Origin of the sequence: Limosilactobacillus reuteri subsp. reuteri (assembly GCF_000016825.1) — a bacterium.
GTDB lineage: Bacteria > Bacillota > Bacilli > Lactobacillales > Lactobacillaceae > Limosilactobacillus > Limosilactobacillus reuteri.
Window position 1 is genome coordinate 182,501 of record NC_009513.1, and the last position, 57,671, is coordinate 240,171.

Consider the following 57,671-nt stretch of genomic DNA (forward strand, 5'->3'; position numbering starts at 1 on the left):
GTGTGGTGATGATGGCTTGAAGGATACACCTGTTCCCATGCCGAACACAGAAGTTAAGCTTCAACACGCCGAAAGTAGTTGGGGGATCGCTCCCTGCGAGGATAGGACGTTGCCATGCGATCAAAACGTGAACCGGTTAAACGATTCGCGTCTTTTCTTTAATAACATTTTCTGGTATAATTAATTAGGAATTGTTATTATGCTGACTTAGCTCAGTTGGCAGAGCACGTCACTAGTAATGATGAGGTCGGAGGTTCGAATCCTCTAGTCAGCATATCTAAACTTAACAAAGTTTAATACTCCTTGATATATCAATACTTTTCAAAGGTATATCAAGGAGTATTTTTGTTTTTAAACTAAAAAAGAGGGTAAGCAGTCGTAAGCAGTCCATATTGACACGTCTAGCCATCAAAAACTTAGTCTTCTATACTAAAAGCAATCTTAGTACAGGAGGCTTTTTCTTATGGAAGGAAAACACGATATTGTATCACCAATTTTTAAGCCCAAGAATTCAGTTGTTAATAAGGATGAATTTATTCCTCGGCCAGCCGCAAAACTACAAGTTGATAACATTGAATTAACGATCTTTAAGGGAGCTAATCTCAGTCTTGCGACTGATATAGCTAAAGTGGTTATTCGTTATGCTCATTAATTGGCAGACACCGGAGCATGTTTACCTTGTTTGCGGTAAAACAGACCTCCGTAAAGGAATTGACGGTTTAGCGATGGTAGTTGCGGAGAACTTTGGACTGGAGTTATATAATAATTCGCTTTTTTTATTTTGTGGTAGTCGCAACGATCGGTTCAAAGCCCTTTATTGGGATGACGAAGGCTTCATTCTGCTATATAAAAGATATGAGAATGGGAGTTTAAGATGGCCTAAGAACAAAAGTGAAGTTAAAGAACTAAAGCCAGCGCAACTAAATGCCTTATTTACAGGTCTATCCCCATTCCCCGAGCGAAGCATTCATAAAATTAAACCAGGAAGTTTATATTAAGCTCTTTTTAAACTGTTTTGGCTCTGATATAATAACAAAAGTTTATTAGATCGGAGGTGACGTACAATGACTGAATCATTAAAGAAACAAAACGAAGCACTACGTGCGCAGTTGAAGAAAGCGCAAGAACAACTTGAACGACAAGCAGCTACGATTAAGCAACTGCAGGAAATAATTTTTGGAAAAAAAACTGAAGTTTTAGAGCAGGTAGCTGATGGACAACTATCACTATTTGATCCAGTTGATGATCTGAACTTGGATCAAGAGATTACTGAAGTAGTTAAAACAACTACGACTAAGGTCGTACGTCATCGACCAGCAAAGAAGCAACTAACTCGTCAAGAGTTTTTAGACCAACTTCCTCAAGTCGAGGAAGTTGTTTCTTTAAAAACGACTGCCTGTCCAGATTGTCAGCACAAAATGGCTCATATTGGAAAACGATTGGCACGACGGGAAGCTAGACTAAAAGAGCCCGAATTGTATTGTGCCAACTTATATGAGGAAAGCTATAAGTGTAAACACTGTAGTCAAGATGAAAATGATAAATTGGTAACTAGTAAGGCGCCCATGGCTTTATTACCACATAGTTACTTTTCAAGCAGTACTATGGCATTCATCGCCTATTTAAAATTTAATCTGGCGTTGCCTTTCCATCGGCAAGAAGGTTTTGTACAAGGGCTGGGATTACCTGTTAGTGCCAAGCAAATGGCCTCGAATATTATTAAAGTTAGTCAAACGTACTTAGAGCCGTTGTATCAGTATTTAAGCAATATAATTAGACAAGAACCAGTCATTCATATGGATGAAACACCTTTTAAAGTCGTTGATAGTCCTAAATCCCAAGACTATTTCTGGGTAACGCGGACAACGAAAGAGTTTGCCCAACATCCGGTTGTAGTCTTTCATCATGCCAATACGCGTTCTGGTAGAATCATTGGACAAATAGTCGGTAATAATTATCCGGGTATTATCATGTGCGATGGGTATAAAGGGTATAGTAATCAACTCTATCCGCAAGCAAAATTTGGTTCGTGCTTAGTGCATATTCGGCGAGAGTTTGTCAAACTGGTTAAGGCACTTCCCAAAACAATGAAGGCGTCCAAAGCGCAACAAGCAATAACTCTTCTTAGTCAGGTTTTCCATTCGGAAAACCAGTTGAGTTATCAAACGGCTAATGAGAAGTTAGTGCAACGGCAAATCCATGTCAAACCGCTAATGGATAAATTTTACAATTACATTAGCCAGATTAGCCAGCCGATTGGACAGTTGCGTAAGGCAATTCAGAACGCCATCCAGTTAAAATCACGAGTGTATCGTGTATTTGAAAATGGACAATTACCGTTAAGCAACAATTCAGTTGAGCAAAGTATTCGGCCATCAACACTAATTCGAAAGAATTGTCTATTCGCAAAAACCGAAGAAGGTGCCAAGGCGAACGCCGTCTACTATAGCTTAGTAGAAACAGCTAAACTAAACCAGCTTAACGTCCAGCGGTACTTAAAATACTTGTTTGATCACCTACCAGAGAGCAATTGTCAAGATCTGGCAGCTTTTTTGCCGTGGTCAAAAAGCGTACAAGAAGAATGTCACGAATAGAAAATCCCCGTGAAGCCATCAAGGACGATTCTACGGGGATTTTTTGTCTGTCAATAATGTGTCAATATGGACTGCTTACAAGCAGTCAATAACAGTAAGCAGTCAATAACAGTATGTCTAGCCCTGGCTACCCCGGATCTCCTATACTGAGACTATCATCAGTAAGGAGATTTTTATGTATGACAAAACAAAATGAAATTATTACCCCGGTTTTCAAAAATAAAGCAAGTGATTTTAAGAAGCATGTTTTTACGGCACGCCCTGCTATAAAAATCAATGTAAATGAAGTTGAATTGTAAGCAGTCAATAACAGTACGGATTGAAAAAATTGGGATCATGAGCTACCGACGTTTGCGAAAAGGTGATTCTGCGGAGCAGAAACAAGCTCGGCGCCTTAAACGTTATTGGCGGCTATTTCTTCAAGATCGGGAAAATTTAAGTACAAAAGTTTATTACGAAGGACGTTATTTTAATCGCGTTGTTAATTCCATTATGATCTTAGACTTAATATTAGCGTATGACCAAGAGTTAAGAGCCACCTATAATTTTATTCAATCCTTGAAGCATGCTTACAATCAACGTGATTTTACAACTTTCTTTCAATTACTTAAACTCCGGCCAGACAGTGTCAGCCATTATACAATCCACCGTTGTCAAGCTTTAGCGCGCTATAAAGAGGGAATTAAACGTGGCTTTGAGACGAAGTTCTCAAATGGTCGAACCGAAGGGATTAATAATCGAATTAAAACTATCAAACGAGTTGCCTGTGGTTATCGTTACTTTACGGCATTTAAAACGCGGATTTATTTAATTATTGGCCACCAAATTCAAACTAACTAAAAAGAACTGTCACGAATGACGATTCTAACTAAACCAATTTAATTGGCGAAAATTCATATTTGAGTATCAACACTACTTGACGTAGAGCCAAAAAAGTGTGTGCATAAGCTTGCATCAGGAAAAGATTGTATCTACTGATTTAATAGGCTTTGTGCCTATTTTTTTGTGTGCAAACGTATAAATAAAACGATGTTAAAGACATAGAAAAAAATCAATGACGTTATTTATGAGTATTGCTGCGTGGTTGTTTTGGCTAGTTTAAACTGTTGAATTCTCACGTTTGATTATTGAAAACAATGATTACCGACGACAGTTGATCTTCCATTTTGGCCGGTGCAGCGACGAAATCGTAAATTACTAAAATAAATGGATCGTTCAATAACTCGCTGTCTACGGCATGATACCGTGATGTTTTATCGGTGGAAGTACAAAATTAAAAGTTAATGGATTTATATCCGCTACATGACAAACATGTTTTAATTCTTCGGCTGTTGATTTAACCATCATTATGATTTCGGCATTAGCTGAATCGCTGAGTTGAGGGACGGCGTTTAGAAAAGTGTATTTGTTAATCCCGAAATGTCAATTTAAATTAGAAAAAAGTTGAAAGCTGTTCTTCTGTGACATAACTCATGAATACTTCTAGTGGTGTACGATAATTAAGAGACTTTCGTGGGATATTGTTGCGACGGTGCATTAGCTGAGTGACTAGTTCGTTTGGTAAATGGCGAAAATCTAGCTTTTTGCTAAGACCGTCACGACGCAAGATGCCGTTATTATTTTCGTTTAACCCTCGTTGATTGGGAGCACCGACTTCCGCAAAATAGGTATGAAGATCATACTTATTGGCTATCTCTCGCCATCCAGCAAATTCTTTCCCATTATCAAAAGTAATTGATTTAACAAAGTGACGTGGCAGTTTAGCGAGCCATTGGTCAAGCTGGCAATTCACTGCTTCGTCTGTTTTATGATGAATATTAAGGACAATCATTACTTTGGATTGTCGCTCTACTAGCGTCATTACCGCTCCGCGGTGAGCTTTACCTTGAACTGTATCAGCTTCAAAGTGTCCAAATTCATGTTGGTAATGCGGAAAATCACGATATCGTTGATAGATACTGCGTCCTAATTGGCCAGCTTTACCACGATGTTCCACATAGCCATTGGGATGGCGTTTTCCTTTCATCGGTAGCTGTTTAACGGAAAAGCCATACTGATTGCGGGCAAACATGCGATAGAGGGTGCGCATACTGCAACTAATCGGGTGTTCATGACGACCAATAATAGTATCAGGAGTCCAACCAGCCTTGATTTGTGCATGGATATAGTTAACCTCGATAGTTGGCAGTTGGGTCTGCTTCCGACCACAACGACGTTTATGACGCTGATAAGTCTGAAGATATTGGTCGATGGTTTTACCGTTATTGAGGAAACGATAAACACGATAGATGGTTTCTTGACTACGTTGAAGTAATTTAGCGGCCCGATAAGCTTTAGTGCCTTGATACCAAAAATCAGCTATGAGAGTTAATTCGCGTGTGGTAAGATGTTTATAGGTCATTTGTGATTGCCTTTCTTTTGATTAGGGATACTCAAAAGTCTATCACAAATGGCTTTTTATTTTTTCTAACTTAATTTTACAAACGGCGAATCATAAAACTACCTTGTAACAATTATTTTTAATTTATCATGAATGAACAGATGCCGATTTTTTTATTGCAATTTTGGATTGCGCTATAATATTTGATGAGGTGAAAAAGATGGTTGACAAAATTGTTGCACGACCGCTAATTACGATTGCAAATATTATCTGGAGCTTTAATCCGCAAACGCACTTGCCCCAAATCCTGCTTGTAAAACGGGCATATGCACCTTTTAAGGATCGGTGGGCACTCCCGGAAACTCTATTACGGAGCAATGAAAGCGCCAAAATTGCTTGCATTCGTTTGATTAAGGATAAAATTGGGGTTCAGCTTTCCAATAGTGCGACCGAACAATTAGCAACATTTACTAATCCCCAGCGGGTTAGTGGCGACCGCGCGTTGGCGATTGCTTACATGACATTTTTACCAGTGATGCCCCAGCTTAAAGCCGGATACGGGGCGACAGAAGTGCGGTGGTTTAGTCTCAATTTTGACCATGGTGACTTCCTGCTGCAAAACGGCGAACTTGTCTTGGGGTTATCCGACGATTCACCGTTAGCATTTGACCATCACCAAATTATTGGGACTGCAATTAGGCGCATTAAAAATAAATTAAACTATCAGCCGACGATTCTCCAGATCCTGGGGCCAACCTTTACTTTACGCCAGGCACGAGAAGTCTATGCGATCTTTTTACAAACAACGGTCGAGAAAATTGATAATTCTAACTTTAAGAAAACCCATCGAAAAATATTTAAGGAGGTTGGAACGGCTGCTACTAAGCGTTCGGGACGGCCGCCTAAGCTATTTAAACTGGCGGAGGGTTGTATTTAAAAATAGCGGTGCTATAATCGGAATAATAAAAGTTAATCATACTTTTATTTTTTACTATAATTTAGGTACTTTTTACTTAAAAGATTGGAAGCAAATATTAGATGAATCATGAATTATTAACCGATATGTACGAATTTTCGATGGCAAATGGTTATTATCTAACGCTTTCTCATGATAAACAGGCTCGGTTTGATGTCTTTTACCGGAAGGCTCCTGATGATGGCAGCTTTGTCATCAGTGCTGGATTAAAGCAGGTAGTTGATGAAGTTAAGAACTGGCACTTTTCTCCTGATGATATTGCTTACTTGAAATCATTGAAGCATTTTTCAGATGACTTTCTTTTTTACTTAACTGAAGCTCACAATCGGTGCTCCATTGAAGCATTACCGGAAGGGACGCCGGTTTTCCCGCAAGAACCGTTTCTAAGTATTACTGGTCCCTTGATGGACGTTCAATTGCTCGAGACGCTTATTTTAAACATCATTAATCACCAGTCGTTGATTGCAACAAAGGCATGGCAAATCACAAGTGCCGCGGACAATCGGCCAGTAATGGAATTTGGTGCGCGGCGGGCGCAAGGACCTGATGCCGCAATCTACGGAGCACGGGCTGCAATCATTGGTGGTTGTGGAAGCACCTCCAATGTTCTCGCAGCTAAACTGTTTAATGTGCCAGCAGTCGGGACAATGGCTCACGCCTGGATCGAAAGTTTTCCTGATGAATTGACCGCCTTTCGGGCATGGGCAAAAATTTATCCTGATAATGCGGCGTTGCTGGTTGATACTTACGATGTTTTGCAATCTGGGGTGCCAAACGCAATTAAGGTATTTAAGGAATTACGGGCTGCAGGGCATGAACCAGTCGGCATCCGCATTGATTCAGGGGACATTGCCCAACTAGCAAAGCAGGCCCGGAAGATGATGGATGATGCAGGGTTCCCTGATGCGAAGATCACTGCCTCGAATGCTCTCGATGCTCATATTATCAAGTCGCTATTAAATCAAGGTGCTCCACTGGACAACTTTGGAATTGGGGAAAGATTGATAACGAGTTCATCTAGTCCTGTTTTGAGTGGGGTCTATAAGATGGCGGCGCTTGAAAATAAAGGTAAGTGGGAGCCCAAAATCAAGATCAGTAATAGTCGAGAAAAGGTAACGCTGCCGGGACATAAGCAGGTTTACCGCTTATACGATAAGCATGATCCCCAGCATGCCGTTGCGGATGTGATTGCCCTGGCTGATGAACAGATTGGGTCCAAGATTACGGCAATCAGTGCCGACGTTCATGTGACCCGGAACAAGGTTATTTTGACTGACTTTATTGCTAAGCCGTTACTGCAGCAAGTGTTAACGCCTGATAAGACGGCGACATGCGAAGCTAATCCCTTTGTAATTCAACGGTTTGCGAAGAAGAATTTAGCACAGTTGCCGGCAGCAACCCAACGCTTGCTCAATCCTGACCACTTCCCTGTTTACCTAACGAAGCGTCTTGTTGATTTACAACAAAAATTAATTGATGAAGCTACCAATATGTAAGAGAGGTAAGAAATGATGGCAAAAGCATTATTGATAATTGATTATACTTATGATTCTGTTGCAGATGACGGTGCACTAACATGCGGTAAGCCGGCGCAAAAGCTTGAGAATAGTCTCGTTGAATTGGCCGATAAATTTTATCGGGCAGGGGATTATGTAATCTTCCCAACCGATGGGCATACGGGGGATAAGTTCAGCCCGGAATATAAGCTATACCTCCGGCACAATATTGTTGGGACGTCAGGACAGTTACTATATGGCGAGTTAAAGGAGTGGTATGACCAGCACTGCGATAGCGACCGGGTATACCAGTTCAATAAGAATCGTTATTCCGCTTTTCAGAATACTAATCTCGATAATTATTTACGTGAACGAAAAATTGATGACTTGTGGCTTGCCGGCTTGTGTACTGATATTTGTGTTCTTCATACGGCCATTTCTGCCTATAATTTGAATTACCATCTTACTATTCCGAGGAAAGACGTTGCAACCTTCACTAATAATGGTCAACAGTGGGCGCTGGATCATTTTAAGAATTCATTAGGGGCAACCTTGGTTTAATGAATTTTGACCGGAAAGAATAGACAAATTTTTATGCAATAGTTAAAGTATAGTTTACTTAAATATTGTGATCCCTTGGGCAAACGTGGAAGCTGACAATAAAGGTAGAACGTCCAAGTAATCGTAATTAAAAGTAGCTCTTGTCACAGTTAAGTGATGCAGTAGGAAGGGCTAGCCATCCTAAACACCTATTGGTTGAATTTTCAGAAAATTAATAAAAATATGATTGGCTATCAAAAGTCTACTATGATACATGGTACAGTGTGTAAACGTTGATATATCAAGATATTCTACACTTGAATACGAATATAAGGCAATTGCTTCGACAACACTATTAAGAATGTCAGCCGTTGCTGTTGATGAAGAAGAAACATTATGAAAAGGCCAAAGACACATATAGCAATTTTGCTGAATTCGATTTAACGCTTGGTGCGTGGGGAGTTTTTATGCGAGATAAAGATAAAATTTTAGGAGCATTATATGGACAAGCAATTGGTGATTCAATGGGAATGCCTACTGAATTATGGCCAATTCAAAAAATTCGGGATAAGTTTGGCCGGAATATTACAACCTTTTTAGATGGTACAGACGATAATGATATTGCGATTAATTTTAAGGCTGGTGAGTACACCGATGATACCAACCAAGCGTTTGCAATCTTAGATGCGCTTATTGAAACAAACTGGGAACCAGATACTAAAGTACTAGTTAAGCACATTATGAAGTGGGCTGACGCTGTTGGAGTATGGACCAATAATATTTTAGGTCCAAGTAGTAAAGCAGCACTCAAACTGGTAAAGGAAGGGAAGAACCCATCTGAAGTTACCAAAACTGCTTTAACTAATGGTTGTGGTATGCGGATTTCACCAATTGGTACTCTTTATGAACCTGAAGACTTTGATCAGTTAATTGAGATGGTTTATGAGGTTACTAAGATTACTCACTCTAGTGATGTTTCCATTTCAGGAGCTGCAATGATTGCAGGAGCTGTTACTGCTGCAATGGCTGACTACGACTGGGATGACATTATTGATTATGCTAAAAAGGCAAACGATGCTGGTTTTAAATTAGGTACGCCAACGTGGGCTGCACATAACAAAGAACGGCTTGAAGTCGGGATTGCCCTTGCACATAAGTACGAAGGTAATGATGAAGCATTTAGTCGAGCAATTTCCAATACTGTTGGAACAGGAACCACGATTTCAGAGAGTATTCCAGCAGCACTGGCAATTGCTTACTATGCTAAGGACGTAAAGAAGAGTGCCTTCATTTGTACTAATTTAGGTGGCGATACCGATACGATTGGCGCAATGGCAACTGCAATTTGTGGAGCAAAAGTTGGTGCTAAAAACATTCCAGAAGACTGGAAAAAGTTAATTGACGAAAAGAACCCTCAACACAATATTCAAGAGTTTGCAGATAAGATTTCTGAATTTAAGGCATAGTAAAATGAGGTGAATTACTATGGATAATGAATTTGTTAAAGTTCCAGAAAAAGATAAAACGTTAAGTCCTGGGAAACTTTTCTATAACTGGTTTGCTGCTAATATCGGTATTATGGGTTTCGTTTATGGTGCTATTATTGTTAGTTATCATTTATCCTTCTGGCAATCAGTTACGGCAGCGTTGATTGGTGCATTGACTTTTGCAATTCCGGGTTGGGTTGCAATGATTGGGCAACGTGAAGGTGTAACCACATTTAAGATGAGTCGAGCAACTTTTGGTACGCATGGTAACAAAATTCCTAACTTTATGGCTTGGCTAAATATGGTTGGCTGGCTTGCTGTCAATGTAATTACTGGTACTTTACTATTTTCTGCAATGCTAAAAACAATCCATGTCCCACAAACTGGCTTTACAAAGTTTATTTGTTTAGTTGTTTTCGCAGGATTAGTCTTTCTGTCAGGTATCTTTAAGGAAGATACTTTAGCTAAAATTCAGACTTGGTTAAGCTGGATATTTGGTGGATTAACATTAGTTATGTTGATTATGTTCTTAATGAACGCAAATTGGGGTGAGGCATTTGCTATGAAGCCGGGCAGTTGGGTAACAGGCTGGTTACCAGCTGTTGCCTTCATTGCTGCCGGTTCTAGTATCTCATGGTCAATGGCTGCAGCTGATTGGGGTGCATACGTTCATCCTAACACGAAGCCATCTGCTACTTTTTGGAATACTACTTTAGGTGCTGCTACACCACTTTTCATTTTAATGGCTGGTGGGGTATTGCTAAGTACAATTTCCCCAAGTTTAGCTAGTGCAAGTGACCCATACCAAGTAATGTATGGAGTTATTCCAGGTTGGTTTGGTTTTCTCTACTTCTTAGTGGCTGCTGGTGGTATTATTCCACAATGTTTAGTTTCATTCCGTTCAGCGCGAATCAATCTTTCTACGATTGGAATTGAAGTTTCACAAAAGAGATCATTAATTTTGCATGCTGTGATTATTATTCTAATTTCTATCTATGTTTTGTTTATTTCTGGTGACTTTTTAAGCAACTTTGAATTGTTCTTAAACTTCTTGGGCATTTGCCTTGCTTCATGGGTTGCTATCTTCTTAGTAGATAGCGTTATTTACCGTAAGAATGGCTATGATGTTAAGCTAATGGAACCAAATTCATCTGTACACTATAACTGGCCAGGAATTATTTCTTGGATTATTGCTACTATTTTCGGCTTCCTCTTTACGTCAAATGCAGCATATCGTGGACCGTTTGCTCATGGTATTTTTGAAAATAACAGTAGTTTGGCTGTCTTCGTTTCAGGAATTGCTGCAATTATTGTTATGTTTATTAAGAGTAGTGATAAGCAGGAGGATTGAGTATTATGACCAAAAAAAGTCTAATTATTGGTGCTGCTTTTGTAGATGTAATAATGGACGTTCCGCAGATGCCGACTTCGGGCAGTGACGTTACAGCAAAATTAAAGTCCTATAATGTTGGTGGTTGTGCTTTCAATGTCTACGGTGCAATTAAACACTATCTAGGTGCTAACTCTGCTGACCTCTTTGTGCCTGTGGGAAAGGGACAATATAGTGAAATAGTTCGAAAAACAATGAATTATAGCAGAATTCCAATTTTACTTGAAGATAACCATCAAGATAACGGTTGGGATCTTTGCTTGGTTGAGCCAAATGGTGAGCGGACTTTCATCACGGTTCCAGGAATTGAACAAGATTGGAAAGATGAGTGGTTTAGTAAGATTAATTTGTCTGATTATAAGTATTTCTATGTAAGTGGTTATGAAATGGAAGACGTAAAATCAGCCAATTTACTGTTGGACTACTTGGAACAACGTGATAATGATTCATACATTCTGTTTGACGCTTCACCACGAATTAGTCATATTGATTCCCGGATTTTAAATAGGCTAATCACAAAAGGCGTAATTATTAATGCCAATGAGGATGAAATTGGTTTTCTTAGTGATAGAGATACATTGGAAGAAAAGACAAGTGACGTTTTTGAAAAAACTGACGAACCAGTTCTCGTTACTCTAGGTGCTAAGGGAACTTACTTATATGATGATAATGGTGGAAGAATCATTAGCAGTGATAAAGTCGAAAATGTTGTCAATACAATCGGTGCTGGTGATACTCACTGTGGTGGAGTGATTGCTGGACTGCTAAATGGTAATTCATTTGCAGAAGTATGTAAGATTGGAAATAATCTTTCTGCACAAGTTATTCAGCAAGAAGCTGGAAGCCTTATCTAATAGTTTTTGTTATTACATAAATTGAATAACAGGTAAAACAGAGTACGTAGGCTATAATGCTGCCTTTTTAATCAGTGATCAAAATGCAACAACTACAAAAGATGCAGTTTATCAGGGTAATGATGTTATGAAATTTAAGGATAAATGGGGAATAACCGGTGCTCTGACTTCTCAAATAGATGAATTACTTTACAAACGGCGAATTAAAAATAAAGTATGTCGTTTTAGTGAACTACAAAAACGAATGCCGAATTGTTCTAGGCGAATGCTATCTTTACAACTTAGCGAATTAGAAAAAGATAACATTGTCGAAAAGAAACTATATCCAGTTATTCCTCCTAAAACAGAATATAAATTAACCCGTTTTGGATAAACGTTAACTCCACTTATTATTGAAATGGAGAAATGGGGAAGAATATATAACACTATAAATTTAGAATAAAATTAAAAAATGGTGTGAAATTTTATTGATTTCTAATTATAGCTATGATAAGATTTTACTATTAATTAAGACGAAAGCGAGAACAGATTAATGTCATTTACTACTAATGTACACGTAAATATTATTATTATTCGGATCATTAATTAGATGATGCGAATAATTAGTGCTGTTCGCATCACCATACTAGGGATGTGAACAGTGATAGTGGTAGAGACATTTCTGTCAGCCAGTTGACTGTTCAACAGTTAGCTGGTTTTTTTATTGAAGGGATGTGAAAAAAATGGAAAGTGAAATTAAGACTAGAAGTGATAATAGATCGTAAATTAAACTGAAATGAGAGGTAAATACTATGGATAGTACAGTAACTAACACCCCGCAGACAAACAGCAAGCTTAATGTAAAACGTGATCCTGTCAAGACAGTAATTTTGGCTTCGATGATGGGAACGGCAATTGAGTTTTTCGATTTTTACGCTTACGGGACTGCATCTGCTGCTTATTTTCCCAAAATTTTCTTTCCGCAAATGACCCCTTTACTTGCAACACTTTTAAGTTTGTTAACTTTTGGAGTAGCCTTTGTAGCACGCCCGATAGGTTCCTTCCTATTTGGACATTATGGTGATCGTTTAGGACGCAAGAAAACACTTGTGGTCTCACTTTTAGTAATGGGAGTGGCGACGGTAGCCATTGGTTTCATTCCTAGCTATCAGGTTATCGGCGTTTGGGGAGCATTGTTACTTTGCCTTTGTCGGTTTGTCCAAGGAATCGGGCTTGGTGGTGAATGGTCCGGGGCTGTATTAGTAGCTACTGAAAATGCTCCGGCTAATAAGCGGGCATTATATGGTGCATTTCCGGAAGTGGGAGCACCAATTGGATTCTTCCTATGCAATGGCTTATTCTTTGCTTTAGAACGGGTACTAACACCAACGCAAATGATGACGTTTGGTTGGCGAATTCCTTTTTGGGCCTCAGCTGTTTTAGTCGTTATAGGGTTATATGTCCGACGTCGTTTACAGGAAACACCTTTGTTTAAATTAGCTCAAGAACGTGATAACACAGCTGCTTCGCCTCTTCGTGAAGTATTCAAATCTAATTGGCGTGAAATCTTAAAAGGAACTTTCATCATGGGAGCAACCTATGCACTATTCTTTACATTAACAACTTGGTCATTATCATATGCTACAACAGCTTTAGGTTTTACCTCTTCGGAATTTTTATTATTATTAATGGGTGCAATTGTTGAATTCGCTGCTTTGATCATGTTAACTTCTGTATTAGCAGATCGTGTTGGTCGGAAAAAAGTTCTATTAACTGCGTCAGTAGCACTAGTTGGCTATTCCTTGGTATTCCCATATTTCCTTACAGGACAACATAACTTAGTTGGCGTTTTACTCTTCTTAGGACTAGGATTCTTAGTAATGGGCACTCTTTATGGTCCAGTCGGTGCTGTTTTGCCTGAACTGTTCCCAACCAGAGTTCGCTATTCTGGTGCAGGAATTACTTATAACTTAGCTGCAGTGGTTGGGGCAGCCGTTGCTCCAACTGTAACAACGTGGTTAATTGCTAATTATGGATTACATTCGGCTGGATATTATATGCTAGTTTTATCAGTACTAGCAGTTATTTCTTGGTTATTGACAAAAGAAACAAAGGATGTGGATTATACTAAATAATATCTTGTTTAGAGGAATTAGTGAGAAAACCTACTGACTATAGTTATTAGATAAAAATTTATGTCCCCGTTAAAAAAGATGATGCAAAAACTTTGGTCAAGTCATAATTAATAAAGCCACTGGTAACACACATTAAGTGCTACTAGTGGCTTTATTATTTACATTGGTTGTCCAGTTGAGATTTCAAAGCCGGCTGTTACAGGAATTACTTCTCCCGTAATTGCGCTAGCAGCTGGGCTGGCAACGAAATAAATTGCAGCGGCGACTTCTTCTGGTTCAACAATCCGATTTAACGGGCTGTTCTTAGCGAATTTTTGTTTATCTTGGTGAAAAAGCGGGGTATTAGTCGGACCAGGTGCAACAACATTTACGCGAATATTATTTTTACCGTAATCAATTGCCATTGCCCGAGTCATGTTAATAATTGCTCCCTTGGCGGCATTATAAGCAACCATTGCTCGATCACCAGCCATTCCTGAGACAGAGGAAATATTAACGATACTACCATGATCTTGTTCAATCATTGTTGGCAAGAAGGCTTTGCTAACGAGGAAAGTTCCCTTAACATCAACATTAAAGATTTTATCCCAATCTTCTTCACTGGTTTCATGAACCTCGCCGTGAATAACGATTCCTGCATTATTGATAATCGCATCAACGGTTTTAAATTTATTGAGGGTTATTTGCTTAACATGTTCAACCTCACTTGATTTACTAATATCGGCTTGAATAAAAGCAACTTGTGCCGGAGAATACGTTTCGCCTAATTGTTGTTCAACCTGCATCCCCTTTTCTGCATCACGACCGATAAGCACCGTATTCCACTCGTTTTTAAGAAAAATATTAGCAGTGGCAAGACCAATCCCAGAGGTTCCACCAGTAATAACAACTGTTTGCATATATAAAACTCCTCTCTAATCTTTTCTCTAATTATGGCATTTTTGGCCGAATTTAGCTATTTGTTAGGAAAGTCTTTATAATAAAATAAAGATGAGGAGGAAACGCAATGAATACAGCAACCTTAAAAGCGCTCCAAAATTGGCTTCATGGACGTGGCTATACATTAGAACAAGTAGACGCACAACTAATTCTTAAATATCATGGACAAGAACGAGCAGTCATTACGCCACCTGATCGCTATCAAGTGAAAGACCTTGACCTGAATTTTAATGAATGGGTTGAGTTTAATAAATGCATTCGGAATATTCGCCATTATTTAGCTAGTAACGAATAGGAAGCCTTTTCTTTGGCAAGAATACTTCCTCGTGATAGAGTTATTCATGAAGGGAATATAGTCCAAGGAGGGATAGTCATGATAAGAGTTGGAATAATTGGTGCTTCTGGAATGGCAGGTAGCGCAATCTATAAATTAGCATCGACGAAAAAAGATTTGAATGTAACTGGAATTGTTCGAAATGAGAGTAAGGCTAGAAAGATTCTCGGTGCCGATGCTAATTTGATCAGTGGTGACATTTTTGCCTTAAATGATAGTTTGTTGTCGCGGTTTGATGTGATTGTTGATGCATATGGTACTAGTCCGGAAAATGCTGATCGGCAAGTAAGACTAGCTGAGAAATTAGTAGTTTTAGCCCGGAAACATAAAATCCGTTTAATTTTCATTCTTGGTGCCGGAAGCCTTAAAACTGGTAAGGATAAGCACCTATTTGTTGATGATATTGAAAAGATGCCTGGTGCTGAGACATGGATTAATACCCCACGCCAGCAGTTAAAAGAGTTACAGTATCTTGAAACTATTTCTGACATTGATTGGTTAGGTATTTCACCATCAGCAGTATTTGAAGCTGGGGTTGCTACTAATTATATTCTTGGTCAAGATGAATTATTATTTAACGAACAAAATGAATCAAAGGTAACTGCTGGAACAATGGCGAAGTTAGTGGTCAATGAAATTTTAGCGCCACGCCACCATCGTGAACGAATTACTGTTATTGATGCAGAATAGTTATTGGAACTAAAGCAAATACGAAAAGGCATGAGAACGCAAATCAATTCTCATGCCTTTTAATATTAGTCAACTAATTTTCCGATAATTGGAAGTTTTGAAACCGGTGAATACTTTTTAGCTGCTTGTTGATAGGTGACATCTGATAAATCATGGCCGAAAACATTACCGTGGATTTCTGCGCCTTTCCACTCTGGAACCTCAGAAACATCATAAACATTTCCACGCACTCCAATATATGCCGGACGACCTTCTTGACCATTATATTGCGCTAATTCATTGTGAGTAAATGACCGCATAATAATCCCTCCTATAAGAAGCTGGGAATTGACTCGGCCCCTTCCTGTATAGATGTAATAACATATGAAAATAGATGACGAGTTTATTCGTTATCCTATCATCACTATAACACGAAAATGGTAATGACATCGGAAATTCAATTTATTCAGTTGCTAAGTTTGCAGCAGGGCTTTTGACTGGGACTTTCACGAGCATTCCTGCAATGATAGTTAGGATTGTAACGAGGAATGGGAAAAATACCCAAGGAATGAAACTTAATGGATTGATTTGTAAGGTACTAGCGATGAATACCCCAGAAACACTCCATGGGACAATTGCGTTGACTGCGGCCCCTGCGTCATTGAGAATCCGAGTTAAATCAACCCGTTTTAAGCCTAATTTATCAAATGACGGGAGAAATGATTGCCCAGGAAGAATAATTGCGAGGTAGTGTTCCCCAACAAGGAGGTTAACCCCAATACAGGTAAGAGCTGTGGAGAATGCTAATCGACCAGGCGTCTTTACAATCCCAGTTAAGTGATTAATGATGGCGCTAATAATATTGAACTTGATCAATAAGCCACCTAAAGCAAGGGCAAAGATAATTAGGGCTAGAGAAGTAAGCATACTAGAGATACCGCCTTTAGAAAGCAATGTATCGATTGTTTTATCACCGGTATGGGAAACGTAACCAGTCATGATGGTATTAGTAATCGTAGTGAGGCTGGTTTTAGGTGCATGAATCCAGCCAAGTACGACCGCAAAGAGTGAGCCAAGGCCAAGGGAAGGAATAGCAGGAACTTGGAAAATGGCTAATACGATTAGGAGCAGAACTGGGAGAAGAGCCCATCCGGAGATCCAGAACCCATTTTGTAGCCCGGCCATCATTTGGTGAACGGCACCTAAGCTAACATTTTTGGAGTTTAACCCTAAGAAGGTGTAAAGAATAAGACAGATTGCCCAGGCAGGAATATCGGTGGTGAGTAAGGATTTAATATGCTTGTAGATACTAATTTCACCAACACTGGCGGCAAGGTTGGTGGTTCCTGAAAGCGGGGAAATATTTGAACCACAAAAGGCGCCTGAAACAATTACCCCCGCAGTTAAACCGGGGTTGATTTTAAGGGTTGCACCAATGCCAATAAAGGCGATCCCCATTGTTGATACAGTTGTAAATGAGCTTCCGCAAGCGACTCCAACAAGGGTACAAACAATAAAAACTGTTGGGAGGAAGAACTTTACAGAAATGATTTCAAACCCAAAGTACATAATTGTTGGAATAGTTCCCGAGAAAATCCAGGTAGCAATTAAGACACCGATAGAAAGAAAGATAATGAGGGGGTCAACACCGGCTCGCAAACCATGACGCATTCCATTCATTATGGTATCCCATTTAAATCCACGAATTCGTCCGTAAACGGCGAGCAAAACAAGGGAAATAAATAATGGGGCTTGCGGTTCTTGGTGCTTAAAAATAATAGGGTAGCCTAAGATGCATAAAATAACGCCAAGAATAAGTAAACTTTCACTAAAACCAATCACTGGCTCAGGACTATTTTTTGATTTGTTAATAATTTTCATTGTGTAATTCTCCTTGTTTTTTAATAAAAAATACCAACTAGATCAGCGGCATTTGCTTAATCTAGTTGGTATTACGGTAGTATAAAAAATCGCGGAAAACTACACGCCCTTACTAGATTAATGTACCTAGCAAAGGACTCATTACAACAACAACCCTGCTTAGGTACGAACACCGCTGTCCGTACCTAAATGAGTACAGACAATTATGCACGGTAAGCATAGTTGTTATAATACTTGGTTGAAGTTAATGAGTGTTGAATCATGTTAGTCGTTCCTTTCAAGTTAAGTTGTAATTATTAAAACATTCTAATCTAAATTTGTCAAATTTTAATTTTAAAATTCACCAGAAATATCCTTATCAGAAAATGAATGAGGATCAGGAACAAAAGAAATATCAGTGTCAATTATTCCAAATTTTTCTCGCATTACATTTTCGATGTGTTCTGATAATTGGAAACTTTTGAGAATCGTCATTTTAGCGTTAACCATCACGGAAGCATCAAGCGTGACCACGTTTCCGTTATAGTGAGCTTTTAGTTCGACAACTTTTACAACGTGCGGAATATTGGTGATTGTTTGACGGTATTCCTGTTCAGCGCGGGGATCAAAGTAGTCGGTTAAGTTAAGACTACTTTCAAAGAAAATTTTTAGTCCAGAATATAGAATAAAGAAACCGACGACAATACTGGTAGCACCATCAAGCCAACGAAGGTTAAAGAGGAGGGCACCACCAATTGAAATCAAGGTTCCAATACTTGTGAAGGCATCGCTCAGACTATCTTGGGCAGAAGCAAGCAACGCGGCGTTTTTTAACTTAAGTCCTGTTTGGCGATTCATATACCAAACAACTAACATAATAACTGACGTGATTCCGGCTCCAATTAATGCGACTGGTTGTGGAACCACCCGACTTGCAGGATTGAGGAGACTTTTAATGCCATCGATGATAACGCTTAAAGCAATCGCAACCATAACGACCGCTGTGACAAGGAAAAAATTGTCTCATAACGCCAACGAACAAATTGTACTCGTTGGTCAGACCCCATATGTGATATGTGCTTGATAATTTCCAGAAGGCAGCCGTGCGCCAATGATATCATCATCATCGACATCCTGGGCGATGTGTAAGCCCATCATCAGTAAAAAGGTCGAGATAATTCCCGAAAGGTTGTTGAAAGCATCGGCCCGTAATGTCTGCGATTTACTTATTTCAGCCAACCAGTACTCAATTATTGAAATAACAACATAAGCAACCAAGTTATAGATTAAATGGTGTTGGGAAGTTCGAATCTTTGCTAGTTCGTTTGCTTGCGTTTTTTCCCAGTTATTCATTTCTTCGGTTGTATGTCTTTTAAATTTAGTCATTAATTTAAGAACTTCCTTGATTAATAAAATCAGTTTAATTGTAACGCAAAAAATAAGGGAGCGAGACAGAAGGCACTTGTGACTTCGTTTTTCGACGCGAAGCTAGCCTCTGGGAGCCCCTGCAAGCAACAATAGGCCTCCAACGTTCTTTGACGGACGTTGGAGGCCTATTGTTGTACTGCGTAGTTGCTTTTTATGAAAGCAACTTAACTTATATCACAGTCCCAAAAATAATGAAAATAATTGCTAGGCCCGGTTATTAATTACGTGGGCGCATGTTGCAATAATCAGTCCCATAAAACTTACTACAGCGATCATATTACTCATAATTGACATCATATTGAACAACTCCTTTACATAATTAAAATATTTTTACAGCACAACTAATGACAGTTGCCTTTTTGGAAAACAAATTATAATGATTGTTTTCCCCTCTCCACCAAGTATTGTAACAGGTCTTAGCAGTAGTGACGATAATAATTAGCTAAGCTTTTAATGAGCTTTTTTACGAAAGAAAGGAGTGATTATAAGCAAAATATTATAAGTGACTATCATAGGAATTAATAAATTTTAATTATTAAGCAAAACTAAGCTGATTCTTTAAAAAATAAGTTATTCAGCTAGTTTGTTTAATTCTTTTAAGGCTAACGGGAATTTTGTAAAGCCGTCACTAGTCAAAAAGTGACCACCTGTTTCTTTAACTATGAGTTTTGCTCTAATTTTATTGGCGACTTCAATGCTATTTTGATAAGGAACGATTGGGTCGTCTTTAGCGGTTATAACGGTAGCTTTAGCGAGTTTAGGAAAAATTTGCTCATAATGAGGACGATCTTTCATAAACCCATCTAATTCGGGATAAGCTGATAATCCTTTGTCAAATGCTCCCACCAGTAAAAGTCGAGCATCTTTAACATGATGACGTTCAATATAACGAAGTGCCGTAATACAACCAAGACTATGAGCGACGAGGATGAGGTTGTCTTGGGGATTAATTTGGTTGTCAACCGCTTGATCCCATTCAGCTTGTTGGGGATTGAAGGGATTTGGTAGCCATATCCGATCAAGGGCGATTATTGGTTTCGCTTCTTCTTCGAGCCATGGGAACCAGTCGTCATCCCGGGTAGAAGTGCCATGAATTAAGTATGCGTTCTCCATTATTACTACTCCTATTTCATAAAGTGTTTCAATACTACCATGCCGATGATTAATAATAAAATGGCAATCGAATTAGTAAGAATTTCATAAGGCTGACCGTGGGCGGCAATTAGTCCCCGAATTAAAGCCATAATTCCTAAGCTTAATAGAAAATCGACTGCAATCCGGCCATGATGTTTTAGCGCGGCAATTATCATTGTCATAAATGAAAAGAAAAGGAAAAAGACAATAACGCGATCCAAAATCTTAAAAATAACATGATCCGTATTCCCATCTTGCATAAGGGGAATCAGCGAAAAAGTTTCTGTAAATAAAATAATAGTTAATAAGATCCCTAAAATTGCTAGGGCACCGATTGTACATAGACGCAAAATATGGCTAAAATTAGCTGCTAATTTGTATATTTTTTTCATTCTCCGATACTCCTCAAGAAAACGCTTTAACTTTAGGATAGCAATGATCAAGAAATTTAGCTAATATTTAACAAAATAATTGTTAAAAATATGCGATACTTAAAGATGGATAACAAAAGGAGGAGTGAGAAATGCGCAAACCCTTTATTGCTGCTAATTGGAAGATGCATAAGAATGTCCAAGAATCGGTTGAATTTGTGGATGCAATTAAAGGAAAGCTACCAGATCCGCAAGAAGTTGAAGTCGGAATTGCAGCCCAAGCTTTTGCATTACCCAGTATGGTTCAAGCCGCTGATGATTCAGGATTAAAGATAATCGCGCAAAACGCGGCGGCTGAATATTCGGGAGCTTTCACTGGTGAAATTAGCTTACGAGGTTTAGCTGACGCCGGTGTTTCATATGTAATGTTAGGACATATTGAACGGCGCCATTTATTCCACGAGGATAATGAGTTGGTTAATCGGAAAGTGTTGGCAGCCCTTCAAATGGGAGTTACCCCGATAATTTGTACGGATGAAACGATGGTCCAGAAAGAAGTTAATGGTGAAATTCACTACGTTTTCCAGCAATTGATGAGCGTATTGAGGGGCGTTTCTCTTGATCAAATTAAAAATGTAGTTGTTTCCTATGAACCAAGTTGGGCAGTTGGATATGGTCAGCATGCTAATCCAGTTCTTGCTGAAGAAGGATGCCGTCAAATTCGGCGAACGATTGCTGATAACTACACTTATGAGATTGCTGATAAGATCAGGATTCTTTATGGGGGCAGTGTCAATCCAGATAATATCGGAATGATTATGAACAAGCCAGATGTAGATGGGGTATTAATCGGTCGGGCAAGTTTAGATGTTGATAATTTTTTGCGAATGGTCAATTATTTAAAAAATGATCAAGAAAAATAAAAAAAGTATTTCTCTTTACCGTCATTTTGTGTTATAGTTATTAACAGTTGTTATGGCGGTATTGGTGAAGTTTGGTTAACACACCGGTTTGTGGGTCCGGCACGCGTGGGTTCGAATCCCACATACCGCCCTGACCTAGCGCGATGGCAAAGGATTTTTCCCTTGCCATCGCGCTTTTTTGTATTCTCTGTTTTATGAATTTTAATTGATAACATCCAAGAAAGTAACTTAAAATAGAAACAGTATAAGGTGGAGAAAGAAAAAAGGGGCTTTAATTATGAAAAACGTACAAATTGGTGGAACAAATTGGGAAGTATCGAATGTTGCATTGGGCATTATGCGGATGGGGACGTTAGCAGTGAATAAAGCGATTGATGCCTTAGAAGCCGCCCACGATGCTGGAATAAACTTTATTGATTCAGCTGATATTTATGGCAACGACCCACAGTTAGGACGTGGATCTTCGGAAATCCATTTTGGTGAAGCATTAAAGAAAAGCAGTCTTACCCGTGATGACTTTTACATTCAATCAAAAGGAGGCCTTTTTGCGAACGCGGATGATAAAATAACGCGGTATGATTCATCAAAGAAGCATTTAATCGCTGCTGTTGATGGGATTTTGCAACGGATGGGGATTGATTATCTTGATTCATTTTTGATTCATCGTCCAGACCCCTTAATGGAGCCCGCAGAAATAGCAGAAGCCTTTGACCAACTTCAAGCATCTGGGAAAGTCCGCCATTTTGGAGTATCAAATTTTAATCCGCAACAAATCGCGCTCCTTCAAGCGGGGACAAATCAACGGCTTTTGATTGACCAGGTACAATTTGGCTTAAAGCATACGGGGATGATTGATTTTGGCCTGCATACAAATATGACTGATGATGCTGCAATCAATCATGACGGGGGATTATTAGAATATACGCGTCGTAAACAGATGACGATTCAAACATGGTCGCCTTTCCAGTACGGTACATTTGCAGGGACGTTTATTAATAATGATCAATTCCCTGAGTTAAACGCAATGTTAGAAACTCTTGCGCAAAAATATAAGGTAAGTAAAAATGCAATTGCTGTTGCATGGATTTTACGTCACCCTGCGCATATGCAAGTGTTGCTTGGCACTATGACTCCAGCTCATATTATTGATAGTGCTAAGGGGAGCGATATTACGTTGACGAATCAAGAATGGTATGACCTATATCTTGCGGCCGGGAATGATTTGCCATAATGAAAAAAGATTATCTCCAGTTCTATCAGCATATTACAGCTCCTTTTTATCGACACCCGTGGACAATTCCTTTATTACGGGCGGTTAATAAATTTGTTGTGTGGACTATGTACGTTGCTTACATCGTTATATTAGTGTGGGTAGGGAAAAATAATGTCTTGAAAGCAGGACCCTTTCTGCTGATTCCCGGTATTGGCTTTATCCTGCTTTCTTTTATTCGCCAACGAATTGACGCGCCACGACCATACGAAAAATTTCCGATTAACCCCTTAATTCGACGGCAAAAAACTGGTGATTCATTGCCTAGTCGTCATGTTTTTTCGGCGACTGTTATTGCGATGTGTGGGTTAAGGTTAAATTTGATTTTAGGAGTGATTTTACTCGTTTTAGCTGTTGTTTCTGCTATTACGAGAGTGATTGGCGGAGTTCATTTTCCTCGTGATGTGGTTATCGGGTTTATTTGTGGCTTTATTTGTGGTTCGTTTTTATTTCTTGTCTAAATTTTAGAAAGGTGTATTTCATGGACAATTCAGTGCTGCAAGACGCAATTTTGAATGGACTTATTAGTACTCAATATCAAGGTAATACGCTGTTAGGTCCGCAATTATTAACCAACAACCAATCATCGACAATTTGGCAAACGTTACGGCACGAATTGCTGTCATGTAAAAACTTTACGTGGTCAGTCGCCTTTATTACGTTAGATATGTTGGTTCCATTTAAGGCAGTGATGGCTGACTTAGCACAGCAGGGGGTACAAGGGACGATCATTACCAGTGATTACTTGAATTTTAATCACCCCGCGATGTTTGAAGAATTGCAAAAGATTCCTAATTTAACGGTTAGGATTGCTGATCTTAATGGATTTCATACTAAGGGGTATTTATTTGATCATGGGAAATATCAGACCGTAATTATTGGGAGTGCTAATTTTACACGGTCTGCTTTGTTAGTTAATAAGGAGTGGAATTTGAAATTAAGCTCCCGCCAAGAAGGAAGCCTTTTTCAACAACTAACGGCGGAATTGAATGCTGTTAAACATGAGAGTACCGTTCTAACGTCAGAGTGGATTGCGGAGTATCGCAAGAATTGGCAACCACCAAAGACTAGGGTGACGCAACCGGAAAAATTAAAACCAATTGAACCTAATCAAATGCAACAAGCCGCTTTAGGACAATTAAGCACTCTGATAAAAACTGGCGCTAAAAAAGGACTGGTCGTTTCAGCAACAGGAACTGGAAAAACATATCTGGGAGCGTTTGCTGTCAATAAATATCAGCCGCGTCGTTTCTTATATGTCGTTCATCGAGAACAAATTGCCAAAAAATCGTTAGCTAGTTTTCGACGAGTTATTGGCGGCAAGAAAACTGATTACGGGTTATTGACAGGTAATCGCCATGATTGGAATGCTAAATATTTATTTGCAACTGTCCAAACACTAAGCCAACAAGCAGTACTTGATAAGCTAAAAGCTACCGAATTTGACTACATTTTGATCGACGAGGCCCATCGTGCAGCAGCACCTAGTTATCAACGAATTTTAAACCACTTTATGCCGCAATTTTGGTTGGGGATGACTGCAACCCCTGAACGAATGGACAATCAAGACGTCTTTAAACTGTTTGATTATCATTTGGCCTATGAAATTCGGCTGAAAGATGCATTGGCTGCTAAAATGTTAGCGCCATTCCATTACGTGGGAGTTACCGATTATGAAGTTGATGGCGAAGTTATTACTGAGACTTCTAAGTTAAACCAATTGATTGTTTCGAAACGGGTTAATTATGTTCTTAACCAATTAGACTATTATGGATATTGTGGCGATCAGCCTCGTGGGTTAGTATTTTGTAGTCGGCAGGCAGAGGCAAAAGAATTGGCAGTCCAGTTTAATGCGGCTAACCATCCTGCGATTGCATTGACAAATCAAAGTAGTAGTCAAGAGCGAGCAAAGGCAGTTGAGCAATTAGAGGCAGGAAAGATTGAGTATATCATTACCGTTGATCTTTTTAATGAAGGGGTCGACATCCCATCAGTAAATCAGATTGTAATGATGCGTAATACCCAATCACCAATTGTGTTTATCCAACAACTAGGGCGCGGCTTGCGTAAATATCCTGGTAAAGATTTTGTGACAGTTATTGATTTTATTGGAAATTACCAACATAATTACATGATTCCTCTTGCGCTTAACCAGGACAATAGCCGAAGTAAGGATCAAGCGCGGCGTGAAGTTAAGGTGCCAACGAATTTTGATGTTTCAACCATTAACTTTACGAAGGTTGCCGAAGAACAAATTTTAGCCTCCCTTGATAAAGTTAAATTGGACTCGATGCGTGAATTGCGGCAGGCATACCATGATTTAGCTAACCAACTAGGGAGAGCACCATTGCTGGGTGACTTTTATCGTTATGGTTCTGTTGATCCCCGAGTATTTGCGCAAAATTCCCAACTCAACCATTATGGTGACTTCTTAGAAAAGATGGGGACAGAACTTAAATTAACTAAGTATGAGCGTCAAGTACTAGCCTTTTTAACTAAAGAGTTGCTTAACGGTAAACGGCCACATGAATTGATTCTCCTTCAATGCTTACTTCGCGGTACGTGTTCAATTGATGCTTTTAAAGCAGAATTAGAGCAGCAAAACATTCGCGTTACACCAGCTGTTTTACAATCAGTTGATGATATTTTAAGCTTGCAATTCTTTAATGTAAAAGCTGGTAAACAGTTAAAAAAGGATCAGTATGGCGGACTGCCGATTATTGATCATCCAGATTTGTTAACGTATCAGTTAAATTCAAAAATTCGAGCAGGACTAGAAAGTGACAATGATTTCAAGTGCTTGTTTACCGATGTATTAACAACGGGTCTTGAAATCGCCAAGCAATATGATCTCAAGCAAGCATTTACCCTTTATCAGCAATATGACCGCAAAGATGTTTGTCGTTTATTAAATTGGCCCCTCGATGTAAGTGCGCCGTTATATGGGTATCGAGTGGCAGAAGATGTTTGTCCGATTTTCATTACCTACCATAAGGATGCGGAAGAAAAAAGGAATGCTATCTATAATAATCAACTACAAGATGGCCGTTCATTGCGCTGGTACACACGGACACCTCGCCATCTTTCATCTGATGAGGTCCAGCGGTTGCTTGCAGGAGTAAAAGAGGGTAAGCCGCAAGTAAAATTACACTTGTTTGTAAAACAGAGCGATGCAGTTGGCAAAGAATTTTATTATTTAGGTCCTGCTTATGTTCAACCGGACTCCGTAAGAGAAGAATTAGTTGGGCCAAAGAAAAAAGCGGCAGTGGGAATGGATTTAGTCTTAGAACAGCCGTTAACCCCGGCGATGATGAACCTATTAGCAATATAAACGTAACCATATTGCTTTTGTTTTCTACTAAATCTTCTATAATTAAAGACGAAGAAAGAAGATGAATATTATGGCAAAAGGAAAGGTAAAAACTAGCGATAAGCGTTCAGTTCGGGATGTTAAATTAGATGAATTAGCTGGCTTATTAAATGAATATGATGTCAACACGATGGGGGCCCTAGTAAAGTCCTTAAAGAAGAGTCAAAAGAAGAATAAGCAAAGCAAGAAAGATGAATTACGCGATACCATTGAACGGCAACAAGAACATATTGATGAACAAAAAGGCACGATTGATCAACTTAACAATCACATTTCTAAACTAATTGATCGTCTTGATAATAAGCTATAGAAAAATGAGGCTGAGAAAAAACTTTTGTTTTTTCAACAGCCTCGTTTTTTATACGAATATTGTTACGATATCGTGGCACTAGCCTCGAGCCTTGTCGCGGAGATTATTTCCCGCTTCCATTTCTTATCATTCTTTTTTATCTACTGATTGTTTAAATAAATCATTGAACGCTTCGCTGATTGTTGGGTGGGTATAGATTTGGTCACGAAGCATTTGATAGGGAAGTTTTGCCCGCATTGCCAGAACAATCATGTTGATAATTTCTTGTGCTTCTTGGACATAAAGGGTAGCCCCAATAATTAAGTTCGTTTGTGGATCGACTAATACCTTAAGCAGTCCACGGGTATCCTTCAATACTTTTGCTTTTGGAATTGCAGCAGCAGGCATCTTAAAGAGCAGGTAATCTTTCTCTTGTTTTTGCGCCTCTCTTTCTGTTAAGCCGACTTGTGCAAGGGAAGGTTCGATAAAGACGTTAGTAGGAACAATTAAACGATCACTAATTCGGCGTTCCTTATTACCGAATAATTCATCTTTAATGATCCGGAAGTCATCAAGTGAGATGTAAGTAAATTGGGGACCCCCTTTAACATCCCCGATTGCCCACACATTAGGAACACTAGTGTGGAGGAGGTCATCGACAACAATCGCCCCGTTTTTAGCGACCTTAATATCTGTATTTTGCAAATCAAGGGCCGCTGTTGCAGGTTTTCGGCCTGTTGCCACTAAAATCTTATCAGCAAAAATGGTTGTTTCACGATTATCAGTTCTGGCAAAAGTAATCGCAGCTTGATTATCTTGTTCGCCAATCGCTTTAATATCAACCCCAACTTCAAAGCGAACCCCGTTATCCTTAAAGTTTTGGATTACCATTTCAGCCACATCATCATCTTCACGTGGTAGTAAAGTCTGATGGTGATCAAGAACCGTGACGTGTGAACCAAAGGAAGTGAACATATTTGCGAATTCAAGACCAATATAACCGCCACCGATAATTACGAGTTCACGTGGTAACTTAGGCTGATCCATCGCTTGAGTAGAATTCATAAGAAAACGACTATCCTTTAATCCAGGAATGTCGGGGATGGTTGATGTTGCACCAGTATTGATGAAAATACGTTCGCCCTTGTAAGAAAGAGTATGCCCATCTGGCGTTTGTACATCAATTGTGTGGTTACCAGTAAAATGAGCGGTTCCATCTAAGACAGTGATATTATCTTCACTTGCTAACATTTGATAATTCTTTTGGCGGAGTTGGGATGTCATCACATTTTTCCCATCGACTGCGTCTTCAAATGAGGTTCCATGAGCAGCTTCAATAATTAGCCGTTTGGAGGGAAGGCAAGCAATATTAATGCAGGTTCCCCCGTACATTTGCTTCGATTTTTCAATAACAAGAACTTGTTCTCCGTGTTGAGCGAGAAACTTTGCGAGTGTTTTTCCGCCCTTGCCAAACCCGATAATAATATTTTTGACTGTTTCCATTAAAAGGCCTCCAAAGTTGAAATTATTTTACATACTTTGAAATTATACTAAGAATAAACGCTTTGTCACTTAAAACGCTTAAATGAGCCAAATGTGCAGTTTGCGTTTTACTGAACAAAGTGTTAGGATGATATCGTAAATATATTAGTCCCAACTGCAGTCAGAACTTGTATATTAAAGAAAAACGTATTAGATAAATATTGTACATTATTGATCATAAAGAATGTGCTATCGAAATAAAACGTTTTACTGATTTACAAAAAGTTTTGATTGAGGAGAGATTATAATGAAAGCTGCACATTTAGTAGAACACCCCAAAAAAGTAAATGAAAAGAAACCAGTTATTCAAGAGACCAAGTTTATCGACATCTTAAGCAAGGTTGCAACAGTTGTAGCTATTTTGATGTATGTATCTTACATTTCACAGATTAAGAATAATTTGGCCGGAAATTACGGTGCTCCTTTACAACCATTAGTGGCAGCGCTTAACTGTACGTTATGGTGTATTTATGCTTACTTCAAGCAGCAACGTGATTGGCCAGTCTTCTGGGCAAATTTCCCTGGTATTATCTTTGGCTTAATCACTTTTATCACATGTTTACACTAGGAAAAATAGGATTGCGAGAAAACAAAATTTTCTCCAGTCCTATTTTTTATATGCTAACTCTCAACTCTATGATATAATTAATCGAACATATGTTTAGGAGGAGTAGAGATGCCAAAAGATGGGATGTCGGTAGTTCGCTTTAGTTCTTTTGCACCGGTGACAGAGATGATTTTACAGTCGTTGCCAGCCGAGAAGGACAAAGAAGACCAGAAAGCGCCAGCCATTAAAAACTTTGATCAATTACGTCAACGATTAAATAGTCAAGCGCGATTTCTTATTTTAGACCTTGAGTTTTTTCAGGATCAGCAGAAGCATCGAAATGGCGTTGCTCAGATTGCGGGGAAGATGTTTGAAACACAAAACAGCTTTAATTACTACCTCTATGCCCAGAATATGTCTGCTGAGCGACAATTGGCCTTTTTGCGACAATATGACCTCCGCCTTTCAGAAGTAAACGGATATGAGGTTAGACAGACTTTTAACCGGATTTTTCATTTCATTGCGGTAGAGCGGCCTGACTATATTGTGAGCTGGGATAATGGAACTGACTTTGAATCATTGAATTATGAAGCAAATCGATTAAAAATTAGGAAAGAGGACCGTCCCTGGCGCACGATTCAGTCGTTAGATCTGGAAAAGCTAGTCGCTAAAGAAGTATGGAAAAGTAAAAGTGGGATCAGTTTGGAAAAGATGTGTCGTTTATTGCATCTTCCCCGGGTTAAATATCATCAAGCCCAAAATGATGTGATAGCGATTGAACAAATCTTGAAATTTTATGCTCGTGATTTAGAACGTGAATTAAATTGCCGCTGATCGTTACCAAAATTTAAAATTTAGTTCATGATTTATCCCGATTGACTTTTTATAATTAGTAACAATTGAAAGAAGGTGAACGAGATAAATTTCATTTTTCGACTGCTTAAGCGGATATTTATAATAGGACTTTTAGTAGGTGGAGGATGGCTTTATTTCAACGATGCACGGGTTCAAGCAACGGCGAACCAAACTGCATGGAACGTTCGTGACCGTATTGCTAAGTTAATTGGCAGGGACGATACAAATTCAAACGATAATTCTAATCTGCACTTAAACGATGCAAATAATGGTTCTTCCAAAAACGAACAAGGACCAACGACAGAACAACAAACAAGTACACAAACTTCAATTCCATCTACTGGGCGATGGGCGACTAATCAAGCAACAGTCTATGTAAATACAAATAATGCTCAACTTGACGCAGCTACTAATACCGCAATCCAAAACTGGAATCAAACGGGGGCATTTACATTTAAACCAGTAAACAATCAAAGTAAAGCTGATATTGTTGTAACGACGATGAACCGTTCTGATTCAAATGCTGCTGGATTAACGAAGACATCCTCTAATTCATTGACAAGAAGATTTATGCATGCGACGGTGTACTTAAATACATATTATTTAACTGATCCAAGTTATGGCTATAGTCAGGAACGAATTGTTAATACAGCCGAACACGAACTGGGCCACGCAATTGGACTCGATCATACCAATGCTGTTTCGGTAATGCAGCCTGCTGGATCATTCTATACGATCCAACCAGATGATGTGCAAGCAGTCCAAAAACTATATGCTAATAATAAATAAAAATGGGACTGTGACATAAGTTAAGTTATTTTCATAAAAAGCAAATACGCAGTACAACAATGGCCTCTAACGTCCGGCAAAACCGAACGTTAGAGGCCTATTGTTGCTTGCGGGGGCTCCCAGAGGCTAGCTTCGCGTCGAAAAACGAAGTCACAAGTGACTTCTGTCTCGCTCCCATTCTATTTAGTCTGTCATTTTCCGTGCTTTTAGTGCCCATAGGATAGAGACAGTATCAATTACTTCCTGTAACATGGCGCCGAAAAAGGCCGGAATGATTCCGGTGCTAGCAACAAGCATTAGGATGGTACAGATTGCGATTCCGATTAGGACCGCCTGTTTTGCAATCCGCAGAGTTTCCTGAGAAATGCTAACGGCTTTTGCGACTCGCGAAAGGTCATCTTTTAGGATAACAACGGCAGCGGATTCACTAGCAGCAGTTGATCCGTGAGCTCCCATCGCAATTCCAACATCAGCTGTCACAAGAGAAGGTGCGTCGTTTACGCCGTCACCAACCATGAAAACAGGATGTTCATTTGTTGGAATAGCTTTAAGTGCATTGATTTTATCTTGGGGAAGAAGGTCGGCTTTAACCTGCGTGATCCCTACTTGTTGGGCAACTTTATCTGCAATAACAGCTTGGTCTCCCGTTAACATTAATAGATTGGTAACCCCAAGCTTTTTTAACTGGTTCATTGTTTGCTTTGCTTCAGGACGAATATGATCGGTAAAAGTAATTGCACCATAGTATTGCCCATCGACGCTCACATAGATAGCCGTTGATGCTAACATCTGGTTAAGATTTTCTGGTGATACGAATTTTAATTTTCCTACTTTAACTTCCCGTCCATCAACAGTTGCTAAAATTCCTTTACCGGTTATTTCTGTAAGTTGATCGACAGGTGATAAGGAAACATTATACGCAGTGGCGTAAGAAAGCAGTGAGCGTGCTAGGATATGTGATGATTGTTGTTCAGCGCTTACGGCGTAATGGAGGAGCTGAGTTGAGTCAATTTTTCCTGTCGGCAAGATTTTATCAACAGTCAATTGACCACTTGTAATAGTTCCTGTTTTATCAAATGCACCAGTTTTAGCAACCGCTAGTTTTTCCAGTACGCTCCCTGTCTTGACCACAATTCCGTTTCGTGAAGCCCGACTCATTCCAGAAACCATTGCCACTGGAGCTGCGAGAATTAACGGACATGGTGAAGCAACAACGAGAACCTCCGCAAATCGTTCGGGACGGCCAGAAAGCACCCATGCGAGTGAAGAGATAATAATGGCAATAATCGTAAATGGAACAGCATATCGGTCGGCTAATCGAACAAAGTGGGCAGGGGTGGATTCAGCCTCCTTAACCAATTTAACGAGTTGCTGATATTGACTATCTTTGGCTAGCTTGGTGACCTGTAAAGTGATGGCATTATCACCATTAACAGATCCAGACATCACTTCATCACCGGTTGTTTTGGAAACTGGCCGTGATTCACCAGTTAATGAAGACTCATCAAATAAACCTTCGCCGATTTTAATGATTCCATCGACTGGTACTAATTCTCCAGGCTTAACGATAAGCTGGTCACCAACTTTGACATCGTTAACTGGGATGTCGCTGGTTTTGCCATTGGTGATTAAATGCGCCGTTTGTGGTGAGTTATTAAGTAATGCTTTTAATTCGGTGCTTGCTTTTTTGGCAGCATAATCTTCTAAGGCATCTCCTCCGGTTAACATTACAAGAATAACCATCGCTGCCCAGTATTCGCTAACAGCTAGCGTTGCGACGACAGCCATAATGGCAAGCAGATCAACGCCATATTTACCACTACGGATAGTTTTTATCATGCCAATAAACATTGAAAAAGCAACAATTGCGCCGACGACAGTAACTAGAATTTGAGCAAAAAGTTGTAAATGAAATCCAAATTGGAGCACGACTGCGATTGCTGCAATTACTAGGATAATGATTAATTTTTGTTTATTAGATAGTTTTTTCATAATACCCCCGCTTAGTCCTCATACTTTCTACAATTTAATTATAGGATTTTTATGCAATGATATAATAAAAAATTAGAAATATTAAGGAAACTGGTGAAAAAGAATGCAAAATGGACAATCTTATCAACGTATTTTTGTAGTGATAATTGATTCATTAGGGATTGGAGCAACGGCTGATGCCAATCATTTTGAGAGTTTAGGGGCTGACACGCTAGGACACCTTGGGGAACATTTTCGCGTACGGCTACAACTACCGACTTTTCAGAAAATGGGTCTTGGCAACTTGCACCCGATTATGGGGATGCCTTCGCTTGAAAATCTTCACGCTGTTTATGGTCAAATGAGTTCAATTTCAACGGGTCTGAGTGATCGGGAGAGCCAGTGGGAGATGATGGGCTTGGCAACGACCGCTGAACCTGACGTTTTTATTGATGGTGTGCCGTTGGAAATAGCGATTAATTTTGCGCGAAAAGCAAAGCGCCCTCTTTTAAGCAATTCCTTAATGAATATCCGTACTGCGTTGAAAGATTATGGCCTTGAACAATTGACAACAGGTGGTCTGCTAGTAGCGACGGCTAGTTCTTCGAGTGTTTGGTTAATTGCGCATGAACAGACTATTTCAGTTGGCGAATTAAAAGAAGATTGTCAGATTTTGCGAAAAATGTTGGATAATTCCCCATATACTATCGAAAATGTGAATGGTCTTCTTTTTAGCGGGAACCAGGCGGCTAATTTTTATCCCCAAGAACTTTATAAATTTCCTTTAGCTCCAGCAAGTCCAACGGTTATTGATTGTCTCTTGGAAGAGGGTTATGCTGTGAAGTTAATCGGGAAAAGTACCCAGTTCTTTGGTTTGGACCATAATGAAATAACCGGGAATAATCAAGAGAGCTTTGTTCAGTTGAAAGAACTGATCGAGAAAAAGTTTACGGGTGTTTGTATAGCAGAAGTGGGGGAGATAGAGCAATTTGGTAAAGCGCGTAATCCTGAAGGCTTTGGAACGGAATTGATGCGAATTGACCACGAACTTACAAAAATTATCGATAAACTACAAGATGATGATTTACTGATTGTGACAGGGAACTTTGGGAATGACCCTACTTATCCTGGCGAAAAACATACTCGTGAATATGTGCCGTTACTTGTAACATCACCACAGATAAAACCAAATATTTCGCTCGGTGGCAGAAGTTTTAGCGATATTGGGGCAACAATTCTTGATAATTATGATTTAGGAGATAAGTTGCCAGTTGGTAATAGTTTTTTAAGAGAATTATTTTCTGCATATTGATAAAAGAGGATGGAAAAATTCTGATTTTCCGTCCTCTTTTATTGTGACTATATTAACGATGAAATTTATAGTAAATAGCAATTCCCATAATCAAAAGAAGGACAAGGGCAGCAAGACGCGGGTTTGTTTTAAATAACTCGTGCATTGCATGAATTTGTCCAATACCAAGGGGAAGAGTAAACATAGAAAAGACACCCTTTCAAAATTTACTTAAGAGCTTAGTAGTTTTTTATAAGGAATTCTTTCATATCTGTTGGTTGATGTCCAGTGATATGCGCAAAGTCGTCAGTAACTTGGTCCATCAAGCCCATTGCAGCTGCTTGGTACATAGAAGCGAGTTCGTTTCCGTCACCCTCAGCAGCGTAAATTTCAGCAAATCTTTTTACGGTAACGGGGTCATAACCAATTTCTTCACCCGTAACATTAGTCATAATATAACTAAGTTCTGACATTGTATAATTTTTGCTCATGGTAAGGAGATAATTTTGTCCCTTGTCTCGCAAGTATGGCTTGACTGCTACATTGGCGATGGCTTCAGCACTATCTTGGCGGGAAATAAAACTCATTGCCTGGTCACCAACCGGGTAAATGATGTTGTGGCGTTCAATTAATTCTGGAAGGTAAGGGACTAGTGGGTCTGCATACAATGAATTCTTAACAACAGCGTATTTAAGGCCGGAACTGGCAAGCCGTGCTGGTAAGTATGCATAGTAACCAGCCATTTGGAAAGGATTGTTATATTGATCTGCAATAAAACTAACATCGACTAAATTATGAACGTCAGCCTTAAATATTGCGGTTAATGAATTCTCAAATTCGTCAATTCGATCCTTAACTAAGTAGGTGATGCTTGGAATGTAGATAACAACATCGATTCCGCTAAAGGCTGCCGTCATCTTAGCAACGTCATGATAGTCAATTGCGGCAATTTCATATCCGGCATCTTTAAATTGAGAAACTTTGGCGGGATTGTGAACACCGACGCGGATGTTATCTGGGGATGTAAGTTTGCTTAATTGCTTAACAACGTGTTGACCAAGGTGCCCGGTTGCACCAGTAACCATATACTTCATTATTAGTTCCCTCTTTCTTTTTTGGCATCTTTTATTGCTTGCTTAACGCGAATAGTGTCGATGACATCTTGTAAACTGGTTTTTGCAAGTTTGGCTTTCGCGGCTGTTTCTGCTTGTTGGTAAAAGCCATCAAGCGTCTCTTGGATATTCCCGCCAACGATGCATTGGGGATTTGTTCGTTCATCAATTGTAAATAGATGAGCATCCCCTTCGATCGCAAGAAAAATATCATAGAGTGAGATATTTTCGGGTGATTTTGCAAGGGCTGGATCAGCTGCACCATGGACGGTATTGATTAAGCCAGCTTTATTGAGCGCGCTCATCAAACGTCGGACGACAACTGGCGAAGTTTCAATGCTGCTAGCGATATTATTACTTGTTAATGGAATAGTTCCTTGATAAATATTAATGAAAGCAAGAATATGAATGCTATCACTAAAACGGGTTGAAATTTTTATATTATCATTCCTTTAATTATGATTGTAATTTATGGAGTTACATGATGTCAAGGGGTTGAATTTATCATTGCCTTGACAATTTTTTTCTTAGATATAGTATTAGTTTATTGATTGAAACTTTTTTAGTTACAAGTTAGGAGAAAATAAATGAGATTTAAGAAAATCGTTGCTCTTTCATTATTAAGCATTGCTGGGTTGCTAGCAGGAACTATTACGCCGGCAGTAGCAAGTGCTGCCAGCAATAAACCAATTATTGTGGGTTCAAAAAATGTTTCAGAAAGTAAGACTGTCAGTGAAATTTACGCGCTTGCACTTGAACATGAGGGTTATAAGGTTACTCGGAAACCCAATATTTCAAATAATGTGATTTTTAGTGCAACACAAAAAGGCGAAGTTGATGTTTATCCTGATTATACGGGAACAATTGTAGAGGCGTACCTTAAAAAGAAGGGGACCGGCAAGAGTGCTAGTCAAATGGCTAAATTAGCACACGATGGTATTCAAAAAGACGGTTTGACGACATTTAAATACGCCCCGGGTGATAATCGCCAAGGTGTTGCAATGCCAACTAAGGACGCAAAGAAGTACCACATTACCAATTTAAGTGAACTGCAAAAGAATGCAAAGAAGATTAACTTTGCTTCACAGGGTGAGTTCGAAAAACGTGCTGATGCCCTTCCGGAAATGAATAAGGTTTATGGTAAATTTGATTTTAAGTCAATTAAGGATTATGACGTAAATTTACTCTACAAGATTATGGAACAAGGGAAAGCACAAGCAGCTCCGGTTTCAACAACTGATGGTCAATTAGCAACTGGCAAGTTTACTTTACTAAAGGATAATAAGAATATTTGGCCACCATATAATTTAGTGCCAGTAGTAAATAAAAAAGCTGCTAAAAGTCATCCAAAAATGGAGCAAGCCTTAAATAAAGTTGATGCGAAGTTAACAACTAAGCAATTAACAGATCTAAACAAAAAAGTTAATGTCGACGGGCAAAATTATAAGACTGTTGCTAAAAATTGGTATAATCAAAATATGAAATAAGTGCCAAAGGGGCAGATAGCTAGTTTTTTTATTGCTAGATATTTGCTCCTTCGTTATAGGTAATAGATGGGGAGTGGTAGCTTGCTAGAGCAAATAATTCAGTATTTTCAAACAAATAGCGGCCAATATTGGCAATATGTTGGTCAGCATATAATTCTGACTGTTGTAACGCTCGTGATTTCAATGATCATTGCATTGCCATTAGGATATATTGGTTCGCGAATAAAACCAGTTGCTCAATTTTGTGTGATGTTTGCGCAATTGTTGCGAATTATTCCTAGTTTGGCATTGCTGTTTTTATTAATTCCATTTATTGGAACGGGGGTTGTCCCTGCATTAATTGCTTTAATTGTTTTAGCGCTTCCGCCGTTGCTAATCAATACAATTCTTGGTTTTAATGAAGTGAGTCCACTATATAAGGAAGTTGGGATAGCCCTAGGGATGGATCAGCGTCAGTTGCGCCGGCAAATAGAAATTCCCCTGGCGTTGCCCTATATTTTAAACGGAATAAAACTAGCATTGGTTGAAATCATTGCTAGTGCAACCTTAGCTACTTATATTGGTGCTGGTGGATTGGGAACCCTAATATTTACCGGCTTAGGCTTATACGATATGAGTTATGTAGTGATTGGCGCAGTAAGCGTTGCTATTTTATCCTTGCTGGCAATGATTAGCTTTGATTTTTTAATTAGAAAGGTACAAAAGCATGACAGAACCAATTATTCAATTTAAGCATGTTGAGAAGCGTTTTAACGATCAAACAGTGATTCCTGATCTCAATTTCACAGTCAACAAGGGTGAATTTATAACAATTCTTGGTTCATCTGGCTCAGGGAAAACTACTACCTTGAAAATGATCAACGGGCTGATAACGCCAAGCGCTGGTGAAATATTAATTGATGGACAAAAACTTCGAGACCTTGATCTGGTAAAATTGCGTCGGCACATGGGATATGTTGTCCAACAGATCGGATTATTCCCTCATATGACGATTGGACAAAATATTGCAGTTGTGCCCAAAATGCTGCATTGGGATAAGAAAGAGATTAATAATCGTGTTAAAGAATTACTAAGTCTTGTTCAACTAAATCCCGCTGAATATATGAATCGCTATCCTCAACAATTATCTGGGGGCCAACAACAACGCGTAGGAGTGGCAAGAGCTTTAGCGACTAATCCACCGTATGTATTATTTGATGAACCTTTTGGCGCGCTGGATGCCTTAACAAGAATGGAATTGCAACGAGAAGTGAAAAAGATTCATGAATCATTGGCAGAAAAGACTTTTATGTTTGTAACCCATGATATTAACGAAGCCTTATTTTTAGGCCAGCGAGTGATGATCATGCATGAAGGACGCATCGTTCAATTTGCTACGCCAGAAGAAATTGTTCGCCATCCAGCAACGGAATTTGTTGAGCAGCTTTTAGGAACGATTCGCCAAAATCAAGATTTGTGGAGGCAACAATATGAGTGAGTATTGGAATGAGAATTGGCCGATAATGCTTGATGATGTCCAGCAACATGCAACGATGGTTCTTTCTTCATTAGCAATTGCCTTAGTGATTGCAGTTGTAATAATCTTATTATTCTTACGGCGTGAAAAGTGGCTTAATAGTTTGATCTATTTCTTTTCACTCTTATATTCAATTCCAAGTTTTGCATTTTTTGCCTTACTCTTGCCGATTTCTGGATTAGGAATGAAGACTGCAATTATTGTTTTAACGATCTACTCTGAATATGTTTTATTACGTTCCTTTATTACGGGAATCCGTGGCGTTGATCCACAATTAATCGAAGTTGGTGTGGGGATGGGGATGACATCTCGACAGGTTTTTCGCCAAATTCAATTGCCACAAGCATTACCGGCAATTTTTAGTGGAATCCAAGTGGCCCTAGCTTCGACAATGGCAATGGCAACTATTGCGGCAACGATTAATGCCGGTGGACTGGGGCAATTATTGTTTGAAGGACTGCAGGGCCAACAGGTAGTGCCGATTTTGTGGGGAACAGTTTTAACAATGGCTTTGACATTAATTTGCGCAGGAATTGTTCAATTGATTTCGTGGATGTTGTTGCATCGGTGGAAAGGAGTATTAAATAACTGAGCAGGAAATTAGTAGTATTCACTGAGAATTCGTATAATCAAAATAGGTAACGAAAACGAGGAGGATGCTGAATGGATAAAAATGAATTAAAGAAATTAACGCCAATGCAATATGCTGTGACTCAAATGGGAGTTACGGAAAAGCCATATAGTGGTAAATATGATCGATTTGATGAACCGGGTATTTATGTTGACGTTGTTAGTGGGGAACCATTATTCTCATCATTAGATAAATACGATGCAGGATGTGGTTGGCCGGCATTTACTAAACCAATTAAGAAGCGTGTCCTTACCGAAAAACGTGATCAATCATTTGGGATGGAACGAACCGAGGTAAGAAGTAAGGAAGCTGATTCACATCTAGGGCATGTCTTTACTGATGGTCCAACTGATCGCGGAGGATTGCGCTATTGCATCAATTCAGCCGCTTTGCAGTTTATTCCGGTTGATAAATTGCAAGAAAAAGGCTATGGAGAATATTTAAGTTTGTTTGATAAATAGCTAAAAATCGAGAATGGGAGAAAATTTTGTTTTTTCCCATTCTCGATTTTGATTTTAAATTATTTATTTTTCTTCTAACATTGCGTCATAAAGTGAGGGACGACCACCTAATAAGCGATTAACGTAATAGGCGACTAAAGTAATTAAAGTCATTGGTAAAATTTGTTCAACTGAACCCACCATTTCAGTTACTAATAAAATTGCTGTAAATGGTAATCCTTCTGCCCCGCCAAAATATGCAGCCATTGAAATTATAATGACGTTGACATAACAACTAGCTGGGATTATTCCCATATGGATAAGAATGGTTCCAGTCAATGCGCCAACAACGGTTCCTAAAACGAATAATGGCATGAAAATACCACCTGGAACTGTAGCACCATACGCAATCATTGTGCCACCAAAACGAAGGATAAAATAAACTAATAAAATTGCGACCATTGCTTGCCAATTCGTTGAAAGTGACATATTAGTGACATATTTAATAAAATCGTGACTACCACCAAGAATATAAGGGTTCCATAATCCAACAGGAATAACTAATAATAGTGGAATAATGCTATGAAATTCTTTGGGGATAAATGTGATTTTGCTGTACCACCAGGTGAGGTTGAGGGCAGCAAATTGAAAACAGTATGCTAAGAAACCAATAGCAACCCCCGCGATGATTAACCATGGATAAGATGCAACAGGCAATTTGGTTGTGATTGGAATATATAAGCAGGGCTTAATGCCAAAAAACAAAAAAGTAATAAATGCAGAAACAATGGAAGAAGTTAAAGCGGGAATCCAAATTCGGGAATTGAAATTATGCGTCATTTCTTCTAGTAAAAACATTGTTCCTGCTAAAGGAGCGCTGAAAGCAGCAGATAACCCGGCCGCAACGCCACATTCCATTAATAAATATTTATCTTTATCTGTGAGGTGAAAAAATTTTTCGTTAAAGCAAGCTCCAATACAAGCACCAATTTGGATACTTGGTCCTTCACGTCCTAAGAAAAGTCCAGGACAGATAGTGAGCAAACTAGCGACAAACTTTCGCCATAATACAGGCCACCAATGGATCCGGTGTCTTCCTAGCAAAACAGCTTTTAATTGTGTAACCCCGGAACGAACAACGTCCTCTTCATAGGGCTTTACAATTTTTCCAATTAACCATGCAACGATAAATGTACCTAATACATAAGGAATCAAAACTAAGGGATGTTTTCCCATAAAAGGATAGATAATAGTAAGTAAAGTCAGCGTATGATCGATAATCCAGCGAAAGACTCCGATTACAAGACCAGTTACTATCCCAATAGCAATACTAACGCCAAGGTAACGCGAAACAATGGAGGTGAATGGTTTTCCTAAAATGTCCCGTGCCCGTTTGTGATATAAGGTATTTTCATTTTTCACAAATACTGCCTCCAATACGGTGTTTTCCCTATATTAGCATAAAAAGAGAGTGAACAATAACAGTCTGCGAGAGATAAGTATTGTTCACTCTTATTTTCTATGAGCTTTTTAATAAAATCTATGTTGGTGTTTACCACCCACAAATAAACTTATAATTGAAGCTAATAAAATTGCGGAAAAACTTACAACAGCGATTACGTTACTCAATAATGACATCATGGTAAACACCCTTTCTTAATAAAATTGACATCGCTTTCATCGACTACATTTTAACATTAGTTGGCTATAATTGATTAAAAAGCATCTCTTATTTTACTAATTTAGGGTATTCATTTAAACATCTTGCTTATTCTTTGAAGAAATCACGAATAATTTGCTTATAAGCTTTAATTGTAGCGACGTAACTGGAAATAGTTGTATATTCATCATTTTGATGAGCCGCATTCCAATCATCACAACCTAAAATTACAACCGGAAGATCTGGCCGATTTAATGTAAATACACTCGCATCTGTTGCACCATTGATAATATCGAGTTTGATATCATTTGGATAATTGCGCTGAGCAGCATTGAGGGCGATTTGGACAAAATCATTATTAGGTTCTGTTGCAATGGGATAGAAATCTTGAATAATTTTTAGTTCTAATTGGAAGGGAGTTGTGTGATTAATGTATTCAAGCGCATCGTTTAATCGATCTGCAACTTTAATATTATTAAATGCTGCCGTGGGACGAATGTTGCCATGTAAACTAGCGCTGTCGGGGATGGTATTAACTTGTGACCCGCCATCAATAACTGTAATACTATGCTGCACTTTACCGAGATACTGATCATCCTTGCTATTATCAAAAAGGTGTTTTTCTTCTTCGATAAACTTTAGCAACCCTTCAATTGCATTAATACCGTTTTGCGGATGTGAACTATGACAAGACTTTCCATAGCTAGTAACACGATAGTTCATACTTCCTGAGTGAGCAAAAATAACGTTTCCGCCAGTTGGTTCACCGACTACTAATGCATCAAGATCATCGGCAACTCCTTGTTTTTGTAATCGATAGGCACCAGGAGTACCAAGTTCTTCTCCGGCGGTAGCAATAAATCTAACCGTTCCTGATGGCAGTTGACCAGCTTCTTTTAATTCGATTAAGACGATGGCTTGAGCAGCCAGACCGCTTTTCATGTCAGCGGCTCCCCGACCGAAAACATAATCACCGTTAATTTCACCGCCAAAGGGATCATGTTGCCAGCGATCTGGATTAGGTACTGCCACAGTGTCTTGGTGCCCAGTAAGTCCAAGAATTTTTTTGCTTTCACCAGTTCCGATTTCCGCGATCAAATTTGCACGGCGGTCACCAAATTCATCAACTTTTGAATCAATTCCGTGACTTGATAAAAGTTTTTGTAAGTAGTGGGCTACTTCAACTTCATTTCCATTGACAGAATGGATTTTTATTAAATCTTGCAGTACTTTGACTTTTTCACTGACTTCCATAATAATCCCTCCTATATGTTAACGGTCTTGGTGGTTAAGCTTCTTGGCTAAAATATCGCCAACTACTTGAATGATTAAAACAAATAAAAGAACAAGAATCGTGGCGACAAGGGTTACGTCGTTGTTAAAGCGGTCGTAACCGTATGAAATAGCAGTATTACCTAAACCACCAGCACCAATTGCACCAGCCATTGCAGTAAGGCTAACTAAACTAATTAATGTAACGGTGGAGACACGGACAAGTTCAGAACGAGCTTCGCGGAGGTAAACGTCAATAATGATATCCCAGTTAGTAGCCCCAATAGCTTGGGCAGCTTCAATTTTACCGTGATCAACACTTTCAAGCGCAACTTGAACTTGACGAGCATAGAAAGCAAATACACCTAATGAAAGTGGCACTAATGCGGCGGTTGTTCCAATCTGTGTTCCAACAATCAATTGGGTGAAGGGGGCAATGAAGGCCAACAAAATGATAAATGGAATTGCCCGGAAAACAGATACGACTTTATCAACGATACTAAAAACAATTCGATTTTCTAAAATTCCACCGGGCTCAGTAACCACAAGCGCAACTCCGAAGATTAATCCTAAAATTCCGCCGAAGATAGCAGGCCAGAAAGTCATGTAGATAGTTTGCACGATTGAAGTGCCCCAACCGTTGTCACCACCCCAACCAAGTTGAATTACATTTGGTATAAGATTATTCATTCCAAATCCTCCGATCATCAATCTTTGTGACAGTAACATCGTTTTCTTTTAAGAAGTCAATAGCTTGTTGACGCTTATCAGCATCGCCCTTGATAACCACAAACAGGGTACCGACTGGTGAACCGGCCAAGACTTCAATGTTTCCATAAAGCATACTTGCTTCAACTTGCAGCTTCTTATATAACTCGATAATGATTGATTTAGTCACGTTATTTGCATCGTAGACCAATTGCAGCAATTCTTCATCATCGTCAAGGTGGCCCAGGTCAAATGCTTTAAGGGTATCGATTGCGGCTAAGGAACCTCCCACAAATTGACGGGTTAAGTCCTGTTGTGGTTGGAGGAACACCTTCTGCAAGGTGCCGCGCTCAATGATTTGTCCATATTCCATGACAGCAATCTTATTAGCTACTCGTTTAACAGCGTCCATTTCATGAGTAATGAGGACAATCGTTAAATCTAATTTTTCGTTGAGCCGTTTAAGAAGGTCCAAAATCTGATTAGTGTTTTGGGGATCAAGAGCCGAAGTAGCCTCATCAGAAATTAGGATTTCAGGATCATTAGCTAATGCCCGGGCAATGGAAACCCGTTGTTGTTCACCACCAGATAATTGAACAGGGTAGAATTCAGCCTTATCCTTTAAGCCAACTAAGTCTAAAAGTTCAAGTGCCTTCTTCTCTTTTGCGTCATCATCCATGTCAGTATGTTTAAGAGCGAAAAGGACATTTTCAATTACTGAAGTTTCATTTAATAAATTGAAGTGTTGAAAAATCATGCCAATTTTTCGGCGCTTTTCTTGTAACTCTTTATTACTAATTTGCTGTTGATGGTCTTTGAAAAAAACAGTGCCATTAACTGTTACTGATCCCGCAGTAGGAAGTTGTAGGAGGTTGATGGTTCGAACTAATGTTGATTTACCAGCTCCAGAATAACCAACAATCCCATAAATATCGCCTTTTTCTACTTTTAAGGTAACATCCTTAACGGCATGAACAACCTGTTTTCGTTGCTTAAAAGTTACGCTAATGTTGTCTAAGTCAATGATCGGGTTCGCCATATTAATCCTCCTTTATTTATTGAAGTTGAGGTCCCAAGCAGGAATTTCTGCTGTTCCGTATAGTTTCTTAATTTCTCGTTTTGTTTTTTCAGTTTGGTAAGCACGTACAACATCTTTGTAAATCTTGTTGTTCTTTTCACTGCCTTTAACAGCAATAATGTTGACCCATTGCTTTGAATCCCTGTTAACTGGTTCAACGAAAATAGCACTCTTATAATTAAGACCAGCAGCTTGCGCATAGTTAGTGTTAACTACTGAGGCATCAACGTTATCTAACGACCGGGCTGTTTGATCAGCGGCTAATTCTTTAATCTTAAGATCGCGTGGATTCTTGGAAATTGAACTTACAGTTGCAAGCTTTGTGCCCTTCTTGAGGTCAATCAAACCAGCATTCTTTAATGCGAATAATGCCCGTGATTCGTTTGAAGCATCATTTGGCACTGCGATCGTTCCACCATTAGGAATTTCCTTTACACTCTTGTATTGCTTGGAGTATAACCGGATTGGAGTGATAAATGTATCACCTAAAGAAACAAGATCAGTTTTATGGGCTTTATTCCAAGTTTGTAAGAATAACTTGTGTTGGAAGGCGTTTAAGTCAACATCGCCATTTTCCAAAGCCTTGTTTGGTTGGTTGTAATCAGTGAATCGTTTGAATTTTAAAGTAACGTTGTACTTATCTTTAGCGGTTTTGCTTACTGAATTCCAAATTTCATCGTCTTGTTTTGAACCAGCCATAATCCCGACAGTAACAGTCCGTTTTGCTTGTTGTTGCGGACGGATAAAACTAAAGTATCCGGCAATAACAACGATAAGTGCAACTACTGACCAAATAATGATGTTTCTTCTTTTCTTTCTCTTCATAGTAAAAACTCCCTTTCAATCAATTAAATATTTTCGTTGGTTAATTGAAGCGTTAGATTGCTAGTAAATAAAAAAGCACTCGTCCCTTTATTCAAAGGACGAGTGCTCGCGTTACCACCTTTATTTGCTGAATCTTCACAGACCCAGCCTCAGTAGGTTACTCTAATAAAATAATTAGAATTACCTAGCACTAATAACGTGTGCTAACCCGTTATCGACTAACAATCATCGATACCATTCCAAGCCCATCTTCAGTAGTTACGCTTGCTTCTTTACACCACCCAGAAGCTCTCTTGTAAGCCTCGCTACTTACTCTGCTTTTCGATATGTTTTAACGTTCAATTAATTATTATGTGTTCCATTATAATGATTCTCTAATTTTTGTCAACGCATTTTTTAATTTAAATTTTGTTTTATTTGGGTCATCAATCGTTTTTTATTTTGCCTATCTATAGTAATTAAAAAACAATTATGTTAAGATTAAAAAATGATTAAAAAGAAATTGGAAGGGGTCTTAGTAATGACACGAAAAGTTGGAGTTATCGGAATGGGTAATGTGGGGTCAACAGTTGCCCACTATATTGTGGCAATGGGTTTTGCAGATGACCTAGTTCTGATCGACAAAAACGAAGCAAAGGTTAAGGCAGATGCACTTGATTTTGAAGATGCGATGGCTAATCTGCCTTTCCATACCAATATTACTGTTAGTGATTACAGTGCATTGAAGGATGCGGATGTAATTGTATCCGCGTTGGGAAATATCAAACTTCAAGATAATCCTAATGCTGATCGTTTTGCGGAACTTCCATTTACCCGCCGAGCAGTAAAAGAGGTTGCACAAAAGATTAAGGAAAGTGGCTTTAACGGTAAGATTGTGGCTATTACTAACCCGGTTGATGTTATTACCTCGCTCTACCAAAAAATAACTGGTCTTCCGAAGAACCATGTATTAGGAACAGGGACCCTGCTTGACTCTGCACGAATGAAGCGGGCAGTGGCTGAACGGCTTAACTTAGATCCGCGTTCTGTAGATGGTTATAATCTTGGCGAGCATGGTAATTCACAATTTACAGCATGGTCCACTGTTCGCGTTCTTGGCCGTCCATTAACTGAATTAGCGGATAAGCGTGGATTAGACTTAGAAGAGCTTGATAAGGAAGCTAAGATGGGTGGCTGGACTGTCTTTCAAGGGAAAAAGTATACTAATTATGGGGTTGCAACGGCAGCTGTTAAGCTTGTCAATGCAATTTTATCCGATTCATTGACTGAATTACCGGTATCAAATTTCCGTGAAGAATATGGAGTTTACTTGTCTTACCCAGCGGTTGTTGGTCGTGATGGAGTTGTAGAGCAAGCCCAACTTGACTTGACAGAAGAAGAACTGCAAAAGCTGCAAACATCAGCCGATTTCATTAAGGAAAAGTATCAAGAAAGTTTGCAAGCAAAAGATTAAGGAAAACTTAAATAAAGAAAATAGCCTAGCATAAAAAAATTATGCATGGTAGAGTTGCTTCTATACTTAACAAATAAAAGTGGCGTCATCAGATAAATTTGGTGGCACCACTTTTATTCTGTAAAAATATAGAAAGGAAATATATCATGACAAAAGAAGTAAAGCGTATAATCTTTGTAGTTCTTTTTTGTGAGTTTTTGATTTGTCTCGGAATGAGTCTTATCTTCCCAGTTGAACCGTTCATTAAAAATGAATACCACTTTACTGCCTTTGACATGGGAGTGATGTCTTCCCTATTTGCGTTTGTGCAATTTATTGCTTCACCCATTGTTGGTCGGATTTCAGACAAGGTTGGACGAAAACCAATGTTAGTATGGGGATTGCTGATATTTGCGATTGCTGAATTTGTTTTTGCCTTAGCACAGCATTTATGGTTATTTGACTTATCGCGGGCAGTAGATGGATTATCAGCAGCTATGTTTGTACCAACATCAATGGCATTAGCGGCAGACATTACTAGTGAAAAAGACCGCGCCAAAGTTATTGGGTGGTTATCAGCAGCTTTTAGTGGGGGATTAATTTTAGGACCAGGTCTTGGTGGAATGTTAGCGCATGTAAATTATAAATTCCCATTTTGGGTTGCTGGTATTCTGGGATTGATTAGTACGGTTGTTGCCTGGCGCTTTTTACCTCATGATGAGGATGAACTATTTAAGAGTGAAACTAAAAATCCGGAAAATGAATTATTGACTGGTGGTTGGAGTCAGTTGAAACAAATTATGACCCCAATACTAATCACGCTCTTTGGAATGATCTTTGTAGCTTCATTTGGATTAGCTGGCTTTGAAAGTATCTATAGTTTATATGTCAATGAAGTTCATAATTTTGACTTAAACGCAATTGCGCTTGTTTTAACTCTCAACGGGATTATTTCGCTTATTCTGCAAGTCTTTTTCTTTGATCGGCTAGTTCGTTGGCTGGGAGAAGTTCGACTAATGCGATACAGTTTTTTCCTTAGTTTAGTTGGAACGATCATGGTGATTTATGATCACAATCATTGGCATATCATTATTGCAACCTTGTTTGTTTTTGAAGCGTTCGATCTGTTGCGCCCAACAATTACTACATTATTAACTAAGATGAGCAAGACAAACCAAGGATTATTGAACGGGGTAAATATGTCATTGACAAGTGTGGGGAATATTATTGGACCGCTTATTAGTGGCTATTTATTAGATGTTAATTATCAATATCCATATTGGTTCGTATCGATATTCCTAATTATTTCCTGGGTAATAACGCTTATTTTAGGACGGGAAAGAAAAGCAGCTGCTAACGATTAAATATTTAACTTTATTAAGAAAATAGCGAGGAATTAGGAAAAATAAAATTTTTCTAATTTCTCGCTATTGTTGTATTTATGCTTAATTTTGTTGTGCCTGTTGCAATGCATCCTTGGTTGCTTCTTTAATCGCACGACTTGTTGCACTGGCCCCAGTAATGCCATCCACGTCTGCACTATTAGCCGCAATAATTTTACCGGGAAGTTCATCTAAAGCCCATTGACCCATTTCAGATTCATGATGTTTGATTACTTGTAAATCTTGAATCTTATCATCTTGGTAGGTTAATAAGACTTCTGATTCACCGCCATAAGCACTAAAGCCACTTCCAATATATTGATTTCTGTCTATTTCTCTCATTTTATTATTATCCATAATCTTCTAAGTTAAATCACATTATTTTGGCCTGTTACGCAGAGTGATAACAGTGGACAAGTTTGACATTTAGGATTTCTTGCCGTGCAGACATATCTACCCCAAAAAATCATACTATGATGAGCATCTAACCAGTGTTCAGGAGGTATAGTTTTCATTAACTTCTTTTCAATTGCAAGAACGGATGCTTTGGGTTCAACCATTCTAAGGCGGCGGGCAACACGACTAACGTGGGTATCAACTGGGAAAGCTGGAATGTTAAAGCATTCTGCAAGGACAACATCAGCAACTTTCCTCCCGACTCCAGATAAGGTTATTAGCTCTTTGAGGGTGTGGGGAACCTCACCGTTAAAGTCAGTAACAATTTGTTGAGAAGTTTTGACTAAGAACTTAGCTTTATTTCGATAAAGCCCTAATCTTTTGATATAAGGCTCAACTTCTGCGGGTTCAACCCCTGCTAAATCTGCTGGCAACGGAAAACGAGCGAATAGTGCTGGCGTTACTTCATTGACAGATTGATCTGTTGACTGTGCACTCAAGATTGTAGCCAAAAGAAAGTGGTAGTTTGTGTCAGCAATCAAAGTTGTTCCTGCTTCGGGAAATGTTTGCCGCATGACCTTGATTGAGTAACGAATTTCGTCTGGTGATAACATATAAAATCACTCTTTTCGAATATGATTATAACTATTTTAACCCGAATGATTAAAATAGCGAAGGGTAATAACCTCATTTTATACTCATTAAATTATTATTTATAAAATTGGGGGTTAGCAATATGACATCAATTTATGTTAAGGAAAAAATGTTTAATATGGATGCAAATGTAGAAATCTCTTTCTTTAATTAATTTAAATAAACGATTGACCAGAGAAGAGCACCTTGGTAAAATGTATTAAAGATTTTCTTATAATTCTAATCAAATTTTAATCATTTAGAAAAGGAGGATGATTATGAGTTTTTGGAAAACAATTACACGTAAAGAAGACCCGCGTGTTTATGATAATAAAGACGGTCATTTAGTTCGATCTTTGAAGGTGCGGGACTTTTTAGCTTTAGGTGTTGGAACGATTGTGTCCACTTCCATTTTCACTCTTCCTGGTGAAGTGGCCGCAATGCATACTGGACCTTCAGTAGTTATCTCTTTTTTAATTGCTGCGATCGTGGCCGGGCTAGTTGCCTTCGCCTATGCAGAAATGGCTGCTGCAATGCCGTTTGCTGGTTCAGCCTATTCATGGATTAACGTCGTGTTTGGAGAATTTTTTGGTTGGGTCGCTGGTTGGGCACTATTAGCTGAATACTTTATTGCTTTGGCCTTTGTTGGGTCTGGTCTCTCTGCTAACTTCCGGGCATTATTTGTTCCGCTTGGCTGGAAGCTGCCTGCTTCATTATCAAATGCTTTTGGTACAGAAGGCGGAGTTGTTGATATTGTTTCAGTTGTTGTAATTATTTTAGTAGCCCTCTTAATTTCACGCGGGGTATCACAAGCTGCTCGTGTTGAAAATCTTCTTGTTATTCTTAAAGTTTTTGCAATTTTACTTTTTATTGTTGTTGGTTTAACCGCTATAAAAGCAAGCAATTTTATGCCATTTATTCCACAATACCATGAAACAGCTAATGGTGCATTTGGTGGTTGGCAGGGTATATATGCCGGGGTATCGATGATTTTCCTTTCCTATATCGGATTTGACTCAATTGCTGCTAATTCAGCGGAAGCAATCAATCCACAAAAAACGATGCCACGTGGAATCCTTGGTTCCTTAGTAATCGCAGTTGTTCTTTTTATAGCAGTTAGTCTTGTATTGATTGGGGTATTACCATATCAACAATACGCTAATAGTGCTGAACCAGTTGGGCTTGCATTACGTGCAGCTCATCATAGTGGTGTAGCAACTGTTGTTCAAACAATTGCTGTTCTAGGAATGTTTACCGCCTTGATTGGGATGAGCATGGCTGGTTCGCGGTTGATTTACTCATTTGGTCGTGATGGAATGTTGCCAAAATGGCTTGGGAAACTTGATGAACATAATCGACCAAACCGTGCACTTTGGACACTTACAATTGGTGCTGTTTTGATCGGTGCCTTCTTCCCATTCGCCTTTCTTTCCCAATTGATCTCAGCCGGTACATTGATTGCCTTTATGTTTGTTTCACTTGGTGTTTATGCATTACGTCGTCGTGAAGGAAAAGATATTCCCAATCCTTCATTTAAGATGCCATTCTATCCAGTATTACCAGCTCTAGGTTTTCTTGCTTCATTACTTGTGTTTATGGGATTAGATTACCAAGCAAAACTTTACGCTGGTATCTGGTTTATCTTTGGCTTAATTATTTACTTTGCTTATGGAATACGCCACTCGTCAATGGCAAAGAAAGAAGATGGACAAAATGTTAAAAACGAAACTGAAGCAGAAGAAAACGAATAGAGATGTTTTATTAGAAGAAAAAAATGCATTTGCGAGTGCTGCCCGGATTAAGTACTACGATATTGTATTAGATCATGGACGGGGGGCAATGGTTACTGATATAGAAGGAAATGATTATATCGATTTGCTTGCCAGTGCTAGTTCGACTAATACTGGCCATGCGCATCCGCGAGTAGTGCAAGCTATTCAAGAACAAGCAGCTAAAATGATTCAGTATACTCCAGCGTACTTTGCTAATTCACAAGCAGCGCGGTTAGCACCTCGATTAGCAGAATTAGCGCCGATAAGTGGGCCAGTTGAAATGGTATGGGGTAATTCTGGTTCGGATGCTAATGACGCAATTATTAAATTTGCGCGAGCATATACTGGACGCCAATATATTATTTCCTTTACGGGGGCCTATCATGGTTCAACTTACGGTTCAATGAGCTTGTCAGGTGTTTCATTAAACATGACAAGAAAAATGGGTCCAATGCTACCAGGCGTAGTAAAGGTACCATTCCCTAGTCCATGGGAACGATTAACTAATGAAAGTGACGAAGCGTTTGTTGAGCGGATGTTCCATCAATTTATGCTGCCTTTTGAAACTTATTTACCAGTGGATGAAGTAGCTGCAATTCTTATTGAACCAATTCAGGGTGATGGGGGAATTGTAAAAACTCCGCCTGCTTATATGCAAAAGGTATATGAGTTTGCTAAAGCTAATGGAATTCTCTTTGCTGTTGATGAAGTTAATCAGGGGATGGGACGGACTGGTAAATGGTGGTCGATCCAGCATTTTGGGATTGAGCCAGATTTAATGTCTGTTGGTAAGTCGTTAGCTTCGGGAATGCCACTTAGTGCAATGATTGGTCGTAAGGAGATTCTGGAATCATTAGGGGCGCCAGCCAATGTTTACACTACAGCTGGTAACCCGGTTACGACTGCAGCAGCGAATGCGACCTTAGATGTTATTCAAAATGAGCATCTTTTAGAGCGTTCACAACGCCTTGGCAAAAAAGCAGCTGAATTCTTTAAGCTTGAACAGCAAAAATATCCTTTTGTGGGTGACGTTCGAATGTATGGACTGGATGGTGGTATTGATATCATTGATCCAGTTACGGGAAAAGGTGATACAGAAGCAACAACCAAGCTAATGTACCGCATCTTTGAACTAGGAGCAATTATCATTAGTTTGCGGGGGAGTATTCTTCGTTTCCAACCACCATTAGTTATTACAGAAAAAGAATTAGATCAAGCTTTTGCGATGATTGATCAAGCATTCGCGGAATTAGCCGCTGGTAAATTAGCTGCTCCCGCAAATGCAGAAGAGTTAGGTTGGTAACTCTTGCAATTTAAGACCATCTTCGGGTATACTTTAAGCGCCATCTTAGCTCAGCTAGGTAGAGCACATCCATGGTAAGGATGAGGTCGGCGGTTCGAACCCGCTAGATGGCTTAAAATGAACTAAGAAAAGAGATTTAGAAAAACAAATCGTTTTTCTAAATCTCTTTTCTTCTTTATAAGAATATGGCCTTGCTAGTAATATAATTAGGATTGAAATTACAGCTATGTTAAAATCAAAATTATGTAGCATTAGCTTAATTGATAAATTGGAGGAAAAGAAATGGAATTTATTGCAGTGTTGGCGGGGTTATTGCTTGCAACCCAGATCGTAGCACACTTATGTCGTCGTGTTGAGATTCCAGAAGTGATTGGACAAATCCTGGTTGGAATCATTGCAGGACCCGCTGTTCTAGATTGGGTTCATTTAAATTCAATGATGAATGAATTTCAGGAAATTGGGGTTATTATCTTGATGTTCATCGCAGGATTGGAAAGCGACCTATCCTTGCTAAGAAAATACTTGAAGCCCGCTGTTGTTGTGGCGCTTTTGGGGGTAATTGTTCCCATTGTAATTATGGGACCGGTAAGTTATATGTTTGGCTTTACTAAGCTTGAATCACTATTTATCGGGGTTATTTTTGCGACAACATCTGTTAGTATTTCAGTTGCAGTTTTACGTGAATTTAATCGCCTAGATAGCCGAGAGGGGGCAACAGTGCTTGGAGCAGCGGTTGCCGATGATATTATTGGTGTTATCTTATTAAGTGTGATGATTAGTGTAATCAATGGAAGCAGCAATAGTGGTCACGGCAATGGTCAGCCTTTAGGAATTGTCCTCTTGATGCAGTTAGTATTCTTTGGTGGAACTTACCTATTGATTCGTTGGTTAGCACCTTACCTAATTCATATGAGTGATCGCCTATTAACAGTTGCTTCAACGTCGGTAATGGCGATGATTATCTGTTTAGGCATGGCTGCAATTGCTGATTATGTTGGTTTAAGTGGGGCTGTTGGCTCCTTCTTCGCTGGAATTGCTGTGGCTAACACCAAGCATAAAGAAGTTGTTGACCGGAGTTTTATTCCAATTGGGTATGCAATGTTTATTCCGCTATTCTTTGTCAGTGTAGGGTTGAACATGCGCTTTGATAATATTGGTGAATCGTTTGTCTTTGTTATTGTAATGACAATCCTTGCATGCTTAACAAAACTGCTTGGATGTGGAGCGGGTGCTAAGCTATCTGGCTTTAGTATGCCAAGTTCTTATGTTGTCGGTAGTGGGATGGTTGCCCGTGGTGAAATGGGATTGATTACAGCCCAGATTGGTTATGAAGCACATCTTCTTTCGCCAATGTATTATTCAGATGTAATTACCGTGATTATTATCGCAACTGTATTAGCGCCATTTATTTTAAAGAATGCATTAAAACGATCAGCCAACGAACTTGAGTAAAGGGGGCTTTTGATGGAAAATCATGAACGAGAAACGGAGCAAGCGCGGGTTGATAATGTTGAAAAACAAATTGACCAACAGGTAGCTGCTACCACTAAAGCTGTTGAAGATGCTCATCGTGAAACACGAGCAGTTGAACGTAATTATAGTGAAAATGCATCTATTAACCGTTATGAAGTTGATGATATTGCCGAATCTCGGTCAATGATTGAACAGCAGCGACAATTGGTTTCACGAGCAGCGGAAAGTGAATCAATTCTAAAGCACCAGTTAAGAACTTTGAAAAACTTAAAAGGGTCACCGTATTTTGGCCGGATTGATATTCAAGATCCTGGTGAAGATAAGAGTGAAACGCTATATATTGGTACTTCTTCCTTAATGAATGAAGATAAAACAGACTTTTTAATTTATGACTGGCGGGCACCGATTTCTGGGGTTTACTATAATGGTACCCTTGGGAAAGTCAATTATGAAACGCCAGCTGGGATGCAAACCACAGAATTAAAAAAGAAACGCCAATTCACTATTAAGGATGGTAAGATCACTAACATGTTTGATACCAATGAAACGGTTGGTGATGAAGTTTTGCAAGCAGCTCTTGGAAAGCAAAATGACCAGTATATGCATAATATTGTGGCAACAATTCAAAAAGAGCAAAATGATATTATCCGTGATACGCGTAGTGATCTTTTGCTAGTACAAGGAGTGGCTGGTTCAGGAAAGACTTCAGCGATCCTTCAGCGAATTGCATACTTGCTTTATCATAGTCGAACAGAATTGAATGCTGACCAGATTGTCCTCTTTAGTCCCAATAATTTATTTAGCCACTATATTTCTGAAGTTTTGCCAAGTCTTGGTGAAAGAAATATGCGGCAAGTAACATTAGAAGGGTTTATCCGGCGGCGTTTTGAAGGCTTGCAAGTAGAAACATTATTTGATCGCTATGAAGAACGGCAAAAACCTGAAAATGCTTCTCATGTTGTTGCTGACTTTATTGAAAGTGAATCTTTTATGACGTCAATTGCACATTATGTCGAGAAAATGACAATTGATGATTTGCAGTTTGCTGATATTCGCTTTAATGGTCAAGTTTTCTTTTCGGCTGATCACGTCAAAGATCTTTATAAAGAATTACCATTGACGATGGCTCCTGCTGATAAGTTAGTTCAATTGAAAAATAAGTTAATTCGTGAATTGCAGCGGCGAGTTAAAGATGAAGCTAAAAAAGATTGGGTAGCTAAAGAACTGGATTCACTTGATTTACAACAATTGCACAACCTTTATGGTAAGAAGACAATTGATGACTTTAAGGATGAAGATGAGCAATATGCTTACCTTTCGCGGCGCTTAGCTAAACGACGCTTACGTGTGATTGCAGATGCGATCTATAATAATTACTTTCTCGATTTTTATAATCAATATAATAAGTTTTTGCATCAAGTTGAGGTACCTAAGACAATTAGTCAGCGGGAATGGGCAACAATGATCCTTGCTTTTCAAGATGAGATTGAATACCATCGGCTGGAATTAATGCATGCGGCACCTTTGATGTATCTGCGTGATTTGATTTCCGGGACAGGACAAAATCGTTCTTTTCAATATGTATTTATTGATGAGATGCAAGATTATTCAACAGCGATGTTAATCTACTTAAAACACGCCTTTCCCCAAGCTAAATTTACGGTCCTCGGTGATAGTGAACAGGCTCTTTTTAAGCCATTGCAATTACCGGAAGAGTTATTAAACAAACTTAGTGGGGTATTAAAGGCCAAGCGACCTAATCTAATTGCTTTACGGCGGAGTTATCGTTCCACGACGGAGATTACTAATTTTGCGAAGGCCTTGTTGCCGGATGGAGATAAGATAATTTCTTTCACTCGCCATGGAAAGAAACCACGCTTGTTAGTCCGTTATTCTGATAAAGAGAGTCAGCAAAGCTTGTTAGATGAGACGCTTAAATTAGCTGACGAACATGAAACTGTAGCGATCTTAACCAAGAATCAAGAGCAAGCCGCTGGTATTTATCAATTACTTCACCGGCAAAAGGTTGAAAATATTCATCTCCTCGATAAGGATGCAAGTGAATTGCCAAAGGGAGTCTTAATTCTCCCAATTTACTTAGCAAAGGGGCTTGAATTCGATGCTGTTCTTGCTGCGGATGTCTCTGCTAAAAACCTAACTAATACTGATGAAGTTGGTATGATCTATACAATGGCATCACGGGCAATGCATGAACTGGTCCTTTTAAGCAACGGCTCAGTTAGCGATGCAATTAACGAGAAAGCTGGGCGTCTTTTAACGATTGAATATCAATTGCCAAATAAAAATTAAATTTTTCTATTGTCTAAAAACGCTTTCAAGAAGTGTCGACTTATGATAATCTAATGGGGTAGATATAGAAAAAGGAGATGCTTCGCCATGGTTAAAGACGAATACACACTTGTACTAGTAAAACCTGATGGGGTAAAAACTCGTCATATTGGAGATATTATTACCCGTATTGAACGGAAAGGGTATAATATTGAAGCTCTTAAGATGATTAACCCATCAGAAGAAAAGCTTCGTCAACATTATTTTGATAAAGTTGACAAACCATTCTTCCCTGAATTGTTAGAATACATGACAGAAGGACCAATTGTCGGAATTGTTGTTTCTGGTACTAATGTAATCCAAGCAATTCATAATATGGCAGGAGCTACTAACCCTGGTGAGGCTGAATGGGGAACAATTCGTGGTGACTACGGTCGTGAATGGCCTGATGGTAACTTGCGAAATATCATTCATACATCTGATAATGTTGATAGTGCTACTCGCGAAATTGGTATTTGGTTCCCAGAATTTGATATTAAGGATAAGCAGTAGAATTAAAGAAGCTGAAAGAAAAAACAAAAATTTTCTTTCAGCTTCTTTAATTTATTCATCACTTGCCCTTTGTTGGCGTTTAATTTTTCGTTGTACTGCCAAGGTATTGCGTTCCCAAAAGACCCCGTCAGTGTAGCCTTGGATGCTAGGATCATCCTTTACTTGATTGAGCCGGTACTGTCCCCATGCACAATATAGAAGACTTTGCTCGATTCCAAGATAACGGCGGTTAAGCTTAGCGGCAGTCACTAAACTCGAACCGGAACCAGCAAAAGGATCAAAAATAAAGTCATTGGGATTAGAACTAGCAAGAATAATTTTTGCCAGTAATTTTTCTGGCTTTTGCGTAGGGTGACCAGTATTTTCTGGCATTGACCAATAGGGGATTGAAATATCGTCCCAAAAATTAGAGGGCATTGTATCACGAAAATTACCGTTTTTAGTAGCTTGCCAGTCTTTAGCAACCCCATCTTGACGATAAGGGGCTACCACCTGCCGTCGTTGTTTAACTTGGTCGACGTTAAAGGTATAGTCACTCGGGTTAGCAGTCAAGAACCAAATATCCTCCATCCCGTTTTTCCAATTTTTCTGTGAGCCCCGGCCCTTTTCTCGTTGCCAAGTAATCCGATTTTGAATTGTAAAATTTTTTTCGAGGATCGGCGCAAGTGCCATGCTAGTTGCCCAATCAGAAAAGACATAGATACTAGCATTTTCTTTTAGTAATGGCTTTAAGAGATCAATCCACTTTTGCGTGTAAGTCTGATATTGGCTCGTAGACATCTTTTTGAAGTTTAAACCATCATATTGTTTGTTAAGATTATAGGGAGGGTCAATAAGGGCAAGATCAACCTGGTGTGGTGCTAGTTGAGTCATTACTTTGAAGGAATCCCCGTTGATAATCTTGTTGGATATTGTCTGGAGATTATCAGTTGGGTGAATAATCTGGCTGAGGAGCTCAGGTGAAGCCTCCTCAAGCGTGAAATCAATTGTTTTATTTCTTTTTGAGCGCATATTGACCACTCCTGTTCGACGTTTAGTATTATTATACTTGTCATATTCAGGATTGTCTTGCCTTTTTAGTAGGAGTTGGATTAAAATTAACTATATTAAGTAGCGCGAGTCTTAGCGAGGGACAGTTGGTGAAAAGGTCCCCAAAGTGCGAAATGGTCACAACAAAATACATAATGAGCGGCAATGATGATTGCAATTTAGGTGGCACCGCGCGAAAAGCGTCCTATTTAGTTTATATGACTAAGTAGGGCGTTTTGTAATTTAGGAGGAATTTAAAATGGCAGAAGAAAAACACGTTATTTTAACTGGTGATCGACCAACTGGCAAGTTGCATATTGGACACTATGTAGGTTCGTTAAAAAATCGGGTTGAATTACAAAATACAGGTAAATATGACACATTTATCATGATTGCTGACCAACAAGCATTGACCGATAATGCCCGGGATCCGGAAAAAATCCGCCGTAGTCTCCATGAAGTTGCTCTGGATTATTTGGCGGTTGGAATTGATCCAAAGAAATCAACAATTTTGGTTCAATCACAAATTCCAGCATTAAGTGAATTAACGATGCACTACCTTAACTTAGTAACTGTTGCGCGTTTACGCAGAAATCCAACTGTTAAGACTGAGATTAAGCAAAAGAAATTTGGTGAAAGTGTTCCAGCCGGATTCTTTACTTATCCGGTAAGCCAAGCAGCAGATATTACAGCATTTAAGGCTGATACAGTGCCGGTGGGTGATGACCAAGAACCAATGCTTGAACAAACTCGTGAAATTGTGCGGACGTTCAACCGTATTTACCAACAAGATATTTTGGTTGAACCTGAAGGAGTATTTCCACCAAAGGGTCAGGGACGGATTCCAGGACTAGATGGCAACGCAAAAATGAGTAAGTCCCTTGGCAATGCAATTTATCTTTCTGATGATGCTGATACAGTGCAAAAGAAAGTAATGTCGATGTATACTGATCCAACACATATCAAGGTTAGTGATCCTGGTCATGTTGAAGGCAATACTGTCTTTACTTATCTTGACATCTTTGATCCAGACAAAGAACAAGTTGCTAAATTGAAGGAGCAATACCAAGCTGGTGGTCTTGGGGATGTTAAGATTAAACGCTACTTAAATGAAGTTCTTGAAGCTAAACTTGCACCAATTCGCAAGCGGCGCGAAGAGTATGCTGCTAATCTTGATTATGTTGATCAAGTTCTTAAAGAAGGATCAGCACGGGCAAACGAGGTCGCAAACCAGACACTTAAAGAAGTTCGTGATGCAATCGGAATTA

The 57,671-nt window shown here is 39.1% G+C and carries 52 protein-coding genes, 3 tRNA genes, 1 rRNA gene, 3 pseudogenes and 1 other annotated feature (1 of these 60 cut by a window edge); of the genes and pseudogenes, 40 read left to right on the forward strand and 19 right to left on the reverse strand.

Features of this window, described 5'->3' with window-relative positions; genetic code table 11:
• Nucleotide 1 precedes the first annotated feature (1 nt).
• The 6 genes and pseudogenes from rrf to LREU_RS00785 all read left to right on the forward strand — a co-directional run.
• Nucleotides 2-118: ribosomal RNA gene (gene rrf / locus LREU_RS00760) — 5S ribosomal RNA — on the forward strand.
• An 83-nt stretch (nucleotides 119-201) separates the two neighbouring features.
• Nucleotides 202-274 (forward strand) — tRNA-Thr (locus LREU_RS00765).
• 189 nt (nucleotides 275-463) lie between these two features.
• The gene (locus LREU_RS00770; protein ID WP_003667102.1) at nucleotides 464-652 is read left to right on the forward strand and encodes a hypothetical protein; all 189 of its coding nucleotides are present in this window, start codon (nucleotides 464-466) and stop codon (nucleotides 650-652) included.
• On the forward strand, nucleotides 642-998 hold the full coding sequence (gene tnpB, locus LREU_RS00775; RefSeq protein WP_003667088.1) for an IS66 family insertion sequence element accessory protein TnpB: 357 nt from the start codon (nucleotides 642-644) through the stop codon (nucleotides 996-998). Before LREU_RS00770 ends, tnpB begins: the two co-directional genes overlap by 11 nt.
• 66 nt (nucleotides 999-1,064) lie before the next feature.
• Nucleotides 1,065-2,594 (forward strand): IS66 family transposase, encoded by a 1,530-nt coding sequence (tnpC, locus tag LREU_RS00780; RefSeq protein ID WP_003667087.1) that lies wholly within the window; start codon nucleotides 1,065-1,067, stop codon nucleotides 2,592-2,594.
• A gap of 342 nt (nucleotides 2,595-2,936) precedes the next feature.
• Nucleotides 2,937-3,434 (forward strand): annotated as a pseudogene (locus LREU_RS00785) (transposase); the annotation flags it as partial.
• 592 nt (nucleotides 3,435-4,026) lie between these two features.
• On the opposite strand, the gene LREU_RS00790 reads toward LREU_RS00785, so the two are convergent.
• A complete protein-coding gene (locus LREU_RS00790) occupies nucleotides 4,027-4,995 on the reverse strand; it encodes an IS30 family transposase (RefSeq protein WP_003667110.1) in 969 nt (322 codons plus the stop codon).
• A gap of 199 nt (nucleotides 4,996-5,194) precedes the next feature.
• Here LREU_RS00790 and LREU_RS00795 point away from each other — a divergent pair, with 199 nt between their 5' ends.
• The 8 genes and pseudogenes from LREU_RS00795 to LREU_RS00830 all read left to right on the forward strand — a co-directional run bounded on the left by LREU_RS00795 (nucleotide 5,195) and on the right by LREU_RS00830 (nucleotide 13,831).
• On the forward strand, nucleotides 5,195-5,911 hold the full coding sequence (locus LREU_RS00795) for an NUDIX hydrolase (RefSeq protein ID WP_011953376.1): 717 nt from the start codon (nucleotides 5,195-5,197) through the stop codon (nucleotides 5,909-5,911).
• A gap of 101 nt (nucleotides 5,912-6,012) precedes the next feature.
• A complete protein-coding gene (locus LREU_RS00800; RefSeq protein WP_003667112.1) occupies nucleotides 6,013-7,446 on the forward strand; it encodes a nicotinate phosphoribosyltransferase in 1,434 nt (477 codons plus the stop codon).
• Nucleotides 7,447-7,461: 15 nt separating this feature from the next.
• Entirely contained in the window at nucleotides 7,462-8,007 is a 546-nt protein-coding gene (locus tag LREU_RS00805) for a cysteine hydrolase family protein (protein ID WP_003673304.1), read from the forward strand.
• Nucleotides 8,008-8,453: 446 nt separating this feature from the next.
• The gene (locus LREU_RS00810; protein WP_012390489.1) at nucleotides 8,454-9,452 is read left to right on the forward strand and encodes an ADP-ribosylglycohydrolase family protein; all 999 of its coding nucleotides are present in this window, start codon (nucleotides 8,454-8,456) and stop codon (nucleotides 9,450-9,452) included.
• Between the two features lie 19 nt (nucleotides 9,453-9,471).
• Entirely contained in the window at nucleotides 9,472-10,824 is a 1,353-nt protein-coding gene (locus tag LREU_RS00815; RefSeq protein ID WP_003667117.1) for a purine-cytosine permease family protein, read from the forward strand.
• Between the two features lie 5 nt (nucleotides 10,825-10,829).
• Nucleotides 10,830-11,717 carry a PfkB family carbohydrate kinase gene (locus LREU_RS00820; RefSeq protein WP_003667118.1) on the forward strand — a complete coding sequence of 296 codons (888 nt, stop codon included), beginning with the start codon at nucleotides 10,830-10,832 and terminating at the stop codon, nucleotides 11,715-11,717.
• Between the two features lie 202 nt (nucleotides 11,718-11,919).
• Nucleotides 11,920-12,159, forward strand: a pseudogene (locus LREU_RS00825) (winged helix-turn-helix transcriptional regulator); the annotation flags it as partial.
• Between the two features lie 349 nt (nucleotides 12,160-12,508).
• Nucleotides 12,509-13,831: an MFS transporter gene (locus LREU_RS00830; protein ID WP_003667120.1), complete on the forward strand. Its 1,323-nt coding sequence runs from the start codon at nucleotides 12,509-12,511 to the stop codon at nucleotides 13,829-13,831.
• Between the two features lie 158 nt (nucleotides 13,832-13,989).
• Here the strand turns inward: LREU_RS00830 and LREU_RS00835 are convergent, their stop codons facing one another.
• Nucleotides 13,990-14,730 carry an SDR family NAD(P)-dependent oxidoreductase gene (locus LREU_RS00835; protein WP_003667121.1) on the reverse strand — a complete coding sequence of 247 codons (741 nt, stop codon included), beginning with the start codon at nucleotides 14,728-14,730 and terminating at the stop codon, nucleotides 13,990-13,992.
• 107 nt (nucleotides 14,731-14,837) lie between these two features.
• Here LREU_RS00835 and LREU_RS00840 point away from each other — a divergent pair, with 107 nt between their 5' ends.
• Nucleotides 14,838-15,065, forward strand: coding sequence for a hypothetical protein (locus LREU_RS00840; protein WP_003667122.1), 228 nt, complete (start codon nucleotides 14,838-14,840; stop codon nucleotides 15,063-15,065).
• A 78-nt stretch (nucleotides 15,066-15,143) separates the two neighbouring features.
• Complete coding sequence (locus LREU_RS00845) at nucleotides 15,144-15,794, forward strand: NAD(P)-dependent oxidoreductase (protein WP_011953377.1); 651 nt, start codon at nucleotides 15,144-15,146, stop codon at nucleotides 15,792-15,794.
• A gap of 65 nt (nucleotides 15,795-15,859) precedes the next feature.
• Here the strand turns inward: LREU_RS00845 and LREU_RS00850 are convergent, their stop codons facing one another.
• The 5 genes and pseudogenes from LREU_RS00850 to psiE all read right to left on the reverse strand — a co-directional run bounded on the left by LREU_RS00850 (nucleotide 15,860) and on the right by psiE (nucleotide 20,587).
• A complete protein-coding gene (locus LREU_RS00850; protein WP_003665459.1) occupies nucleotides 15,860-16,093 on the reverse strand; it encodes a cytochrome b5 domain-containing protein in 234 nt (77 codons plus the stop codon).
• 142 nt (nucleotides 16,094-16,235) lie between these two features.
• Entirely contained in the window at nucleotides 16,236-17,654 is a 1,419-nt protein-coding gene (locus LREU_RS00855) for a Na+/H+ antiporter NhaC family protein (RefSeq protein WP_003667124.1), read from the reverse strand.
• A 333-nt stretch (nucleotides 17,655-17,987) separates the two neighbouring features.
• Nucleotides 17,988-19,019 (reverse strand): annotated as a pseudogene (locus tag LREU_RS00860) (cation diffusion facilitator family transporter).
• A 612-nt stretch (nucleotides 19,020-19,631) separates the two neighbouring features.
• On the reverse strand, nucleotides 19,632-20,174 hold the full coding sequence (locus tag LREU_RS00865; protein WP_003667127.1) for an RBBP9/YdeN family alpha/beta hydrolase: 543 nt from the start codon (nucleotides 20,172-20,174) through the stop codon (nucleotides 19,632-19,634).
• An 11-nt stretch (nucleotides 20,175-20,185) separates the two neighbouring features.
• Entirely contained in the window at nucleotides 20,186-20,587 is a 402-nt protein-coding gene (psiE, locus tag LREU_RS00870) for a phosphate-starvation-inducible protein PsiE (RefSeq protein WP_003667129.1), read from the reverse strand.
• Nucleotides 20,588-20,718: 131 nt separating this feature from the next.
• Between psiE and tpiA the strand changes: the two genes are divergently transcribed.
• From tpiA to LREU_RS00900, 6 genes are all read left to right on the forward strand, one after another.
• Nucleotides 20,719-21,489 carry a triose-phosphate isomerase gene (gene tpiA, locus LREU_RS00875; RefSeq protein WP_003667130.1) on the forward strand — a complete coding sequence of 257 codons (771 nt, stop codon included), beginning with the start codon at nucleotides 20,719-20,721 and terminating at the stop codon, nucleotides 21,487-21,489.
• A 55-nt stretch (nucleotides 21,490-21,544) separates the two neighbouring features.
• Nucleotides 21,545-21,619 (forward strand) — tRNA-His (locus LREU_RS00880).
• A gap of 147 nt (nucleotides 21,620-21,766) precedes the next feature.
• Nucleotides 21,767-22,720: an aldo/keto reductase gene (locus LREU_RS00885; protein ID WP_003667132.1), complete on the forward strand. Its 954-nt coding sequence runs from the start codon at nucleotides 21,767-21,769 to the stop codon at nucleotides 22,718-22,720.
• Nucleotides 22,720-23,220, forward strand: coding sequence for a phosphatase PAP2 family protein (locus LREU_RS00890; RefSeq protein ID WP_003667133.1), 501 nt, complete (start codon nucleotides 22,720-22,722; stop codon nucleotides 23,218-23,220). The genes LREU_RS00885 and LREU_RS00890 overlap by 1 nt, the downstream gene beginning before the upstream one ends.
• A 20-nt stretch (nucleotides 23,221-23,240) precedes the next feature.
• A complete protein-coding gene (locus LREU_RS00895) occupies nucleotides 23,241-26,090 on the forward strand; it encodes a DEAD/DEAH box helicase (RefSeq protein WP_003667135.1) in 2,850 nt (949 codons plus the stop codon).
• A gap of 70 nt (nucleotides 26,091-26,160) precedes the next feature.
• Nucleotides 26,161-26,439 (forward strand): hypothetical protein, encoded by a 279-nt coding sequence (locus LREU_RS00900; RefSeq protein WP_003665472.1) that lies wholly within the window; start codon nucleotides 26,161-26,163, stop codon nucleotides 26,437-26,439.
• Between the two features lie 126 nt (nucleotides 26,440-26,565).
• On the opposite strand, the gene LREU_RS00905 is transcribed toward LREU_RS00900, so the two are convergent.
• Entirely contained in the window at nucleotides 26,566-27,921 is a 1,356-nt protein-coding gene (locus tag LREU_RS00905) for an FAD-dependent oxidoreductase (protein WP_003667138.1), read from the reverse strand.
• 286 nt (nucleotides 27,922-28,207) lie between these two features.
• Between LREU_RS00905 and LREU_RS00910 the strand changes: the two genes are divergently transcribed.
• The 3 genes from LREU_RS00910 (at nucleotide 28,208) to LREU_RS00920 (ending at nucleotide 30,151) form a co-directional block, all read left to right on the forward strand.
• Nucleotides 28,208-28,528, forward strand: a complete 321-nt coding sequence (locus LREU_RS00910) for a membrane protein (RefSeq protein WP_003667139.1) — start codon at nucleotides 28,208-28,210, stop codon at nucleotides 28,526-28,528.
• A 108-nt stretch (nucleotides 28,529-28,636) separates the two neighbouring features.
• The gene (locus LREU_RS00915) at nucleotides 28,637-29,341 is read left to right on the forward strand and encodes a hypothetical protein (protein WP_003667140.1); all 705 of its coding nucleotides are present in this window, start codon (nucleotides 28,637-28,639) and stop codon (nucleotides 29,339-29,341) included.
• A 75-nt stretch (nucleotides 29,342-29,416) separates the two neighbouring features.
• Complete coding sequence (locus tag LREU_RS00920; protein WP_003667142.1) at nucleotides 29,417-30,151, forward strand: M57 family metalloprotease; 735 nt, start codon at nucleotides 29,417-29,419, stop codon at nucleotides 30,149-30,151.
• 183 nt (nucleotides 30,152-30,334) lie between these two features.
• On the opposite strand, the gene LREU_RS00925 is transcribed toward LREU_RS00920, so the two are convergent.
• On the reverse strand, nucleotides 30,335-32,143 hold the full coding sequence (locus LREU_RS00925) for a heavy metal translocating P-type ATPase (protein WP_003667144.1): 1,809 nt from the start codon (nucleotides 32,141-32,143) through the stop codon (nucleotides 30,335-30,337).
• Nucleotides 32,144-32,246: 103 nt separating this feature from the next.
• On the opposite strand from LREU_RS00925, the gene LREU_RS00930 reads away from it, so the two are divergent.
• Nucleotides 32,247-33,434, forward strand: coding sequence for a phosphopentomutase (locus LREU_RS00930; RefSeq protein WP_003667146.1), 1,188 nt, complete (start codon nucleotides 32,247-32,249; stop codon nucleotides 33,432-33,434).
• 218 nt (nucleotides 33,435-33,652) lie between these two features.
• Here LREU_RS00930 and LREU_RS10145 read toward each other — a convergent pair whose 3' ends face one another.
• On the reverse strand, nucleotides 33,653-34,507 hold the full coding sequence (locus LREU_RS10145) for an NmrA family NAD(P)-binding protein (RefSeq protein ID WP_003667149.1): 855 nt from the start codon (nucleotides 34,505-34,507) through the stop codon (nucleotides 33,653-33,655).
• Between the two features lie 2 nt (nucleotides 34,508-34,509).
• The gene (locus tag LREU_RS00940; protein ID WP_035164406.1) at nucleotides 34,510-34,965 is read right to left on the reverse strand and encodes an Rrf2 family transcriptional regulator; all 456 of its coding nucleotides are present in this window, start codon (nucleotides 34,963-34,965) and stop codon (nucleotides 34,510-34,512) included.
• 147 nt (nucleotides 34,966-35,112) lie between these two features.
• Here LREU_RS00940 and LREU_RS00945 point away from each other — a divergent pair, with 147 nt between their 5' ends.
• From LREU_RS00945 to msrB, 5 genes are all read left to right on the forward strand, one after another.
• Nucleotides 35,113-36,012, forward strand: coding sequence for a glycine betaine ABC transporter substrate-binding protein (locus tag LREU_RS00945; RefSeq protein WP_003667152.1), 900 nt, complete (start codon nucleotides 35,113-35,115; stop codon nucleotides 36,010-36,012).
• A 66-nt stretch (nucleotides 36,013-36,078) separates the two neighbouring features.
• Entirely contained in the window at nucleotides 36,079-36,744 is a 666-nt protein-coding gene (locus LREU_RS00950; protein WP_003667153.1) for an ABC transporter permease, read from the forward strand.
• Nucleotides 36,719-37,489: an ABC transporter ATP-binding protein gene (locus tag LREU_RS00955; RefSeq protein ID WP_003667154.1), complete on the forward strand. Its 771-nt coding sequence runs from the start codon at nucleotides 36,719-36,721 to the stop codon at nucleotides 37,487-37,489. Before LREU_RS00950 ends, LREU_RS00955 begins: the two co-directional genes overlap by 26 nt.
• Nucleotides 37,482-38,120 (forward strand): ABC transporter permease, encoded by a 639-nt coding sequence (locus LREU_RS00960; protein ID WP_003667156.1) that lies wholly within the window; start codon nucleotides 37,482-37,484, stop codon nucleotides 38,118-38,120. The genes LREU_RS00955 and LREU_RS00960 overlap by 8 nt, the downstream gene beginning before the upstream one ends.
• A 71-nt stretch (nucleotides 38,121-38,191) precedes the next feature.
• On the forward strand, nucleotides 38,192-38,620 hold the full coding sequence (gene msrB / locus LREU_RS00965) for a peptide-methionine (R)-S-oxide reductase MsrB (RefSeq protein WP_003665495.1): 429 nt from the start codon (nucleotides 38,192-38,194) through the stop codon (nucleotides 38,618-38,620).
• Between the two features lie 63 nt (nucleotides 38,621-38,683).
• Here msrB and LREU_RS00970 read toward each other — a convergent pair whose 3' ends face one another.
• The 5 genes from LREU_RS00970 to LREU_RS00990 all read right to left on the reverse strand — a co-directional run bounded on the left by LREU_RS00970 (nucleotide 38,684) and on the right by LREU_RS00990 (nucleotide 44,142).
• Entirely contained in the window at nucleotides 38,684-40,021 is a 1,338-nt protein-coding gene (locus LREU_RS00970; protein ID WP_011953378.1) for a ClC family H(+)/Cl(-) exchange transporter, read from the reverse strand.
• 346 nt (nucleotides 40,022-40,367) lie between these two features.
• Nucleotides 40,368-41,513, reverse strand: a complete 1,146-nt coding sequence (locus tag LREU_RS00975) for an ArgE/DapE family deacylase (protein WP_003667161.1) — start codon at nucleotides 41,511-41,513, stop codon at nucleotides 40,368-40,370.
• Between the two features lie 18 nt (nucleotides 41,514-41,531).
• On the reverse strand, nucleotides 41,532-42,239 hold the full coding sequence (locus LREU_RS00980) for a methionine ABC transporter permease (protein ID WP_003667163.1): 708 nt from the start codon (nucleotides 42,237-42,239) through the stop codon (nucleotides 41,532-41,534).
• On the reverse strand, nucleotides 42,214-43,278 hold the full coding sequence (locus tag LREU_RS00985; protein WP_003667164.1) for a methionine ABC transporter ATP-binding protein: 1,065 nt from the start codon (nucleotides 43,276-43,278) through the stop codon (nucleotides 42,214-42,216). The genes LREU_RS00980 and LREU_RS00985 overlap by 26 nt, the downstream gene beginning before the upstream one ends.
• Before the next feature lie 12 nt (nucleotides 43,279-43,290).
• Entirely contained in the window at nucleotides 43,291-44,142 is an 852-nt protein-coding gene (locus tag LREU_RS00990) for a MetQ/NlpA family ABC transporter substrate-binding protein (protein WP_003667165.1), read from the reverse strand.
• A gap of 91 nt (nucleotides 44,143-44,233) precedes the next feature.
• Nucleotides 44,234-44,476, reverse strand: a binding site (T-box leader).
• Between the two features lie 186 nt (nucleotides 44,477-44,662).
• Between LREU_RS00990 and LREU_RS00995 the strand changes: the two genes are divergently transcribed.
• Both LREU_RS00995 and LREU_RS01000 read left to right on the forward strand, forming a co-directional pair.
• Nucleotides 44,663-45,595: an L-lactate dehydrogenase gene (locus tag LREU_RS00995; RefSeq protein ID WP_011953379.1), complete on the forward strand. Its 933-nt coding sequence runs from the start codon at nucleotides 44,663-44,665 to the stop codon at nucleotides 45,593-45,595.
• A 146-nt stretch (nucleotides 45,596-45,741) separates the two neighbouring features.
• Nucleotides 45,742-46,938, forward strand: coding sequence for an MFS transporter (locus tag LREU_RS01000; protein WP_003667167.1), 1,197 nt, complete (start codon nucleotides 45,742-45,744; stop codon nucleotides 46,936-46,938).
• Nucleotides 46,939-47,019: 81 nt separating this feature from the next.
• Here the strand turns inward: LREU_RS01000 and LREU_RS01005 are convergent, their stop codons facing one another.
• Together LREU_RS01005 and nth are read right to left on the reverse strand one after the other, a co-directional pair.
• Nucleotides 47,020-47,313 carry an FMN-binding protein gene (locus LREU_RS01005; RefSeq protein WP_003667168.1) on the reverse strand — a complete coding sequence of 98 codons (294 nt, stop codon included), beginning with the start codon at nucleotides 47,311-47,313 and terminating at the stop codon, nucleotides 47,020-47,022.
• An 11-nt stretch (nucleotides 47,314-47,324) separates the two neighbouring features.
• A complete protein-coding gene (nth, locus tag LREU_RS01010) occupies nucleotides 47,325-47,966 on the reverse strand; it encodes an endonuclease III (RefSeq protein WP_003667169.1) in 642 nt (213 codons plus the stop codon).
• Between the two features lie 297 nt (nucleotides 47,967-48,263).
• Here nth and LREU_RS01015 point away from each other — a divergent pair, with 297 nt between their 5' ends.
• From LREU_RS01015 to ndk, 6 genes are all read left to right on the forward strand, one after another.
• Nucleotides 48,264-49,736 carry an APC family permease gene (locus LREU_RS01015; protein ID WP_011953380.1) on the forward strand — a complete coding sequence of 491 codons (1,473 nt, stop codon included), beginning with the start codon at nucleotides 48,264-48,266 and terminating at the stop codon, nucleotides 49,734-49,736.
• Nucleotides 49,699-51,060, forward strand: a complete 1,362-nt coding sequence (locus LREU_RS01020; RefSeq protein ID WP_011953381.1) for an aspartate aminotransferase family protein — start codon at nucleotides 49,699-49,701, stop codon at nucleotides 51,058-51,060. Before LREU_RS01015 ends, LREU_RS01020 begins: the two co-directional genes overlap by 38 nt.
• A gap of 39 nt (nucleotides 51,061-51,099) precedes the next feature.
• Nucleotides 51,100-51,173 (forward strand) — tRNA-Thr (locus tag LREU_RS01025).
• Nucleotides 51,174-51,342: 169 nt separating this feature from the next.
• Nucleotides 51,343-52,512 carry a cation:proton antiporter gene (locus tag LREU_RS01030; RefSeq protein WP_003667172.1) on the forward strand — a complete coding sequence of 390 codons (1,170 nt, stop codon included), beginning with the start codon at nucleotides 51,343-51,345 and terminating at the stop codon, nucleotides 52,510-52,512.
• A 12-nt stretch (nucleotides 52,513-52,524) separates the two neighbouring features.
• Nucleotides 52,525-54,843: an RNA polymerase recycling motor HelD gene (gene helD / locus LREU_RS01035; protein ID WP_003667173.1), complete on the forward strand. Its 2,319-nt coding sequence runs from the start codon at nucleotides 52,525-52,527 to the stop codon at nucleotides 54,841-54,843.
• Between the two features lie 87 nt (nucleotides 54,844-54,930).
• Entirely contained in the window at nucleotides 54,931-55,374 is a 444-nt protein-coding gene (gene ndk, locus LREU_RS01040; RefSeq protein WP_003667174.1) for a nucleoside-diphosphate kinase, read from the forward strand.
• Nucleotides 55,375-55,425: 51 nt separating this feature from the next.
• Here the strand turns inward: ndk and LREU_RS01045 are convergent, their stop codons facing one another.
• Nucleotides 55,426-56,385: a DNA-methyltransferase gene (locus tag LREU_RS01045; RefSeq protein ID WP_003667175.1), complete on the reverse strand. Its 960-nt coding sequence runs from the start codon at nucleotides 56,383-56,385 to the stop codon at nucleotides 55,426-55,428.
• Between the two features lie 277 nt (nucleotides 56,386-56,662).
• Between LREU_RS01045 and trpS the strand changes: the two genes are divergently transcribed.
• On the forward strand, nucleotides 56,663-57,671 hold the 5' portion of the coding sequence (trpS, locus tag LREU_RS01050) for a tryptophan--tRNA ligase (protein ID WP_003667176.1). 14 nt of this gene lie beyond the right edge of the window; 1,009 of the gene's 1,023 nt are visible here — the first part of the coding sequence; its start codon is at nucleotides 56,663-56,665; its stop codon lies off the right edge, out of view.

Excerpts from the sequence above, each read along its gene's own strand:
- LREU_RS00960 (WP_003667156.1), top strand. The coding sequence starts at position 37,482 with ATGAGTGAGTATTGGAATGAGAATTGGCCGATAATGCTTGATGATGTC.
- LREU_RS00990 (WP_003667165.1), bottom strand. The coding sequence starts at position 44,142 with ATGAAGAGAAAGAAAAGAAGAAACATCATTATTTGGTCAGTAGTTGCA.
- LREU_RS00795 (WP_011953376.1), top strand. The coding sequence starts at position 5,195 with ATGGTTGACAAAATTGTTGCACGACCGCTAATTACGATTGCAAATATT.
- LREU_RS00820 (WP_003667118.1), top strand. The coding sequence starts at position 10,830 with ATGACCAAAAAAAGTCTAATTATTGGTGCTGCTTTTGTAGATGTAATA.
- LREU_RS00950 (WP_003667153.1), top strand. The coding sequence starts at position 36,079 with ATGGGGAGTGGTAGCTTGCTAGAGCAAATAATTCAGTATTTTCAAACA.
- tnpB (WP_003667088.1), top strand. The coding sequence starts at position 642 with ATGCTCATTAATTGGCAGACACCGGAGCATGTTTACCTTGTTTGCGGT.
- LREU_RS00815 (WP_003667117.1), top strand. The coding sequence starts at position 9,472 with ATGGATAATGAATTTGTTAAAGTTCCAGAAAAAGATAAAACGTTAAGT.
- LREU_RS00885 (WP_003667132.1), top strand. The coding sequence starts at position 21,767 with ATGAAAAACGTACAAATTGGTGGAACAAATTGGGAAGTATCGAATGTT.
- LREU_RS01045 (WP_003667175.1), bottom strand. The coding sequence starts at position 56,385 with ATGCGCTCAAAAAGAAATAAAACAATTGATTTCACGCTTGAGGAGGCT.
- LREU_RS00855 (WP_003667124.1), bottom strand. The coding sequence starts at position 17,654 with ATGAAAATTATTAACAAATCAAAAAATAGTCCTGAGCCAGTGATTGGT.
- msrB (WP_003665495.1), top strand. The coding sequence starts at position 38,192 with ATGGATAAAAATGAATTAAAGAAATTAACGCCAATGCAATATGCTGTG.
- LREU_RS00915 (WP_003667140.1), top strand. The coding sequence starts at position 28,637 with ATGCCAAAAGATGGGATGTCGGTAGTTCGCTTTAGTTCTTTTGCACCG.
- LREU_RS00810 (WP_012390489.1), top strand. The coding sequence starts at position 8,454 with ATGCGAGATAAAGATAAAATTTTAGGAGCATTATATGGACAAGCAATT.
- LREU_RS00945 (WP_003667152.1), top strand. The coding sequence starts at position 35,113 with ATGAGATTTAAGAAAATCGTTGCTCTTTCATTATTAAGCATTGCTGGG.
- LREU_RS00770 (WP_003667102.1), top strand. The coding sequence starts at position 464 with ATGGAAGGAAAACACGATATTGTATCACCAATTTTTAAGCCCAAGAAT.
- LREU_RS00985 (WP_003667164.1), bottom strand. The coding sequence starts at position 43,278 with ATGGCGAACCCGATCATTGACTTAGACAACATTAGCGTAACTTTTAAG.
- ndk (WP_003667174.1), top strand. The coding sequence starts at position 54,931 with ATGGTTAAAGACGAATACACACTTGTACTAGTAAAACCTGATGGGGTA.
- LREU_RS01005 (WP_003667168.1), bottom strand. The coding sequence starts at position 47,313 with ATGGATAATAATAAAATGAGAGAAATAGACAGAAATCAATATATTGGA.
- LREU_RS00925 (WP_003667144.1), bottom strand. The coding sequence starts at position 32,143 with ATGAAAAAACTATCTAATAAACAAAAATTAATCATTATCCTAGTAATT.
- LREU_RS00830 (WP_003667120.1), top strand. The coding sequence starts at position 12,509 with ATGGATAGTACAGTAACTAACACCCCGCAGACAAACAGCAAGCTTAAT.
- LREU_RS00900 (WP_003665472.1), top strand. The coding sequence starts at position 26,161 with ATGGCAAAAGGAAAGGTAAAAACTAGCGATAAGCGTTCAGTTCGGGAT.
- LREU_RS00840 (WP_003667122.1), top strand. The coding sequence starts at position 14,838 with ATGAATACAGCAACCTTAAAAGCGCTCCAAAATTGGCTTCATGGACGT.
- LREU_RS00995 (WP_011953379.1), top strand. The coding sequence starts at position 44,663 with ATGACACGAAAAGTTGGAGTTATCGGAATGGGTAATGTGGGGTCAACA.
- LREU_RS00805 (WP_003673304.1), top strand. The coding sequence starts at position 7,462 with ATGGCAAAAGCATTATTGATAATTGATTATACTTATGATTCTGTTGCA.
- LREU_RS00890 (WP_003667133.1), top strand. The coding sequence starts at position 22,720 with ATGAAAAAAGATTATCTCCAGTTCTATCAGCATATTACAGCTCCTTTT.
- LREU_RS00865 (WP_003667127.1), bottom strand. The coding sequence starts at position 20,174 with ATGGAGAACGCATACTTAATTCATGGCACTTCTACCCGGGATGACGAC.
- LREU_RS00850 (WP_003665459.1), bottom strand. The coding sequence starts at position 16,093 with ATGCGGTCATTTACTCACAATGAATTAGCGCAATATAATGGTCAAGAA.
- LREU_RS00790 (WP_003667110.1), bottom strand. The coding sequence starts at position 4,995 with ATGACCTATAAACATCTTACCACACGCGAATTAACTCTCATAGCTGAT.
- helD (WP_003667173.1), top strand. The coding sequence starts at position 52,525 with ATGGAAAATCATGAACGAGAAACGGAGCAAGCGCGGGTTGATAATGTT.
- LREU_RS01000 (WP_003667167.1), top strand. The coding sequence starts at position 45,742 with ATGACAAAAGAAGTAAAGCGTATAATCTTTGTAGTTCTTTTTTGTGAG.
- LREU_RS00905 (WP_003667138.1), bottom strand. The coding sequence starts at position 27,921 with ATGGAAACAGTCAAAAATATTATTATCGGGTTTGGCAAGGGCGGAAAA.
- LREU_RS00835 (WP_003667121.1), bottom strand. The coding sequence starts at position 14,730 with ATGCAAACAGTTGTTATTACTGGTGGAACCTCTGGGATTGGTCTTGCC.
- LREU_RS00980 (WP_003667163.1), bottom strand. The coding sequence starts at position 42,239 with ATGATCGGAGGATTTGGAATGAATAATCTTATACCAAATGTAATTCAA.
- LREU_RS01020 (WP_011953381.1), top strand. The coding sequence starts at position 49,699 with ATGTTAAAAACGAAACTGAAGCAGAAGAAAACGAATAGAGATGTTTTA.
- tnpC (WP_003667087.1), top strand. The coding sequence starts at position 1,065 with ATGACTGAATCATTAAAGAAACAAAACGAAGCACTACGTGCGCAGTTG.
- tpiA (WP_003667130.1), top strand. The coding sequence starts at position 20,719 with ATGCGCAAACCCTTTATTGCTGCTAATTGGAAGATGCATAAGAATGTC.
- LREU_RS01030 (WP_003667172.1), top strand. The coding sequence starts at position 51,343 with ATGGAATTTATTGCAGTGTTGGCGGGGTTATTGCTTGCAACCCAGATC.
- psiE (WP_003667129.1), bottom strand. The coding sequence starts at position 20,587 with ATGAAAAAAATATACAAATTAGCAGCTAATTTTAGCCATATTTTGCGT.
- LREU_RS00955 (WP_003667154.1), top strand. The coding sequence starts at position 36,719 with ATGACAGAACCAATTATTCAATTTAAGCATGTTGAGAAGCGTTTTAAC.
- nth (WP_003667169.1), bottom strand. The coding sequence starts at position 47,966 with ATGTTATCACCAGACGAAATTCGTTACTCAATCAAGGTCATGCGGCAA.
- LREU_RS01015 (WP_011953380.1), top strand. The coding sequence starts at position 48,264 with ATGAGTTTTTGGAAAACAATTACACGTAAAGAAGACCCGCGTGTTTAT.
- LREU_RS10145 (WP_003667149.1), bottom strand. The coding sequence starts at position 34,507 with ATGAAGTATATGGTTACTGGTGCAACCGGGCACCTTGGTCAACACGTT.
- LREU_RS00910 (WP_003667139.1), top strand. The coding sequence starts at position 28,208 with ATGAAAGCTGCACATTTAGTAGAACACCCCAAAAAAGTAAATGAAAAG.
- LREU_RS00800 (WP_003667112.1), top strand. The coding sequence starts at position 6,013 with ATGAATCATGAATTATTAACCGATATGTACGAATTTTCGATGGCAAAT.
- LREU_RS00895 (WP_003667135.1), top strand. The coding sequence starts at position 23,241 with ATGGACAATTCAGTGCTGCAAGACGCAATTTTGAATGGACTTATTAGT.
- LREU_RS00845 (WP_011953377.1), top strand. The coding sequence starts at position 15,144 with ATGATAAGAGTTGGAATAATTGGTGCTTCTGGAATGGCAGGTAGCGCA.
- LREU_RS00930 (WP_003667146.1), top strand. The coding sequence starts at position 32,247 with ATGCAAAATGGACAATCTTATCAACGTATTTTTGTAGTGATAATTGAT.
- LREU_RS00975 (WP_003667161.1), bottom strand. The coding sequence starts at position 41,513 with ATGGAAGTCAGTGAAAAAGTCAAAGTACTGCAAGATTTAATAAAAATC.